The organism is Salarchaeum japonicum, assembly GCF_020614395.1.
GTDB lineage: Archaea > Halobacteriota > Halobacteria > Halobacteriales > Halobacteriaceae > Salarchaeum > Salarchaeum japonicum.
Map to the genome: position 1 here is coordinate 56,260 of NZ_CP085325.1, position 56,039 is coordinate 112,298.

The 56,039-nt window shown below is 58.3% G+C and carries 59 protein-coding genes, 1 tRNA gene and 1 pseudogene (2 of these 61 only partly in view); 32 read left to right on the forward strand and 29 right to left on the reverse strand.

All coding sequences use genetic code 11. From position 1 onward, the window contains the following. The 11 genes from LI334_RS12595 to LI334_RS12645 form a co-directional block, all read right to left on the reverse strand. Positions 1-1,306, reverse strand: the 5' portion of a protein-coding gene (locus LI334_RS12595; protein ID WP_227262451.1) for a VirB4 family type IV secretion system protein. The gene continues 902 nt to the left of window position 1, outside the view; 1,306 of the gene's 2,208 nt are visible here — the first part of the coding sequence; the start codon lies at positions 1,304-1,306; the stop codon falls past the left edge of the window. Continuing rightward, complete coding sequence (locus LI334_RS12600; RefSeq protein WP_227262452.1) at positions 1,299-2,420, reverse strand: hypothetical protein; 1,122 nt, start codon at positions 2,418-2,420, stop codon at positions 1,299-1,301. The genes LI334_RS12595 and LI334_RS12600 overlap by 8 nt, the downstream gene beginning before the upstream one ends. A 2-nt stretch (positions 2,421-2,422) precedes the next feature. After that, positions 2,423-3,538, reverse strand: coding sequence for a hypothetical protein (locus LI334_RS12605; RefSeq protein ID WP_227262453.1), 1,116 nt, complete (start codon positions 3,536-3,538; stop codon positions 2,423-2,425). A gap of 2 nt (positions 3,539-3,540) precedes the next feature. Continuing rightward, positions 3,541-4,377: a hypothetical protein gene (locus LI334_RS12610; RefSeq protein ID WP_227262454.1), complete on the reverse strand. Its 837-nt coding sequence runs from the start codon at positions 4,375-4,377 to the stop codon at positions 3,541-3,543. Between the two features lie 2 nt (positions 4,378-4,379). After that, a complete protein-coding gene (locus LI334_RS12615) occupies positions 4,380-6,116 on the reverse strand; it encodes a hypothetical protein (protein WP_227262455.1) in 1,737 nt (578 codons plus the stop codon). Positions 6,117-6,144: 28 nt separating this feature from the next. Next, positions 6,145-6,567: a hypothetical protein gene (locus LI334_RS12620; protein WP_049987854.1), complete on the reverse strand. Its 423-nt coding sequence runs from the start codon at positions 6,565-6,567 to the stop codon at positions 6,145-6,147. A gap of 6 nt (positions 6,568-6,573) precedes the next feature. Then, positions 6,574-6,822 (reverse strand): hypothetical protein, encoded by a 249-nt coding sequence (locus tag LI334_RS12625; protein ID WP_049987855.1) that lies wholly within the window; start codon positions 6,820-6,822, stop codon positions 6,574-6,576. Between the two features lie 202 nt (positions 6,823-7,024). Then, the gene (xseB, locus tag LI334_RS12630) at positions 7,025-7,207 is read right to left on the reverse strand and encodes an exodeoxyribonuclease VII small subunit (protein ID WP_049987856.1); all 183 of its coding nucleotides are present in this window, start codon (positions 7,205-7,207) and stop codon (positions 7,025-7,027) included. Between the two features lie 2 nt (positions 7,208-7,209). After that, positions 7,210-8,253 (reverse strand): exodeoxyribonuclease VII large subunit, encoded by a 1,044-nt coding sequence (gene xseA / locus LI334_RS12635; RefSeq protein WP_049987857.1) that lies wholly within the window; start codon positions 8,251-8,253, stop codon positions 7,210-7,212. An 85-nt stretch (positions 8,254-8,338) separates the two neighbouring features. Continuing rightward, on the reverse strand, positions 8,339-8,899 hold the full coding sequence (locus LI334_RS12640) for a TATA-box-binding protein (protein ID WP_049987858.1): 561 nt from the start codon (positions 8,897-8,899) through the stop codon (positions 8,339-8,341). A 71-nt stretch (positions 8,900-8,970) separates the two neighbouring features. After that, complete coding sequence (locus LI334_RS12645) at positions 8,971-9,138, reverse strand: DUF1931 domain-containing protein (RefSeq protein WP_227262456.1); 168 nt, start codon at positions 9,136-9,138, stop codon at positions 8,971-8,973. 136 nt (positions 9,139-9,274) lie between these two features. Between LI334_RS12645 and LI334_RS12650 the strand changes: the two genes are divergently transcribed. From LI334_RS12650 to LI334_RS12680, 7 genes are all read left to right on the forward strand, one after another. Continuing rightward, entirely contained in the window at positions 9,275-9,574 is a 300-nt protein-coding gene (locus LI334_RS12650; protein WP_227262464.1) for a PadR family transcriptional regulator, read from the forward strand. A 222-nt stretch (positions 9,575-9,796) separates the two neighbouring features. After that, positions 9,797-10,660 carry a hypothetical protein gene (locus LI334_RS12655; RefSeq protein ID WP_227262457.1) on the forward strand — a complete coding sequence of 288 codons (864 nt, stop codon included), beginning with the start codon at positions 9,797-9,799 and terminating at the stop codon, positions 10,658-10,660. Positions 10,661-10,728: 68 nt separating this feature from the next. After that, positions 10,729-11,952 carry a competence protein CoiA gene (locus LI334_RS12660; RefSeq protein WP_227262458.1) on the forward strand — a complete coding sequence of 408 codons (1,224 nt, stop codon included), beginning with the start codon at positions 10,729-10,731 and terminating at the stop codon, positions 11,950-11,952. A 244-nt stretch (positions 11,953-12,196) separates the two neighbouring features. After that, positions 12,197-12,874, forward strand: coding sequence for a metal-dependent transcriptional regulator (locus LI334_RS12665; RefSeq protein WP_227262367.1), 678 nt, complete (start codon positions 12,197-12,199; stop codon positions 12,872-12,874). A gap of 128 nt (positions 12,875-13,002) precedes the next feature. Continuing rightward, on the forward strand, positions 13,003-14,262 hold the full coding sequence (locus LI334_RS12670) for a multicopper oxidase domain-containing protein (protein WP_227262369.1): 1,260 nt from the start codon (positions 13,003-13,005) through the stop codon (positions 14,260-14,262). 1 nt (position 14,263) lies between these two features. Further along, positions 14,264-15,514, forward strand: a complete 1,251-nt coding sequence (locus tag LI334_RS12675) for a ZIP family metal transporter (protein WP_227262370.1) — start codon at positions 14,264-14,266, stop codon at positions 15,512-15,514. Between the two features lie 24 nt (positions 15,515-15,538). Then, the gene (locus LI334_RS12680) at positions 15,539-15,961 is read left to right on the forward strand and encodes a cupredoxin domain-containing protein (protein WP_227262371.1); all 423 of its coding nucleotides are present in this window, start codon (positions 15,539-15,541) and stop codon (positions 15,959-15,961) included. A 46-nt stretch (positions 15,962-16,007) separates the two neighbouring features. Here LI334_RS12680 and LI334_RS12685 read toward each other — a convergent pair whose 3' ends face one another. Together LI334_RS12685 and LI334_RS12690 are read right to left on the reverse strand one after the other, a co-directional pair. Beyond that, entirely contained in the window at positions 16,008-16,526 is a 519-nt protein-coding gene (locus LI334_RS12685; RefSeq protein WP_227262372.1) for a winged helix-turn-helix transcriptional regulator, read from the reverse strand. Further along, positions 16,523-16,861, reverse strand: coding sequence for a DUF7471 family protein (locus tag LI334_RS12690; RefSeq protein WP_227262374.1), 339 nt, complete (start codon positions 16,859-16,861; stop codon positions 16,523-16,525). The genes LI334_RS12685 and LI334_RS12690 overlap by 4 nt, the downstream gene beginning before the upstream one ends. Before the next feature lie 168 nt (positions 16,862-17,029). On the opposite strand from LI334_RS12690, the gene LI334_RS12695 reads away from it, so the two are divergent. The 4 genes from LI334_RS12695 to LI334_RS12710 all read left to right on the forward strand — a co-directional run bounded on the left by LI334_RS12695 (position 17,030) and on the right by LI334_RS12710 (position 21,349). Then, positions 17,030-17,617: a methyltransferase family protein gene (locus LI334_RS12695; RefSeq protein ID WP_227262375.1), complete on the forward strand. Its 588-nt coding sequence runs from the start codon at positions 17,030-17,032 to the stop codon at positions 17,615-17,617. Between the two features lie 76 nt (positions 17,618-17,693). Further along, entirely contained in the window at positions 17,694-19,001 is a 1,308-nt protein-coding gene (locus LI334_RS12700; protein WP_227262376.1) for a twin-arginine translocation signal domain-containing protein, read from the forward strand. Further along, complete coding sequence (locus tag LI334_RS12705; RefSeq protein WP_227262378.1) at positions 18,988-20,049, forward strand: iron transporter; 1,062 nt, start codon at positions 18,988-18,990, stop codon at positions 20,047-20,049. Before LI334_RS12700 ends, LI334_RS12705 begins: the two co-directional genes overlap by 14 nt. A gap of 229 nt (positions 20,050-20,278) precedes the next feature. Continuing rightward, positions 20,279-21,349, forward strand: a complete 1,071-nt coding sequence (locus LI334_RS12710; protein WP_227262379.1) for an iron transporter — start codon at positions 20,279-20,281, stop codon at positions 21,347-21,349. Between the two features lie 60 nt (positions 21,350-21,409). On the opposite strand, the gene LI334_RS12715 is transcribed toward LI334_RS12710, so the two are convergent. Continuing rightward, complete coding sequence (locus LI334_RS12715; RefSeq protein WP_227262380.1) at positions 21,410-22,921, reverse strand: hypothetical protein; 1,512 nt, start codon at positions 22,919-22,921, stop codon at positions 21,410-21,412. 702 nt (positions 22,922-23,623) lie between these two features. Here LI334_RS12715 and LI334_RS12720 point away from each other — a divergent pair. The 7 genes from LI334_RS12720 (at position 23,624) to LI334_RS12745 (ending at position 30,159) form a co-directional block, all read left to right on the forward strand. Then, entirely contained in the window at positions 23,624-24,847 is a 1,224-nt protein-coding gene (locus LI334_RS12720) for an IS701 family transposase (RefSeq protein ID WP_227262382.1), read from the forward strand. 88 nt (positions 24,848-24,935) lie between these two features. Then, positions 24,936-25,340 (forward strand): DUF7541 family protein, encoded by a 405-nt coding sequence (locus LI334_RS12725; protein WP_227262384.1) that lies wholly within the window; start codon positions 24,936-24,938, stop codon positions 25,338-25,340. 96 nt (positions 25,341-25,436) lie between these two features. Beyond that, a complete protein-coding gene (locus LI334_RS13145) occupies positions 25,437-25,541 on the forward strand; it encodes a hypothetical protein (protein ID WP_454824379.1) in 105 nt (34 codons plus the stop codon). 127 nt (positions 25,542-25,668) lie between these two features. Further along, positions 25,669-28,353 (forward strand): heavy metal translocating P-type ATPase, encoded by a 2,685-nt coding sequence (locus LI334_RS12730; RefSeq protein WP_227262385.1) that lies wholly within the window; start codon positions 25,669-25,671, stop codon positions 28,351-28,353. A 1-nt stretch (position 28,354) separates the two neighbouring features. Beyond that, entirely contained in the window at positions 28,355-28,792 is a 438-nt protein-coding gene (locus LI334_RS12735) for a hypothetical protein (protein WP_137685099.1), read from the forward strand. 21 nt (positions 28,793-28,813) lie between these two features. After that, positions 28,814-29,749, forward strand: a complete 936-nt coding sequence (locus LI334_RS12740) for a cation diffusion facilitator family transporter (protein WP_227262387.1) — start codon at positions 28,814-28,816, stop codon at positions 29,747-29,749. 26 nt (positions 29,750-29,775) lie between these two features. Continuing rightward, positions 29,776-30,159, forward strand: coding sequence for a SpoIIAA family protein (locus tag LI334_RS12745; RefSeq protein ID WP_227262388.1), 384 nt, complete (start codon positions 29,776-29,778; stop codon positions 30,157-30,159). Here LI334_RS12745 and LI334_RS12750 read toward each other — a convergent pair. The 5 genes from LI334_RS12750 to LI334_RS12770 all read right to left on the reverse strand — a co-directional run bounded on the left by LI334_RS12750 (position 30,156) and on the right by LI334_RS12770 (position 33,528). Beyond that, entirely contained in the window at positions 30,156-31,478 is a 1,323-nt protein-coding gene (locus LI334_RS12750) for an arylsulfotransferase family protein (RefSeq protein WP_227262389.1), read from the reverse strand. The genes LI334_RS12745 and LI334_RS12750 overlap by 4 nt on opposite strands. Continuing rightward, positions 31,475-31,753, reverse strand: a complete 279-nt coding sequence (locus LI334_RS12755; protein ID WP_004594563.1) for a DUF7521 family protein — start codon at positions 31,751-31,753, stop codon at positions 31,475-31,477. The genes LI334_RS12750 and LI334_RS12755 overlap by 4 nt, the downstream gene beginning before the upstream one ends. Then, a complete protein-coding gene (locus LI334_RS12760; RefSeq protein WP_227262390.1) occupies positions 31,750-32,127 on the reverse strand; it encodes a winged helix-turn-helix domain-containing protein in 378 nt (125 codons plus the stop codon). The genes LI334_RS12755 and LI334_RS12760 overlap by 4 nt, the downstream gene beginning before the upstream one ends. A 150-nt stretch (positions 32,128-32,277) precedes the next feature. Beyond that, entirely contained in the window at positions 32,278-32,505 is a 228-nt protein-coding gene (locus LI334_RS12765; RefSeq protein ID WP_227262391.1) for a transcriptional regulator, read from the reverse strand. A 60-nt stretch (positions 32,506-32,565) separates the two neighbouring features. Then, a complete protein-coding gene (locus tag LI334_RS12770; protein WP_142980623.1) occupies positions 32,566-33,528 on the reverse strand; it encodes a transcription initiation factor IIB in 963 nt (320 codons plus the stop codon). A gap of 172 nt (positions 33,529-33,700) precedes the next feature. Here LI334_RS12770 and LI334_RS12775 point away from each other — a divergent pair, with 172 nt between their 5' ends. The 3 genes from LI334_RS12775 (at position 33,701) to LI334_RS12785 (ending at position 36,858) form a co-directional block, all read left to right on the forward strand. Next, the gene (locus LI334_RS12775) at positions 33,701-34,216 is read left to right on the forward strand and encodes a COX15/CtaA family protein (protein WP_227262392.1); all 516 of its coding nucleotides are present in this window, start codon (positions 33,701-33,703) and stop codon (positions 34,214-34,216) included. A 593-nt stretch (positions 34,217-34,809) separates the two neighbouring features. Then, positions 34,810-35,535, forward strand: a complete 726-nt coding sequence (locus tag LI334_RS12780) for a CPBP family intramembrane glutamic endopeptidase (RefSeq protein ID WP_227262394.1) — start codon at positions 34,810-34,812, stop codon at positions 35,533-35,535. Between the two features lie 168 nt (positions 35,536-35,703). After that, positions 35,704-36,858 (forward strand): multicopper oxidase domain-containing protein, encoded by a 1,155-nt coding sequence (locus LI334_RS12785; protein WP_227262395.1) that lies wholly within the window; start codon positions 35,704-35,706, stop codon positions 36,856-36,858. A gap of 205 nt (positions 36,859-37,063) precedes the next feature. Here LI334_RS12785 and LI334_RS12790 read toward each other — a convergent pair whose 3' ends face one another. Next, positions 37,064-37,249 (reverse strand): DUF7333 family protein, encoded by a 186-nt coding sequence (locus LI334_RS12790; RefSeq protein ID WP_092635601.1) that lies wholly within the window; start codon positions 37,247-37,249, stop codon positions 37,064-37,066. A gap of 167 nt (positions 37,250-37,416) precedes the next feature. Continuing rightward, entirely contained in the window at positions 37,417-37,980 is a 564-nt protein-coding gene (locus tag LI334_RS12795) for a plastocyanin/azurin family copper-binding protein (RefSeq protein WP_227262397.1), read from the reverse strand. Positions 37,981-38,078: 98 nt separating this feature from the next. Between LI334_RS12795 and LI334_RS12800 the strand changes: the two genes are divergently transcribed. From LI334_RS12800 to LI334_RS12815, 4 genes are all read left to right on the forward strand, one after another. Beyond that, positions 38,079-38,153, forward strand: a tRNA-Glu gene (locus LI334_RS12800). 40 nt (positions 38,154-38,193) lie between these two features. Then, positions 38,194-38,613, forward strand: coding sequence for a hypothetical protein (locus LI334_RS12805; RefSeq protein ID WP_227262398.1), 420 nt, complete (start codon positions 38,194-38,196; stop codon positions 38,611-38,613). A gap of 536 nt (positions 38,614-39,149) precedes the next feature. Next, positions 39,150-39,953, forward strand: a complete 804-nt coding sequence (locus tag LI334_RS12810) for a hypothetical protein (protein ID WP_227262399.1) — start codon at positions 39,150-39,152, stop codon at positions 39,951-39,953. A gap of 55 nt (positions 39,954-40,008) precedes the next feature. Next, positions 40,009-40,191 carry a hypothetical protein gene (locus LI334_RS12815; protein WP_227262400.1) on the forward strand — a complete coding sequence of 61 codons (183 nt, stop codon included), beginning with the start codon at positions 40,009-40,011 and terminating at the stop codon, positions 40,189-40,191. 63 nt (positions 40,192-40,254) lie between these two features. On the opposite strand, the gene LI334_RS12820 is transcribed toward LI334_RS12815, so the two are convergent. Continuing rightward, complete coding sequence (locus LI334_RS12820; protein WP_227262401.1) at positions 40,255-42,630, reverse strand: heavy metal translocating P-type ATPase; 2,376 nt, start codon at positions 42,628-42,630, stop codon at positions 40,255-40,257. Between the two features lie 362 nt (positions 42,631-42,992). Here LI334_RS12820 and LI334_RS12825 point away from each other — a divergent pair, with 362 nt between their 5' ends. The 3 genes and pseudogenes from LI334_RS12825 (at position 42,993) to LI334_RS12835 (ending at position 45,551) form a co-directional block, all read left to right on the forward strand. Further along, positions 42,993-43,289: a PadR family transcriptional regulator gene (locus tag LI334_RS12825; protein ID WP_227262403.1), complete on the forward strand. Its 297-nt coding sequence runs from the start codon at positions 42,993-42,995 to the stop codon at positions 43,287-43,289. 53 nt (positions 43,290-43,342) lie between these two features. Then, the gene (locus tag LI334_RS12830) at positions 43,343-44,185 is read left to right on the forward strand and encodes a hypothetical protein (protein ID WP_227262404.1); all 843 of its coding nucleotides are present in this window, start codon (positions 43,343-43,345) and stop codon (positions 44,183-44,185) included. 120 nt (positions 44,186-44,305) lie between these two features. After that, positions 44,306-45,551 (forward strand): annotated as a pseudogene (locus tag LI334_RS12835) (RNA-guided endonuclease InsQ/TnpB family protein). 391 nt (positions 45,552-45,942) lie between these two features. Here LI334_RS12835 and LI334_RS12840 read toward each other — a convergent pair. The 5 genes from LI334_RS12840 to LI334_RS12860 all read right to left on the reverse strand — a co-directional run bounded on the left by LI334_RS12840 (position 45,943) and on the right by LI334_RS12860 (position 49,877). Then, a complete protein-coding gene (locus LI334_RS12840; RefSeq protein ID WP_227262406.1) occupies positions 45,943-48,225 on the reverse strand; it encodes a copper-translocating P-type ATPase in 2,283 nt (760 codons plus the stop codon). A 146-nt stretch (positions 48,226-48,371) separates the two neighbouring features. After that, positions 48,372-48,569 carry a heavy-metal-associated domain-containing protein gene (locus LI334_RS12845; RefSeq protein WP_006183483.1) on the reverse strand — a complete coding sequence of 66 codons (198 nt, stop codon included), beginning with the start codon at positions 48,567-48,569 and terminating at the stop codon, positions 48,372-48,374. A gap of 145 nt (positions 48,570-48,714) precedes the next feature. Then, the gene (locus tag LI334_RS12850) at positions 48,715-49,110 is read right to left on the reverse strand and encodes a hypothetical protein (RefSeq protein WP_059059115.1); all 396 of its coding nucleotides are present in this window, start codon (positions 49,108-49,110) and stop codon (positions 48,715-48,717) included. A gap of 137 nt (positions 49,111-49,247) precedes the next feature. Further along, entirely contained in the window at positions 49,248-49,523 is a 276-nt protein-coding gene (locus LI334_RS12855; RefSeq protein ID WP_227262408.1) for a DUF7521 family protein, read from the reverse strand. A gap of 3 nt (positions 49,524-49,526) precedes the next feature. After that, on the reverse strand, positions 49,527-49,877 hold the full coding sequence (locus LI334_RS12860; RefSeq protein WP_049938495.1) for an ArsR/SmtB family transcription factor: 351 nt from the start codon (positions 49,875-49,877) through the stop codon (positions 49,527-49,529). Positions 49,878-49,991: 114 nt separating this feature from the next. Here LI334_RS12860 and LI334_RS12865 point away from each other — a divergent pair, with 114 nt between their 5' ends. Beyond that, the gene (locus LI334_RS12865) at positions 49,992-50,552 is read left to right on the forward strand and encodes a DoxX family protein (protein WP_011222420.1); all 561 of its coding nucleotides are present in this window, start codon (positions 49,992-49,994) and stop codon (positions 50,550-50,552) included. 28 nt (positions 50,553-50,580) lie between these two features. Beyond that, the gene (locus tag LI334_RS12870) at positions 50,581-50,979 is read left to right on the forward strand and encodes an SHOCT domain-containing protein (protein WP_227262410.1); all 399 of its coding nucleotides are present in this window, start codon (positions 50,581-50,583) and stop codon (positions 50,977-50,979) included. An 11-nt stretch (positions 50,980-50,990) separates the two neighbouring features. On the opposite strand, the gene acnA is transcribed toward LI334_RS12870, so the two are convergent. Together acnA and LI334_RS12880 are read right to left on the reverse strand one after the other, a co-directional pair. Then, positions 50,991-53,774 carry an aconitate hydratase AcnA gene (gene acnA, locus LI334_RS12875; RefSeq protein ID WP_011222418.1) on the reverse strand — a complete coding sequence of 928 codons (2,784 nt, stop codon included), beginning with the start codon at positions 53,772-53,774 and terminating at the stop codon, positions 50,991-50,993. A gap of 71 nt (positions 53,775-53,845) precedes the next feature. After that, the gene (locus LI334_RS12880; protein WP_049938510.1) at positions 53,846-54,043 is read right to left on the reverse strand and encodes a heavy-metal-associated domain-containing protein; all 198 of its coding nucleotides are present in this window, start codon (positions 54,041-54,043) and stop codon (positions 53,846-53,848) included. Between the two features lie 134 nt (positions 54,044-54,177). Between LI334_RS12880 and LI334_RS12885 the strand changes: the two genes are divergently transcribed. Together LI334_RS12885 and LI334_RS12890 are read left to right on the forward strand one after the other, a co-directional pair. After that, positions 54,178-54,768 carry an AsnC family transcriptional regulator gene (locus LI334_RS12885; RefSeq protein ID WP_049938493.1) on the forward strand — a complete coding sequence of 197 codons (591 nt, stop codon included), beginning with the start codon at positions 54,178-54,180 and terminating at the stop codon, positions 54,766-54,768. A gap of 94 nt (positions 54,769-54,862) precedes the next feature. Then, positions 54,863-56,039, forward strand: the start of a protein-coding gene (locus tag LI334_RS12890; protein ID WP_227262412.1) for a heavy metal translocating P-type ATPase. It continues 1,430 nt past the right edge of the window; 1,177 of the gene's 2,607 nt are visible here — the first part of the coding sequence; it begins with the start codon at positions 54,863-54,865; its stop codon lies off the right edge, out of view.

Consider the following 56,039-nt stretch of genomic DNA (forward strand, 5'->3'; position numbering starts at 1 on the left):
CGGTGATCCCGTTGCGCTGGTAGGCACGTTTGAGGGCGAGTTCGAGCGTGGTGCGCCGATCTCCCAGTGAGATACCCCGGAGGGCGAAGAAGTTCGTGAGGAAGCTCATCGCGTCGTCGAGTTTCTCGTTGAACGGGCTCGCGTCCTCACCCATCGCCCGCTGGACGTGTTCGGGCGTCTCGCGGATTTCCAGCGGATTCAGACCGAGCGTCCCGCCAACCGTGATCCGCTTGGCGTCGAGCGCCTCTGAGACGCCGGCCCAGTTGTTCAATGGTTCGAGGATGATGCCGATGCGGTCCTTGCTCTGCTCAATCGACCGGATGAAGTTCTGCTTCGAACTGAACGACTTTCCCGACCCGGTGTCGCCGACGGTGAACATCGCGTACCCGTTATCTCGCGCAAACGGGTCGATGACCACGGGGCTCTGGTTGTCCTTGTGGATCCCGAACTCGACGCCGCCCTCCTCGAGAATCGTCGCGTTGTGCGGCGAGGACAGCAACGCGCCGACGGCGCCGCCGAGTGCGATCGACGTCCGGCCGAACTCGTTGTCGCCGATGGGCGCGGCGGACTGGAGGGCGAGATCCTGGCGACAGATGGCCGTCTTCGGCGTGAGGTTCGCCGGGTCGTCCCGGAGCGCACTCTTGACCGTCTGGACGGCGTCTCTGAGGTCGTCTTTCTCGTCGGCCCGCACGGTGATGAACATCCCTTGGTCGAAGACGTTCGCGCCGTTCTCGACGGCCTTGTACGTCGCTGCAGCCTCGTTGGCGCGTTCCTGTAGGTAGGCACTCCGGATACTCTGTTCGAGGTCAGCGTCCACCTGAAGGTCGTCAGCGATGTCCTGCAGTTCGTTCCGGGCCCGCTCCTGATTTTTCGGCGTGATATGGGCCGTCAGATCGAACTGGACGTCGGTCATCTCGAAGAGGTCGCTCAGATACCCGTCGTTGGGATAGTCGGCATAGTTAGCGATGTACAGCGTCGACGTCCACTGCTCACCGACCTGTGCGGCTCGCGTTTCCCACTCAATCGCCGCCGGCGCGGTCACCGTCTTGTGTGACTCGGAGATGTCGTCGAGGAGCTGGCGTTCGGCCTCGCCTTCTTCGAGTGTCTCCTCGTCGAGGACATCGGTAAAGTCCACGTCTGGTTCATCATCCGCAGTGAAGCGGTCCCAGAGGTACTTACTGCCGACGCCAAGGCCGAGACCCACTGCAAGGGCTAGTACTGCACTCTCTGCTGGTGTCAGATTCTGGAGCCACCCGGCGACGGAGCCAAGCGCGCCACCATCAGTCTGGAGGATCACGTTACGCATCGTGTGGGTCCTCCCGGCGCGAGTGGCCGATGATCGATTGGTCGCGAACGACACGTTCCGCCTCGTCGTAGTCATGTTCGCGGCCGTTCCAGAAGTCCATATTCAGGACGAACAGCTCGACCGTGCTGAGTCGACGTGCGGACCACCCCGACGCCTGCTGGATGAACTCGGAGCGAACATCATTCACGCGACTGTCGAGCTTCTCGAACATCTGCGCACGACGTTCGACGTCGGTGAGGTCCTCGCGGCGGGTGACGAACGGGTTGAACAGGAAGCCGATGACCGGGAACTGGGTCAGCTTCTCGGCGGGGGTGCCCTCGTCACGGAAGCGGTCGTACACTTCTATCGGGCTGACTTCAACGCCGATGTAGTACCGGACCTGCTGAATGCCCCGGTCACGCATCTCCTTCGGCCGTGTTTCCCGATATTCTTCGAGGAGTTCCCGGAAAATCGGGTTCTCCGTGACGTCTTCGTCAGTGAGTCGATCCTCGATGGTCTCAGTGATCTGCTCGACTGGGAAAGAGCGGGTTGTGGCGTGGAGTTTGAGCTTCGAGTCCAGCTCTTTGTTAGCGAACTCTTCGCCGGCGTCCTGCAGCTGCGCCCAGTCGTCGGACATCGCGAAGTCCATATTGGCCGGATCGATCTCGATGAACGCCTCCATCGCGCCGTCTTCACGCTGGATAGCACCAGCGCCCGGCCACGCTCGCTTGATGTTCGTGAGGTCCTGCGTTCGCTCGTCCGGCTTGAACGGCGTGTAGTTCGCGAGTCCGCCTTGGTTGCGCTCTGTCTCGTTGGTACTCGTGTCGGCGTCGGCGGGCGCACTGAACGTGACCTGAGGCCGTTTGAGGTATCGATAGACGTCTTTGGTCCACGTCCAGGCATTCAGGTGGGTTGGTGAGACGTAGATGACGGCGACGCCAAAGCCAAGCCCGCCAGCAACGAACGGGAGAGCCAGTGATTCGATCCCGGTGAGGCCCGCGATAAACAGCCCAATAATGGGGAAGGCGATGAGCATGCCGACGTCCCCTTCCTCGATATTGAGATACGGGATGCGGCTCTCCTCGCCGAACTGATCCATGATGCGCCGTGCGGCCGCGTCTTGATCTGCTGACATTGTTAGTGGATTCCTCGATCAAACTCCATCCCACGGTCGTCACTCGCCGATTCCGCTGTCGCTCCACCTGGGTCGTTCTCTGTTCGACGGTACGACGGCGTGCCGCCATCGTTTCCTCCATGCCCACCGCGGGCAGCCGCTTTTTGCGCGACGGCATGACCGGCAGCGGCTTTCGGCCCCCACCGAGCGGCGGTCGTCGCGACGCCGGCGCCACCGACGTAGGCTCCAGCGGCGACACCGCCAACGAGTGCTACGCCTTTCGTCGCACCGCCGACGACTTTGGCCGTCAACGGGGTCGCGTATTTGAACGTCTTCCACGTGATGTAGAGGGCGACCAGCGGAAGAGACGCAGCGACGAGATATTTGAGGAATGCTGTTCCTGGTGTGAGCGTTCCACCGCTGTAGATCAAGTCGTACCCCTTGAGGACCATCGCTGCCGGGAGCGGGAGGACAGCCAACGGGACAAACCGTTTGCAAAACCCCATCGCGATATCGGATACGACCGGAATATTTCCGTAGGCCAGTGCAAATGCAATCGGCATTCCGTACAGGTAGACATACAGCAGAATCATCCGGATGTAGAACAGCGCCTCCAACGCCCACATCGAGATTCCACCAATCACGGCAAACAATAATCCCAGCCCTGGGTTTGTGATAGATACTTCCAAGAATCCAATCATCGCCTCCGTAACCGAGGAAAGCTCCGGCATCAGGGCGATAGTGAATCCGTCAACGAGGTAGAGCGCGAGAGTCCCAATCCAGTACCACGTAATGATTAGAAAAGCACCGACCCAGGCCGTTTTCTTCGTTTTTCGGGCTTCGTAGGTACTTCCAATATTGAAGATCCGAACCGTGTGACGGCCCTGAACGCTCATCACAAGGAGCAAGAGGGCAACTAGCATGATTTCGCCGCCGATGAGAGCATCGTGAATCGCTGGCCAGGGTGCATTGGTCGGTTCACCGAAGACAAAAGCTCCGTTCGTCTCTGGAGTAGGTGTCCCGAACATTCCCTCAGTCAGAGTTTCATACCCTGATCTGAGACCGTCCATGAACAGCCCAATGAACCACTCAACGACGCCCTTGATACCCTCAAGGACGACATCAATGAGATCGACCATCGTTATACCTCAGTGATCGTGACCTCACAATCAGTCATATCGTCGGAACCAGTGTATTGAACGTTGTAGGTGCTTGAGACCTGATTTCCACCGACCCGTGTCTCAACGATAACAGTAAACTGGCCACTATTCCCGTCTGGGGAGCATCCCATCCCGTCCTCAGTTTCTGTACCGAACGGGAACGAATTACTGAACAGGTCGGCCGTCTCGCCGGGGGAAACTACTACCCGGTCGGTTTCGTGCATTCCACTGCCTCTGGGGTTCTCAATTGGATTGGGAACGTCCCCGGAGAAGATTAGTTCAGTTATCGCTTCCGGACCGCTTCCTGTGTTCTCTACCGTAACGAATGCCTCGCCATTCTTGATCCGGTCTGTCTCGCTCTCACCATAGACTTCGTCCCACGGCTTATCTGGGTTATTCCGATAGAGTCCGACATCCTGTATCTGGATCTCTGGACGCAGTTCAGTCGTGGTCTCAACTACTGTCTCCTCGCCTTTCAACGCGAGTACGCGGTACTCACCGGGCGCATACGCGGTGCCGATCTCGAACGAGACCTGCTGAGCACCCGCGGCTACGTCACGTTTCCCGAATAACTCGCCGTTCGGTTGGATGAGGTTGACCTGGTCGACGTCGGCCTCTTCGGAGAGTTCGACGACGAGTGCTGTTCCCTCAATAGTGATACGCGTGAGTGGACCTTTGCCATCTGGAGAGGTCGTTCCGTCACCAGGCGTCCCAGAACCGCCATTGTCGTTCAGACAGCCAGCGACGCTCATGAGGGCAGCACCTGCGACTGTTCGGAGGGCGGTTCGCCGACTGATGTGTGGGTGGTTTCTAGTCATGACTACGGGTTCCGTTGGAAGATGTCTTCTGGACCGAGCATTCGGAGAAGTCGCTTGCCAGCGTAGAACATCACAACAAACGGGATGAGCTGCCAGCCGACCTCGAAAATGAACGCGAACCAACCGTCGATGGTGCCAAGCGGGTGCCAGCGAGCAGTTGCCATCGCACTCACGTATGCGGGGTCGTGCCCGAGCCACGAACCCGGATGGTACCGAGCCGTGTAGATACCCGGCTTGTCGATCGTCACAATCGCTACCCCGGAGGCGTTGGTCTCAACACGTTGCTCCGCGATGGTGATGTACCCGTTGCGAGTGTTCCCGCCGATTGGATATCGTCGGTCGGGATCGCTGAGCACGATTGGTGCGCCGGTCTCGTTATCCCGGAGCTCGATGCGGAGTGTGGCCTGGCTTTCGTTCTGCTGGAGCACCTCAACAGTCAGATTACTGCGCCGGAGCTGCCGCTCTGAGCTAGCGTCAGGTGCCACAATCGAGGCGTTCACGCCCCGCACGATCCCCGCTACCTGGAGCGCGTCGCGGTCGACGTTCTCCGCGCGAACCGCAACACCGTACGTCGTCGTGTACGACTGGTTGACGATGTCGATGTTGATGTTCTCACCGAGCGTGCCGACCGGAGACGGTCGGTCAATGCCCCAGGTGTCGATGATCTCTGGGCCATCGCGAACTGGTTCAGCCCTCGGGCCGATCCGCGATGGATATGCATGGACGTACACGGGAATTGCGTCAGACTCGACGGTGGCGCTGTCGGTCCGGTTCGACCTGACGAGGGTATCCCAATTGGAGTTCCGAGCGGTGTAGAACCGCCAGACGCCACGCACTCGTGCGCTTCCATTCTCCGTCAGCGTGTACCCCTGCCACGGTCGAGACTGGAAAATGGCCACACCGGCGTCACCATTGGGATACTCGGCGTAGTAGGGGTACGCTGAGAGGTCGTAGATCTCGACGGCGATCGAATCCGAGACGTTGAGCGACTCGGTTCGGTACGTGACCTCGACATCGGTCTCGTCGCCTCGGTCGATTCGCGTGGTCTTCTTCAGCCGGACGCTGATCTCGGCTTCAAGCGTGAGGTTTGCACTCCAATCATCCTCGATCTGGTAGTCGAGGGCCGGCGTGTGCGAGCCGTCACGCTCGACGATGGTTTCGCCGTCCTTCTGCAATCGAACCTCCTCGACCTCGTTGCTCGCGAGCGACCACTCGATCGTCGTGTTCCCCGAAGAGCTGCCGTTCGGGACGCGAACGCGATAGTCGACGAGCCCCCGCATCGTGCCGTTCGGCGCGATATAGAGCGGCGTATCACCCGACTCCAAGTGACCTCGCGTCGACGGCTGCACTGCGAATACCGTGGCGTGGGCGTCCTCGATAAACACGCCATCTTCGAGCGACGCGTGGCGCGGATGCACGGACGTATCCGACCCACCGGCTTCGAGATCAGCGAAGTCGTTTCGCGTCCACGTTGCAGCTGTCGCCGGCGGGCGCGTGAACGTGATGTCCGTCCCGTTTGCGAGCTGGTGCATCGCGGTCCGGCTCTCGCCGTAGCGCTGCTGGTACTCCTCTTGGCTGATGTAGTTGTCCGCGTCGCGAGACCACAGCGTCGCTGATTCATTCTCAGTGAGCCCATTCCCCTCCGTGCCTGGCCGTGGCGGGCTTGCAGTAACGAGACCCGTGACTAGGCTCGTCACGAACAGGGCGGCCATTAGCACGGAGAGCTCTCGTTGTGTCATGGGGGCTCGCGACGGGGGTGGTAGTCGCCTACCAGGGGGCGAGGTCGACGCACTGCGCCAGCGGGAGGTTCATCATCGACCCAGCGACGGTGTAGAGTGGGCCGAGGGCGACGAGGACGACCGCGGACTTCATCGCCGACCGTTTGTGCCGCTTGAGGCCCTTCTTCTGCTCGGGCGTGATCGTGAACATCTCGATAAGGGAGTCAGCCTGCCACACGACTGCGAGGCCGACAATGCCTAGCGCCGTGGTAAGCTGGAAGAAACCCTCGATCATGCCGGGAAGGTTGTCCGCACTACAGACGGCATTCGTCTGTGCGGCGGCGGGTCCCACAGCGAACAGGCTCAGGGCGACGACGATGAACATAGCTTGCCTGGGAAGCCTACTCGATGCCGTGGACTGGCTGTCGGGGCGATTCGAAGCCGTCTCGGAGGGCGTATTGTCCTGTGACATAGCGGGTTACTCCTCTGCGTCGTCGACGAGTGCTTTCAGATCAGCGTAGCGGTTGGTCTCGTCGACGATCTCGTCTTTCGTGTAGCCCTGTTCGCGAGCCCGTTCGAAGAGATCTCGAAGCTCGTCAGGGTCAACGTCGCGAAGCTCCATCTCATCTCGGAGGGCGCGGCGGTAGAGGGCGGACCCGTTGATATGGCTGTTCCACGTCAGGTACAGGTCATCGATGTCTTCGATGGTGACTGCCCGTGTGATCATATGTGCGGGGTGGGTATGCACCGGTTGAGCCCCGGTCCATGGTGGTGCGATAGCTAGAAGATCGGTATATGCTTTCTGGCCACCAACTGGCGCAAAAATCTAAAGTAAATTATAACCGGATAGCTCGTTCACCTCGCAAGGGGACGGTTAACCAACAATGGGGCTAGATTCCGTTGTCTGTTGGTTAAGGTTAGGATGGCCTCTACTCGAGTTCCACGACCTCTCCACGCCCGTTGTCAAGGATTTCTCGCACCTCGGCCAAGCGTTCTTGACCCTCCTCGTGGAGCCTTGTCCCTTCATCGAGATCACACTCATCCGCATCGAGCTGCTCAATGATTTCTTCGACACGGGTCAGCCGGTCGTGAATCTCTTGGTCGTTTGCCACGCTCAGATCACCCCCAACCAAAGCCCAGTGATAGCCAACAACAGCAACAACAGCACAGCGATTGCGGCCTTGTAATAGACCGGCGGGAGGCCCTCGGGTACGGCCGCCTCGTCGACTGCTTCGGCAAGCTCCCGTTCATGTTCGTGCTCTTGCTGGAAGGTCTCGTACGCGGCGTCGAGTTGCTGTGCCAGCGGCTTGACTTCGCCCGCCAAGAACTCCTCGCGGGAATTCACGATATACTCACCGGCGGCCGTCGGCGTGATCGTTGCCACATCCGCGACCTGATCGGCGATTAACCGGTCGTCAGTATGCCCGATCGCCGTGACGATCGGGGTGTTTGCGGTGAAGATAGCTTCCGAGACCCGCTCGGTGTTGAACGCCTGGAGGTTCGAATCGCTCCCGCCACCGCGACCGACGATAATCGCGTCGACGTCCTCGGAGCGGTCCAGATGGTGGATGCCGTTCGCGATGGATGTGGGCGACTCCGACCCTTGGACGGTGGCGTCCTTCACCAGGATGTCGACGGTAGGGTCCTGTTCGTGGATCGCGTTCTGGATGTCATAACGGGCATCGCCACGGAGGGAGGTTACGACCCCAACCCGCTCTGGGAACGCCGGCGGGCGCTGTTTCTGCTCGTCGTCGAACCAGCCACGCTCTTCGAGTTCGCTTCGTAGTCGCTCGACGGCAGCTGCTTGATCGCCGTCGCCGACGACGATCACCTCCCACGGCTTGAGGTCGATTTTCCCGCCCTCTGTCCAGTAGTCGATATCGCCTTCGAGGATGACCTCGGTCCCGTCCTCGAGGTCAGCGTCCATCTTCTGATAGCGGTTCGCCCAGAGCATACAGGGAAGCTCGGCGTCGCCGTCAGTCAGGGTGAAATAGAGGGCGGTACTGTTCTGATGGAGATCCGTGACCTCGCCAATACAGCGGACGCCGTTGAGGGCAGGCGTGTCCTGGACGACCGATGCAATTCGGTCGTTCAGCTCTTGGACTGAAAGAACATTCCCGGACAGGACATCATCTACCTCCCGTTCGGCATCAGCCATCGCACTAACTTAACACGGGGAGAGCAGATTCAAAAATGTACTCACCAGTGCCAGTGTACCCTGCCAACTGTTCTGTGTCGTTGAATTACTCCAGTAACCCGAGGTCAGTGAGCCGGTTTTCGATCACTGTAAGCGCTTGTTCAGCATCGTCAAGCTGTTTTCCGCCCGTGATGACGAGCTTTCCACTCCCGAAGAGGAGTGCGACGACGTCCGGGTCGTCAAGCCGGTAGACGAGCCCCGGGAACTGCTCTGGTTCGTATTCGATGTGTTCGAGACCGAGGCCGATCGCAATCGCATTCAAATTGAGTGTGTGGTCGAGGTCCCCACTTGAGACAATATTCTGGATTTCGATATCTGGAGAGGTAGCGACATCGACACCCAATTCACGGAGCTCGTCGAAGACGTATTCCAACGCAGTCGTCACATCGTCGACGCTTTTTGCACCCGTACAGACGACTTTCCCCGAGCGGAAAATGAGCGCTGCGGCTTTAGGATCGTGCATCCGATATACGAGTCCAGGGAAGTTATCGGGATCGTAGTCGGTGGCTCCTAAATCCTCAGAAAGCGTTTCCAGATCGAGTTCTTGACCGATATCGGACGACGCGACCACATTCTCGACTTGAATTGATTCGGCTGTGACACTCATAGGAGTACCTTCCAGTCACAACCCCCTTAAAACGGGGAGTGACTTCGAGCGTCGGTGTGGTACCTTCCGAATTAGAGGTCGCGGGGCTGGACCGTCTTCCGGTCGTTGGCCTCGGCACGCTCTGCGGCGTCGTCGAGCAGTTCGGCGACCTCTTCGTTGAGGGCGTCGTAGAAATTTGCCGAGACGTTGTGGTCCGAGAGTGCGTCCTTCACGGCTGCTTTGACGATTAGGTCAGACATTCCATCGCGGATTTCTCTTGTCCACCATATAAAGGTTCGAAGTTCTCACGCAAGGTTCTCGCCTCGTCGTATCGAATATTGGCCTTTGAGCACCAGAGAGAACATATGCCACCCCTCAAAAATAGTGAACGGACGGATGCACGATCTAACTGGGTTCCAGCGGGACATCTTGTACGTGATCGCCGGGCTCGAGGAACCACACGGGCTCGCAGTAAAGGCCGAACTCGACGACTACTACGAACAGGAGATCAACCACGGCCGGCTCTATCCGAATCTCGACGACCTCGTCGAGAGAGGGCTCCTCAAGAAAGGCGAACTCGACAAGCGAACCAATCTGTACTCGCTAACGCAACGAGGCTCCCGCGAAATTGAGGCACGTCGAGAGTGGGAAGACGAATATATCGAGTCTGCAGAAGAAGTCGCTCCGTCGACCTAGATGCCATTTATCGCACAGTCTTCTACAGACGAGGAGGGAGGGACAGTTCTTCCTGAAGAGGTAGAGGATGGTACTGACGTCGTGTGTCCAGCCTGTGGCGGAACGATGCGACCACGGGGCCCATTTGATGATGGCCGCGCCCGCCATTTCTATCACGTTACTGCGGGCTCAGGGGATTCGACGGCCAATTGCTCCGGAGGAGAGTCGGATCCGCATCGAAAGATGAAATCCCTCGCAGTTTCGGCGTTGCGGCAGCGGTTTGACCAATATACCCGTTGCGGACCCGAGCTCACCGTCGACGTCCCCAATACGCCGACGCTTACTGATTCTCGCCGGGCAGATGCCCTCGTCGAATTTCCCGCTGATGACACAAACGACTACCTTGGGCGTGGATTGATCGTTGAGGTACAATACGCGAACGAAGACAAAGACCTCGACGCGGTCACGCACGACTATCTCTCGGCCGGATATAGCGTCTACTGGGCCAGCCCTGACGATTTTACGAACGACCGATTCCGTATTGAGGAGATGGTCGTCGCATTCGACAAACGGGCTGACACCGCCTTCGCAGCTTCGTGGGCAGACCCTCCAGAGGTAGATCCGCCTGAGAAGTATCTAGAGCGGTTTGTGAACGGTGACTCCCTAACTTTCTCCGACCCGAATCCGGACTGTGATCACACCTGGAAATACGGAGGGAGTGACCTCCATGACCGGGATTTCTGTAAACACTGTCGGCTTGAGCGCTGGAAAGAGAGAGCTGTTGATGCCTATATCTACGATGAGTCGACCATCAAGACGAGTTCCGATCTTGCTGACAGAGCTGCTCAAGCAGCGTTTGAACAGCGAGAAAAGGAGGAGAAGAAAGAAGACCATCAACACGTCTGGGAGCCGCGAGGAGAGAACCGCTATCGGTGCCGGTGTGGGGCCCGTCTCAAAGAGCACAACGGAGAGGAGGTCATCTCAAATGATCCGTTCGAGGACTTCTCTGAGATGACGACCACGGACCCCCAGTACTGCGATCACATTTGGGAACGTGAGGACGGCTGCATGAAGTGTATCTCTTGCGGACTTGAGGACCCGATCTAACCTGTTCCGTCTTGTACTGGCCTACAGCTGGGAGAGATTATTTGCTTACCGAGATGTTCTTTGCCGGTATGCCCTTCCGCGGTCGTCGTGACGGTCGCCCGGTCGTCCCCGCCATAGTTGACGATGGAGAAGAAGTCACCTGTCCGGTATGCGGCGGGACGATGTACCCGCGATCGGCGCCGGGCAAGTCTCGACACTTCTACCACGTATTAGACGACGCCGGCCAGCGCTGCTCGAATGGCGGCGAGTCAGAGACCCACGAACGCGCAGTCGCCCGTGTTGAGGTCGCTCTGCACCAGCAATTTGGAGAAAACGCCCGCATCGAGACGGAGGTGGACGTCGACGTGGCCGAGGTGCCAACACCTGTGACCGAACGCCGGGCCGACGCACTCGCGACCTTTGACGATTGGAACCCTTATTTCGGGGAAGGCCTCGCCGTTGAGGTACAGCACAGTCACAAGGACAAGGACGTCCATCAGGTGACGCATGACTACTTGGCCGCTGGGTACTCGGTCGTCTGGATACGCGCGGCAACAGTCCTTCTCGATGCGTTCAACTACGATACGATCGGTGCCGAATTTGAGCAAGACAATGGTTCTGGATACGCCCAACGAACGAGCAAAGCTAGCCGATTTACGAACTGCCAAGCGCTCCTCTACGACGGCGAACATGCGTGGGAGCGCGTGCCGCCCTATGCCCATCCCCGCGGACAAGATGACCTGATTACGTACGATATCTGTACTGCCCAGGGTTGCGAGCTACGCCGGCTTCACGAGCGCGACGGCAGTTACACCTACACCGCGAGCGACGAGTACGGCCCCGACTTTCCTCTGAAAGCACTCAAGAACGCGATTGTCCGGGAGTACGACCGAGACCCGTTCTGGAAGTGGGCCGGAAGCCAGTACCATTCCGCACAGGTGGAGAAACTGCTTGCGACACGACCTGAGATAGAGCGCTGTCGGGGGCCGAAGGGGTTTCACGAATGGGGGCGGCGGGAAACGCTCTGGACGAACCATTCCAACCAGCCATTAATCGAACTCCGCGAGTGTATGTACTGCCCCGTTCGGTTAGTGACGAACCACCGAGGGCGGTCAGGACACAGTACATTCTGTCTCTACGGTCGAGAGCCTGATCTCGACTGGGACGACGTGTATTTCCAGGCCAGCCCTCCCGAGTGCGATCACTATCTCTACGACGAGGACGCGATCGAAGATTACTGCCCAAAGTGCGGCGCGACGATGGAGACTCCCGATACAATGCTCCGCGACCACACGAGCTGGATTCCGCCGTAAACGGAGAGCAGATCACTCACGCCTGATTGCTGATCTCGTTGTAAGATTATGGCGGACGCTTGACTTGTCTGGCACCACAGTCCAGACTTTCAGACGGCAGGTCAACGATCCAACGGTCGTCTTATCGCATCTGCGTATCACTTCCAAAGCAAAGAGTACGAACAGCGAAAGACGCCCTTAAACGAGATTCTTAGGTAAATGGTGTAGGCAAATTATAAACTTAGCCGCGTCTAATCACTTTCCAATGCTGAGTGCGATCATGGAGGATTATCTCAAAGCGATCTATTACCTTCAGGAAGAGACGGACGACCGAGTGCGAACCTCGGCTCTCGCGGAGTATATGGACGTCGAACAACCCTCCGTCACCAGTATGGTGAAAAAATTGGCCGAGCATGATTTGGTACATCATGAACCCTACAAGGGGGTTGAACTCACAGACACCGGCATTCCTATCGCTCTCGAAATCATTCGCCACCACCGGCTTTTAGAACGATACCTGACGGAACACCTCGAGTACGATTGGGCTGAGGTGCACGACGAAGCAGATCGCCTCGAACACCACATCAGCAATCAATTCGCCGACCGGATAGCAGAGCAGCTAGGGGATCCCGCAGTTGACCCACATGGCGATCCGATTCCTACCGCGGAGCTGGATATTTCAGCACCGAAATGCGGTGAAACACTCGCCGACCATCACGTGGGCGACAGCGTTCGAATCGAACGGGTGCCAGACGAAGACGCTGATCTACTCCGATATCTGTCCGACCACGGGATTCACCCGGGAACTGAAGTGGAAATTGTTGAGGTCACCTCATTTGGCATGGTGACACTCGATCCTGACGGTGCCGACGAACCAGTTGCACTTCCCAAGAAAGTTGCCCGCTCTATCTCCGCTCAATCTCTATCCGAGGATACAAGCTAACTTGATCGGAACCTCACCCCCCAGGTATTAGTTTAGACTAAATCAAAGTTTAGATGGGGCAAATTTATACGTTAGGTCGGTCAAGGGGCTCCTATGCACACCCAGAGGCTTGACCAGCGGAGGAGATCATGCCATCGCTAGATTACAGTAGCGCAGCAGACGTCACGAAACGACTCGAAGAGCGACTGGTCGAATCACTCACCGGTGAGACGAGCGTCAGTCGCCGCACGGTGCTCGGCGGTCTCGGTGTTGCCGGGAGTGCAGCCGTCGGACTCGGGAGTTCCCGAGCAGCTGCTTCCTCCGATCACGACGATGAGGATGACCACGGTAACTTCGGTGCGGTGGGCGAATACCGGGATTTAGATTTCGACCCTCATGAGTTCCTCACCGCATTCAATACCGGAGGCAGCGGGCAGGATAACGTTCCCCAGCAGGTTTACGAAGAGGATGGCCGAACCGTGCGGGAGTTCGAGTTCACCGCCGTCGACACCACGATAGCAATCGCGCCGGGCGTTGAGTTCCAGGCGTGGGCGTACAACGGCCAAGTGCCCGGACCGACGATCCGCGCCGTCGAGGGCGATCTGATCCGCGTGAAGTTCACGAATCTGGGACGACACGCACACACGATCCATCCACACCTGAAGAATCTCAACCCGCGAATGGATGGGATTCCTCAGAACGGGCCTGGCGTCCTCGATACGGGCGAGTCATTCACCTACGAGTGGATCGCCCAACCCGCTGGCACGCACTTCTATCACTGCCACTCACTCCCGTTGAAAGAGCACATCCACCGCGGACTCTACGGCACGATCATCGTCGATCCGGACCCCGAGCGCGTCAGGGAGAATCCACGCGAGTACGTCAACTACCCGGGCCCGATTACCGACGATTTCCGAGAGCAACTCGTCGAAGAGGCGAAGAGCCGAAATCACGAGTACGCCGAAAACGACGCCGTCAACGAGATGGTGATGGTGATGAACTCATTCGATACCAACTTCGACGGCGGCAATGAGGTCTACGCGGCAAACACACGGGCGTTCGGATACGGAGTCGGTGACACCGACGGCGAGGGCAACTGGACGGCAGGCGAGACGAAACGCCCCATCCAGATCAACAAGAACGAACGCCAGCGCGTGTACCTCTCTAATGCGACGGAGTTCGACCTCATCAATTCGTTCCATACTCACTCACAGTTCTTCGACTACTACGACCACGGAACGACGCTGACGCCGACGCTCAAAAATGTGGACACGATCATGCAGTGCCAGGCGCAGCGCGGTATCATCGAGATCGACTACTCCGATCATCAACCGGGCCTGTACATGTTCCACGCCCATCAGTCGGAGTTCGCCGAACTGGGCTGGATGAGCTTCTTCGAGGTGGTCTAACATGGCGGATAAGACACGAGACACGACGACGGACGGTGGTGTAACGGCTGACGAAGAGATCACACAACCGCTCGGGCTTCCGCGATGGGTCAGCGCGTTACTCCCGATCGTGTTGCTCGTACTCGTCCTGGGTGTGTTCGCATTCACGTCACCGCTCGCCGGTGTTCAGAGCGGCGAACCACTTCCCGACGTCACGGTCACACATACGACACTTCCGAGCGACGAAACGGTCGTCCTTCACGTGACGAACAACGGGCCCGAATCCGTGACGATATCACAGGTTCTCGTCGACGAAGCCTACTGGGATTTCCGGGTCGAAGGAGCCGGTGGTGACCAAACGCTCGCCCCGATGGAGAGCGCACAGATCGTGATTCCGTATCACTGGAATCCGGGGTGGGACCTCGAAGTCGCGCTCGTGCTCTCTGACGGAGCGACGTTCCATAACACGATCGTCGCTCCGAGTCAGTCGCCCGGCTTTAGCCTCGGTCTGCTCGGAACGCTTGCAGTAATCGGGCTGTTCGTCGGCGTGATCCCGGTCGCACTAGGGATGCTCTGGTTCCCCTACATCAAGACGATGAGCGATCGCTGGCTGCATGCTGTTCTCTTGTTTGCGGCCGGCGTACTGGGCTTCTTGGCGTTCGACGCCGGGTTCGAAGCGTTCGAACTCGCCGAGCGCGTCCCAGGCGCCTACGAGGGCAATCTCCTGGTCGTCTTTGGGATCTTCGGTGCACTCCTGCTCGTCCAGGCGATCAGTGCGTGGCGTGAGGGCCGTGTCGCCGCTGGCGATAGTCGGGCGAGTAGCGGTCTCTGGATCGCGTATCTGGTCGCGGTCGGGATCGGCCTGCACAACCTCGCGGAGGGACTTGCTATCGGGAGTTCGTTCGCACTCGGGCGTGTGTCGCTCGGCGCATTCCTGGTGATTGGGTTCATGCTCCACAACGTGACGGAGGGTCCGGCTGTCGTCGCGCCAGTTGCCCGCGGAAAGCGGCCGTCGCTCGGACACTTCGCCGCACTCGGCGTCATCGCCGGCGCACCGGTCATCCTCGGTGGCTGGATCGGTAGTCTTGCATACTCGCCGACGATCGGTGCCTTTTTCCTCGCGATCGGGGTCGGCGCAATCCTGCAGGTCGATTGGGAGATCGCCCGAATGGTTCGTGATGCCGGAGGTCGCGTGGCGAGTGCGACGAACCTACTCGCATTCCTGCTCGGCCTCGCCATCATGTACGTGACTGACCTCTTCGTGGCGCTCTAATAGGTACCACTCGTTGCTGTTATAATGTCACGCAAATCCCACGATCGGCGAACAGTGTTGCGGCTCACCACTGCGATCTTCGCGACTCTCAGCACTGCCGGGTGTCTAAACGGGCAGTCATCGTCGATCCAAACCGTCACGATGCCCGGCGACCTCACGTTCGAGCCGAAGACTGCGACGATCGAAACGGGGGAGACGGTAAGGTGGACGAACGAGAGCGACATCGAACACACGGTCACAGCGTATGAAGACGAGATTCCAGACGAGGCCACGTACTTCGCAAGCGGTGGGTTCGAGTCAGAACGCGCAGCGAGGAACCGTGTCACCGAGGGGCTCATCGCTCCGGGTGAGAACTACGAGCACACGTTCGAGGAACCAGGCACGTACGGGTACTTTTGTATCCCACACGAGGGATCCGGAATGGTCGGGACAGTTCGAGTAAAGTAATCGAACACTCAAGTTCTCGTTCCGCCGAAATACATCCGCAAACTCGTTATGATTCCTCAGCCAGTAGGTTATCGACGAGGCGAGTGAACCGGTCAATCATCCGATCGGACAGCGAGGGTGTAATCTCTTCGAGGAGATGAGCGGTCTCAGTCGGCTCGGCTGCGACCAGTGTCACGTGATTATTGGTATCTCGATGTTTCTCGATTAGATTCTGCTCTGCCAAATGATTCAAGTGCCACTCGAGGGTTCCCCGTGCAATCCCGAGGGACTCTGTGACAGCGTTCGGTCTGGATGGCCCCTGTTCGAGAACATAGAATAAAATGTCGCGTGCTGTTTCCCGGCGAAGGACAGCGATTGCTCCCCGTTCCCACGCATCATATTCCGGTGTGTAATAGTGGGTCCGGCCATAGAGAGACAGTTCGACTATTCTTCCCTGCGTCTGGAGTTCTTTGAGATGGTACTGTACCTGTCCTGGTGCGAGGCCGAGTCTCCGCGTGAGTCCGTTGAAGTGTTCTCCAGGGTGGGTGGCAATATACTCGTGAATCCGGTCACGTTGGTGTGTCATGTATCGAATTCGGTTTTGTTCGAAATGGTCCGGGAGTGATAGACTGCAGCAATGACGAGCGCGACAAGAATGACATCAAGTCCGTGTTCGAGAAGGTGATGCTCGGCTTGTGAAAACAGGCCTACGATGGTGATCCCCGCAACTGTAGAGCGTCCAAAAAGGGCAGCTAGCGCAGCGACGACTAACAGATATGGACGGGATTGGCGCTGAACGAACGCGCCGATCGCAAGTCCCAGAAGTACCGCTGTACCCGCAGCCGCGATGGTGATCACCGCGAGCAACGGAAGGGACCACGGATCGATGAACCCACTATGAAGTGGGACAAATCCTGCCATGTAGGCTGAATTTGAAACGCAGTTACCTGAGAACGTCGATTCGAATTACCCCCGATGTTAGAATTGTAGAGAGTGGTTGGTAGTTCCAAAACTCTTCAGAGGGAGTGTCTCTAGGCACGAACCACGATTGACTCACTTTTTTGTCTTTCACAATCACGATGTACACACATGTCATCGTTGTCAGATCGCGCGCTGCTGACGGCAGTTGTCGCGGATGTCACGCTGATTCTCGGGTACACCATCAGTGCGGTTCTTCCTGACCGTCGAGTATGGCCCATCGGCGACAGCTCGTGGCGGTGGTGGTTCAACTGGTCCGCGCTCTCCGTGGTGTTCGCTGGATTTCCCATGCTGGCCGCGCTTGATCGGAACTCATTCATTTCCACCGAACGCAGGAACAAACTCGCAGGTAGCGGTATCGCCGCACTCGGGATGGGATTTGCCCTCTCCGCCCTCTTCGAACTCGGGTGGATGGAAAGCAGTGGAAGAGAAGGGGAACTTCGGACGGACGGTATCTACCAGTATACGCGTAACCCACAGAGCGTGGGATTCATTACGTTCATCGTCGGCGCGATCATCGCAGTGAACTCCCGGAAACTGGCTGTACACGGCATCTTGACCATCCTCGTGTACGCACTATTCCCGTTTGCCGAGGAACCGTGGCTGCAAGAGCAGTATGGCCAGGAATACAATGAATACCGCAAGCGGACTCCCCGATTTATCGGGCGGGACTTGGTGAAGAAACTCATCACCAGATAGTCTGCTACCGACCTTGAGCGGGGATTCAAGAACTCTACCAGAACCGATTTTCCGTTGACTTCCTAACTGCCGGGCAATGACTGATGAGAGAGGTATCCCTCGCCGAGAATTCCTCAAGTCGGCTGTCGCTATCGGAGGCGCAGCGGCATTTAGTGCCTGTCTAGGCCGTGAAGAGGTCGCTGTCCCGACGGGTCCAGACGATCTCTCGTCGTATCCACAACGTCAGCACGCCTGGAACGAGGTCCTGCCTCGGGACGACCACGGGAACGTCATTGCTCCGCACCATCGCGTACTTCTCTATCTGAATTACCGACGAGACGGGCAGCCCAATGAAGACGACCGTGACCAAGTTGAAACAGCTCTTCGTGGCATCGAACACGCCTACGAGCGAAGCGGGGACGGGTTACTGCTCACGGTGAGTTATTCTCCGGCATACTTCAACCGATTCTACGAGTCGCTCCCCGAAGACGTTGACCTCCCCAATCCGGAAGCACTCGCGCCGTTCGAGAACCCTGAGTTCGATACGCCCGATGCAGTCGTCCATCTGGCGAGTAACACGGCACAGGTGGTGCTCGGCGCCGAGGAAGCCCTCAAAGGGAACAAATTGACCCTCAACGGTGTCGATCAGCCTGACGCTGCACTGACCGATGTCTTCTCACTCGCCGACCGGCGAACGGGATTTATCGGGGATGGACTCCCGGCGGAGAATGCAGACGATGCGGGGGGTGTTCCGGCCGATAAGGTCCTGGAGGACGCCCCCCTCTTCATGGGGTTCAAATCGGGCTTCAAAAAGAACCAGGCCAGCGAAGATCGTGTGACGATCCAGTCGGGGCCGTTCGCCGGTGGCACGACTCAGCACATCTCCAAGCTCCAACTCAACCTCAACCAGTGGTACAATCAGGACGATCGCTGGCAGCGTGAGGCGAAGATGTTCTGTCCGTACCACGCCGAGAACGACGTAATCGAAGGTACTGGGGACAATCTCGGCGACAGCAGCAAAATCGACGACTGTAAGCCCACGGATGAGACGGCCCGCGAGATGGGCGTCGTCGGCCACTCTCAGAAATCTGCCCGTGCTCGTGATGACGATGACTCGCCGCTCATTCTTCGACGTGACTTCGATTCTACCGACGATGGAGCCGCCAGCCTCCACTTCCTTGCGCTCCAGCGACGGATCACCGATTTCGTCGACACGAGAGAAGCGATGAATGGCACTGACGTCACCGAGCAGTCGGCCGTCGGTCAGCGGAATAACAACGGCATCCTACAGTACATTCGTACGGAGCGTCGCGGTAATTTCCTCGTCCCGCCGCGGTCGTTGCGCGCGCTGCCACCTGCCCAGCCGACTGGGGACGCACAGGAGGTGACGCATGAATCGTCGTGACGTGCTCCGAGTGGCCGGGAGCGGTTCACTCGTAGGGCTCGCGGGGTGTGCCGGCCTGTTCGAGACGCAATCGGCACAAGCACCACCGCTTCCCGAGAACCGGCCGGACGCAGTCTACTATCCGAGTCACTGGGAGGGGATGGATATGCCTGGAATGAAGGAACAGGACGGGTACAGGTGTGCGCTCACGTACTCGTATGCACACCGGTTCTGGCTATTGAAGCCGAATGGAATCACGAAGGTCGAGATTCAACCTGAAGATTCGATCCATCTCATGCCGGTCGTTTGGGATACACAGACGGGGATCATCCCGCCCGATATCAATCCGCAGCTCACGATTACACAGAGCGAGGAGTCGATTGATCAGTTCGCGCCGTGGCCGATGCTCTCCCAGCCGATGGGGTTTCACTTCGGCGATAACGCACAGCTTCAGGGCGACGGCACATACACTGTCGAGATCAGCATCGGCGGGCCGTCGACGCGACGGACGGGGTCGCTGGCCGAGAATCAGGGGAACGCCTCGTTCACCTTCGAGTTCGAATTCAGCGAATCGACGCTCAACGAGATCTCGTATACGGACATCCCCGACGACAGGGAAGGCACGAAGGGTGCTGTCGACCTGATGGACATGGAGATGTTACCGAACTCGCAAGTGCCGACACCGGACGCGCTCCCTGGGGACGTTCGTGGCTCGGGGACGAGTGGGGACGCGAAGTTCGTGGTTACGATCCTTGAAGACGCGTCACGTTTCGGTGGGGACGAGGAGCAGAGGTATCTCGCTGTTTCTCCACGCACACCCTACAATCGAACGATGCTGCCGATGATGTCGCTTTCGGGGACACTGAACCGCGACGGTAAGTCGGTATTCGACGGAATTCTGCAAGCAACCATCGATCCAGATCTCCGCTATCACTATGGGACGACGGTTGCGGACGTACAGACGGGTGATGACCTGACGATCACGGTCGATTCGCCCCCACAAACAGCTCGCCATGAAGGGTACGAGACAGCCTTTGTTGATATGCCAGATGTGCAGGTGACCTTGTAGTTCCAAAGGTGTCTTTAGAATCCCAACCGAAGCCAAACCTATGGAAGAGAAGCACCTCCTACTGGCGACGTTACTTGGCGTTGTCTCACTCCTGGTACTCACCGGATTCGTCGTTCGCCTGGCGTAGACAGTCAAAGAATGGCCGAGGCTGGCAGTTACAGAAACTCCCGGTTGACGACAGCGGGGTTGACTCAATGAATCTACCAAACATAGTATCTCAGAGGAGAATATGAATCGGAGAACGTTTCTCAAACAGGGGACTGCTCTCTCGGGTGGCCTGGTACTGTCTGGTTGCCTGGGGCGGCTCGGATTCGAGACGCAGTCTGCATGGCGTGATCCACCACTCGTGGAGGATCGACCTGACGCGGTCTACTATCCGGCAATCATCGAAGGGATGGGAATGTACGGAACGACGACGGCAGGCAGTCTCGGATTTGCACTGATGCACTCCTTCCCGCACCGTTTCTGGAACCTCACTGGCTCACGAAAGACGAAAGTCGTCGTTCAGTCGGATGATTCGGTGCATCTGATGGCGAGTGTCTGGGACACCGAGACGGAGACGATCCTCCCGGTCGACGTCTCTGTCGAAATCAGTAACAGCGACGGTCGAGTGTCCTCGACCAACCTCTGGCCGATGATCTCGCCGAATATGGGGTTCCACTACGGCGACAATATCGCTCTCCCGGGGGAAGGACAGTACGATGTGACGCTCCAGGTTGGCCCGTTGCAGACAGCTCGTACGAGTCCATTCAACGGGCGATTTACAGAGGGACAGTCTGCCACGATGCAGTTCACGTTCGATACGGATGAGACGTACAATTTGGAGATTCGCCGGTTAGGGGACAAAGCAGGCACCCGTGGGACAGTCGATCTAATGGATATGGAAATGATTCCTGAACCGGTCGTGCCGACAAAATCCGAGCTTCCCGGTCGACTACTCCACGAAGGGCAATCCGGTGACGCAACGATGCTGGTTGCTCTCGTTGACGGTGACCATCGGTTTAGTGATACTGAAGGACCCTTCCTAATCGTTTCTCCACGCACACCCTACAATCGCGTGATGCTCCCGAGGATGGCTCTTTCAGCAACACTCGACCGTGGAGGGGATACAATCACACAAGGGACACTCCAAGCGTCCCTTGATACTGACCTCGGGAGTTTCTATGGGATGGGTATTGATGAACTCAAGACTGGCGATACGGTCAGAATCACTGTAGAGACACCACCCCAACTGGCGCGCCACGACGGCTACGAAACCGCGTTTCTCGACATGGACCCGATTGAGTTCACTGCCGAGTGATCTTTCTGGTTGAGTTCTGACCTTAGTGTGCGATCCGTTGTTCTCTCGAAACCACCAGAATCAGGGTAGATATGGGGGCGTCGCTCCTGGAAGTGAGAGAATCCAGAGGCTAATAACGGTGTACCCGATCATCACAACGATGAACGGGTACTGGCTCCGGATTGCGACGAGACGACTCGAGAAGAGTTCGTAGGCGGTCGCGTGCGCTGCCCAGATAGCGAGGAGATGCCCGATGAGCACGTAGGCGATACTCAAACCCTCGAACCACCCAGGTGGAGACAATGTCAGGGGATTCGCTGGGGGCGACAGTGGAGAGAGAATTGCCATGCCTAGAGCCGGACTGAGGGATACAGCCAGTCCGGTGTAGTGGGCGAGGTGATATCCCGCTGCGATGGCCAATAGCGAGGGTGCAAACCGAAAGGCGATACGTTTCGCTGTGATGTATGTCCCGGTCCGTCGCCGAGAGAGTACGCCCGCATACCAATACGCGGCGAAGAAAACGACGTAGCCACTGACGAAAAGGAGTGTGTAGATGAGGATCGCACGAATCTGTACGGCTCCCACTCCAATATTGGAGAGGCTGACGAGTGCCTCGGTAGTTGCTGCGCCCGTCTGCGTCGTGATGAAGCCGCTGTACGTGAGCTCCCAAATCAGCGCAATGACGAACGCAACATCGGAGGTGTCCGTGATTAAGTCTGAGTCAGTCAGGTCGCTACCGGGCAGTTTTACAGTGAGCTTCCCGTCCCGCCGTTTTACAGGGGCGACAGCCCCGAAAAATCGGAACAGGACGGATAACGGATCTGCGTTCTCGAACCACGCGTCAGGACCGAAGAGTACTGCGCCTGCGATTGTGACGGCACTGTAGCCGAGGATCGCAAGCGAAAGAATTGACGGAATCGTGCTGACAGGGAAAATCACCTCAATCCACACGAGTAGTAATAGGCCACCGACAGCTGGCCACCGGGCTAATTCTTTAGGATACGTTCGGTGTCCAGCTGGGAGAAGCGAGACGATCCCTCGCCAGGGGTTCAGTGCTGGCCAAACGTTCCCTCCGAGATACGTAAGCATCGGCAAGCCCGCTCGAACGACGACAAATGTGACGAGGATGGTGAAGCTGGCCGTTGGGAGCTGCGGTCCGGTCAGTCCGAGATACACTGCCAGTCCAAGGACGACAATCCCAAGACTATGTCCGATCCATCGAATCGGTGTCCACCAGTCGTCGACCGTCGGGCCGGGGAGTGACCAGTTGTGGAGATAGCGGATAAAGGCTCGATCAGTGACGAAGCTCGCAAGTAGGGCAGAGGCGCCGATCGTGGCGCCGCCAGTGGCAAGATACAGCCATCGGGGGACGGCAAGTGTATCTCGAGGCTGCTTCGAGAGCGTCATCCCGTTACCGGCAGCGACTGTTCCGGTAAACAGCGTCAATATCGAGACCCAGGTTACAAACTGAATCAGGAGTCTAAGCTTTGTGTTCGATACGACCCAATTATGAAGCCTCGACTCTGGCCCTGACTCTGTGTGTCCCTCTTCGCTTGCCTCGGTGTTCGTATCTGAGTCAGGCAACGATGGCATATAGCATTAAGAAACCGAAGTACAGGAGCACAAGGGCTCCAAGTGCTTTCAGACGCAGCGTGCGTAACTCGTCTTCTTCGTCCGCTCGAACAGAGAGGAATGCGTCTTCCTCGTCGTCATCCAACTCTTGAGGATGTTCTAAGCCTTTGTGGAGGACGAGGCGGTCGGTCGTAGGAAACGGATGCCCACAGTAATCACATTCCCCTGCAGGAGAGTCACGCCGTGGAACTGTAGTGCCTTCGTATGACATACTCTCGAAAGCTGTTAATCGGCCGTAGGCCAGTCAGCGTTGAAACCGTTCTGGTTCGACGTTCGAACTACTCCGCTCGTGTATCGACTTACGTGGCGATATCAATGGGCAGAATGGTCGGTTACAACAGATCTCCTAGCGAAGACCGAAGTTGTGCATACACTCCCTTTGACGGCGTGGAAGTAGCCTTTTGTTCAGAGTGGTTGTCCTCGACTGGGGACTGACCGTCCGCTTCTCGCTCTTCTTCGTAGGCGTCGCAGTAGATACACATAGAAAAGAGTAGGCAGAGCGCCTCTATAAAACCATTTGACCGTAAGATGGGATATCGCGGAGAATCGGGACTAAGGAGCATTACCGGGTTAAGAGTGTGACGTCATACCGCACGAATATTAACTAACGGCTCACCTTTGCACGTTGAAGTAGGAGCGTGACGTAGGGAGTGGCAAGGACGGATGATGCCGATTACCGACTTCTTGTCGTGCACGCGCGTCTTCGACGAGTTCGAGTCACTGTCACCGGCACAACGGCATCACGCCAAAACCTACGCCACCGGTCTTGTTGCGGCCAGCAACAAGACCGTGGCGGGCATCGCACGCGAAGTCCTTCCAGCCAACAGCAAACGCGCCCTCAACAAGTTCCTCACCGAGTACGACTGGGACGAACAGCAGTTCAACCACGAGCGCCTCGAAGAACTCCAGAAACACGGTGAGACGCGTTGGTCGAAGGACGGCTACATCATCCTCGACGACACGATCACCGAGAAAGCCGGGGACGAAGTCCCCGGTGTCGGCCACTTCTACGATCACGCCGAAGGTGACACTGTCTGGGGTCAAGACCTCATCTACGCCTTCTACGCCGACGACAAAACCGCCTATCCGCTCACCTTCCGCCTCTACGAACAGCACGACGACGAGGACGACGACCACGATACCAAGTACGATCTGGCCAGAGAAATCGTCACGGAACTCGAAGAAGAGGTAGGTGTGCCTGCGGACACCTACCTCTTCGACTCGTGGTTCGCCCACGATTCTGGCCTTCCTGACCACATCGAATCCTACGACAAGGACTGGATCGGTCCACTCCGAAGCAACCGACAAGTGACCTACGCCGCCGAGGAAATTCGCGTCGATGCGCTGGCAGAGCGCATCGACACGACTGAACGCGACATTGAGGACGACAGCTACCATATCTGGACGAAGAAGCTTCCCGTCTCCCAACTGGGAGACGTGAAGCTGGTCGTCGCTGAGAAGGAGACCGACGAAGACGAGGAAAACCCGGTCAAGTACCTCGCTACGAACAAGATCGACGCACCGACCGAGCACGTGATTCGCTCCTACGGAATGCGATGGCGCATCGAGACGTTCTTCGAGGACTCGAAGCAGGATCTCGGCCTGGGAGACTGCGAGATGCAGACCGACGAAGGTGCCAGTCGGCACTGGCACCTTCTCATGGCCGCCTACAGTCTCGTTCGTCTTGATCCCGAGTCGAGCGCCTTGGGGACGGTTCGCTCGAAAGCGTCATCGCTTCGAGCGAACCTCGAACACTCCCTGAAAGAAGCCGTGTACAACCTTCTCTCGTGGGTTCGGGACAACGATGACCGAGGCGTCGATGATCTCATGGAAGAGATCGACCACCTCTTCGTTCACTCAACAGCCGACGCTAACGTGCAAAGCTGAGTAACGGCTGAATCACAGCCATATTCTATTAACGAAGAGGGGATTAATAACAGCCGATTTATTATATCGTGAAGCTCAATTCGAGATAATGAGCGATCCATCTGACTCGGACGCAACCTTCACCGGATCGAGTCCATGGCCACTCTTCGTCGCGATTGGATTTGCTCTCTCGGAGGTCGGTGTCGTCCTCGGGCTTCGGCCTGTCTCTGTTGCGGGACTGTTGTTGTTCGTCGGATCTGTCGCTGGCATTCTCACAGAGGCGGAGTATATCGCTGAACCAGCGAAAGCAGCAGGTGTTCAAGGACTCATCCTTGTCGGTCTCGGTGTCTTGTTGATCACACAGAACCAGACCGGGACGACAATCCGCGGTCAATCGATTGCGATCGCTGGAATCCTGTGTCTCGTTGGTGCACTTGTCTGGGTAGGCTTCGTTCGGAGGGAAACCCGCGCCACGGTAACGACAGCGGAGACATCGGAAACAACATCTGATTGAGGGACCGTACTACAGTAGAATTCGCTACAACAAGAGAGAGATCACGTTCGTGGTTCTACTTGCCATCAGAATCGGTAGGGGGCGATAATGAGTCCGATGAGTACCAATGGTGATGTGGTCAGCGCCGGTCTCATCGTGTGTGGAGTCCGTACGCTTCTCCTCGAGATCAAACACGGCGAGTATCGAGCAATCCGGACTTAGGTCCGGGGAATGGGACGGATTATCGGCCGATTTAATAACTCGTCCCGAATACTTTATTAGAGACTACCATAATAAGGGGTTTTGGTAGCAGCCGATTTAATAAGTCTGTAGTAGCTAGCAGGACGTAATGACCTCACCTGACGAGGAATCCCACGACGGAAGTGGTGAACCACCGGATCACACCCACGACCACGAAGAGAATTCTCACGAGCAGGGTCATACACATGACCACGATCACGAGGATCACGAGCACGACAAGCACACTGGACAAGATGGTGATGACGTTGTCCCATCGATAGACCAGGGAGACGTTGCACAGTTCTCCGTCCCGGAGATGGACTGCCCATCCTGTGCAGGAAAGGTCGAAAACAGCGTCGGAAAGCTAAACGGAATCCGGAGCGTCGACCCGCAAGTGACGACAGGGACGTTGACCGTCTCGTACGACGGCGAGCAAACGAGTGCCACCGCGATTGCTAATCGGGTTGAAAAGGCCGGGTACACGGTGGAGGACACTGGCGAGGTCACCTCGAAATTCACGGTTCCGGAGATGGATTGTCCGTCGTGTGCGGGCAAAATCGAAAACGCCCTTGACCGGGTTGGTGGAGTGACAACATACGAGACGCAGCCGACGACCGGAACCGTCGTCGTCACGTACGATTCGTCGCGGGCTGGGGAAGCTGACGTCATCGACGCGATCGAAAGCGCTGGGTACGAGGTCACGGATACGACAGGCGACGAATCGGGGCGTCAGGAAGCGAGCGGAGAGCGCGAGAGCATCTGGACAAGTTCGCGCGCACTCAAAACGTGGGTGAGCGGTGGATTCGTCGTCCTCGGCTTACTCTTCGAGTTCTTCCTGACCGGCCAGAATATACAGATCGCAGGTCTTCTCGGGACGGATCTACTGGTCGCTGACGTCCTGTTTCTGATTGCAGTGGCCACCGGCGGCCAGGAGATCCTTCGCAACGGCTACTACTCGGCGCGGAATCTGAACCTCGATATCGACTTCCTGATGTCGGTGGCTATCCTCGGCGCACTCGTTGCGAGTCTTGTCTTCGGTGAGGCACTCTACTTCGAGGCCGCCACCCTTGCGTTCCTGTTCAGCATCGCGGAACTGCTGGAGCGCTACTCGATGGACCGTGCCCGAAACTCCCTCCGCGAACTAATGGATCTCTCACCGGATGAAGCAACCGTCAAGCGGAACGGGAGCATGGAGACGATTCCCGTCGACGAGGTCGCCGTGGGAGACATCGTCGTCGTCAAGCCAGGGGAGAAAATCCCGATGGACGGAAGCGTCGTCGACGGTGAGAGCGCCGTCAACCAGGCACCGATCACGGGTGAAAGCGTCCCTGTCGACAAGACGACGGGCGACGAGGTGTACGCCGGCACTATCAACGAGGAGGGGTATCTCGAGGTCGAGGTCACCTCCGAGGCCGGCGACAACACGCTCTCCCGCATCGTGGAGATGGTTGAGGACGCCCAGTCGAACAAGACCGAACGCGAACAGTTCGTTGAGCGCTTCTCGACGTACTACACGCCAGTCGTCGTCGGCTTCGCCATCCTGACGACGGTAGCAAGCCCGTACATCTTCGGCACGACCTGGTCCACGGCCGTCGTCTACGGACTGACGCTGTTGGTGTTGGCCTGTCCATGTGCGTTTGTCATCTCGACGCCTGTCTCGGTGGTGTCGGGAATTACGAGCGCCGCGAAGAACGGCGTCCTGATCAAGGGCGGGAATCACCTCGAAGCGATGGGTGCGGTCGATGTCGTCGCGTTCGACAAGACGGGAACACTGACGAAGGGTGAGCTCACCGTCACCGACGTCGTTCCCCTAAACGGGAACTCGGAGGAGGACGTGCTCCGGTGTGCACGGGGACTCGAACAACGGAGTGAACACCCCATCGGCGAGGCAATCGTCGCCGAAGCCGGCAGCGCAGGGGTCACCGAGCGCGAGGTCGATGACTTCGAGAGCATCACCGGAAAGGGTGTTCGTGCCGATCTCGACGGTACTCCGCACTTCGCAGGCAAACCGGGTCTGTTTGAGGAGTTAGATTTCGATCTTTCGCACGTTCACGCGACAACCGACGGTGGCGTCGTGACACAGACAGCCCGGCAGATGTGTGACCGGAACAACTGTCTCGATCTCCTCGAGGAGACCGTTCCCGAACTCCAGGCTGAAGGCAAGACCGTCGTCCTCGTTGGGACCGAAGACGAACTCGAGGGCGTCATCGCGGTCGCCGACGAGATTCGGCCGGAAGCGAAGCGAACGGTGACGCGACTGAAGCAACTCGGTGTCTCCCGAACGGTGATGCTGACGGGGGACAACGAACGGACTGCCCGCGCGATCGCCGACCAGGTCGGTGTCGACGAGTACCAGGCCGAACTACTCCCCGAGGACAAGGTGACGGCGATCGAGGAGCTCGTCGAGGAGTACGACGGCGTTGCGATGGTCGGAGACGGCATCAATGACGCACCGGCGCTCGCCACTGCCACGGTCGGCGTGGCGATGGGGGCTGCCGGGACTGATACCGCATTGGAGACCGCGGACATCGCCCTGATGGGTGATGACCTCGCGAAGCTTCCGTACCTCTACGAACTCGCAAACGATGCGAACGGTGTCATCCGGCAGAACATCTGGTCGAGTCTCGCTGTCAAAGCCGGGCTGGCGGTCGCAGTCCCGTTCGGATACGTCCCGATTTGGCTCGCTGTCCTCGCTGGGGATGCCGGGATGACGACGGCCGTTACCGGGAACGCGATGCGACTCTCTCGAATCACGCCAGACACAGACACCGAAACCAACGCTTCGGAGGGGTAAGATGGGTGCTGAGAACGAGGGAAATACAACGTCCCATACGGAGGCAGACCAGCAGCAATACCCGTTCGGACTCTCGTCTCCGCAGTTTGCCGTCCTCGTTGTGCTCGTTGGGCTCATCGGTCCCGGTTTACTGGTATACACCCTCGAACAGGCGAATCTCTCTGGCGTTGCTGATCTCGTGTGGATCGTCGGCTATGGTACAACCATATTCGTCGTTTGGTTCATCTGGCTTCGTCCGCTCGATTTCAGTGGCTCCTCTGCCCAGGATATATCGCTCACCGAGGAATCGGAAGAGTCCGACACAGCAGCTGAGGAACGCGATAGCGAGTCTGACTCCTCGGATCGTACTGAATCCTCGGCGGAGGATTCGACGTTGGTGACCGAAGATAGGTCGGAGGAGTCTACTCAGGAATCCCCAGAGTCCTCGGATTCGAAGTAGCTCTCCCTCCAAAGTGAATGTATGACGCTCCATGAACACACACAAGAGGATACGGCAGAACACGAACACCCGTCTGAAACAAGTGGTAGTACGCGTCGGCTTGCGCTCGTCGCGGTCGTCAACTTCCTCGGATTCGTCATCGAACTGGCTGGTGGACTCCTGTTCGGGTCGGTCGCTCTCATCAGCGACGCCCTTCATATGCTGTTCGATATGCTTGCGTACGCGATGGCGTTCGGCGCGAGCTACACCGCCGAACGGTTCGAGGGTGGCGAGGCGTGGTCGTACGGTCTCCACCGACTGGAGCCGGTTGCGGCCTTCCTGAACGGCGTCTTGCTCCTTCCAATGGTCGGATACATCGTCTGGGAGTCCTACCAGCGGTTCCTTGAGCCAGTGGCGATCAATCCAGAGTTAACGCTGATCATCGCGACGGGTGGCCTGCTGGTTAACGTCGGCTCCGTGTACGTGTTGCAGGGTGGTGAGATGAGTCTCAACGAGCGCGGGGCGTTCTACCACCTGCTCGGTGACGCCGGTGGCTCTGTTGCGGTGATCATCTCGACCGCCGCTGTCGCAGTGTTCGATCTCCCCATCGCAGACCCTGTGGCGGCCGTACTCATCGGGTTGTTGGTGCTCGCGTCGGCCGGGAACGTCCTCCGGGAAAGCACGTCGATCCTGCTGGAACGGAGTCCGGTATCGTCCGAAGAACTCCGGGATGAATTGACGACACTCGATGGCGTGGACCAGATTGAGGATCTCCACGTCTGGCAGGTGTGTAGTCAACTCACCGTCGCAACCGTCCGGCTGACAGATACGGCGACCACACTCGAGGAGCAACGGACAATCCAGTCACGGGTTCACGATCATCTCACGGGTCGAGGAATCGACCACGCAACCGTCGAGCTCGTCGGGCATACCGACCCCGATACTGACCCTGTCGGTACGACGAATCACTCCCACTAGCGATGTCCCACACAGCACCCAATCGAATGTTCGAAGTGTTGGACGAGACGAACGAGAACCTCATTGCGATTCGCGTCGGGAAGGGCACGCGAACAGGCTATCAAGAGCTGTACTCGCTCCTCGTCGAAAAGAGCGACCAGTACGGGCATATCCACGTGTGCGAGGAAGTTCTGAACTGGACGTTCGGGACGTTTCTCACACACCTCCACGGGGTGGTTCCCGATCTCCGGTACGGCCCCGACTTCGATATCGACCGGTACGCCGCAGTCGGCGATACACGATGGGCGAAACTCTTGTTTGACTGGTGGTATGCAATCCGGCTGATCTGGCCAGTCGCTCCCAACGAAATGCGATATTTTGACGGCAAGAAACGCGAGCAAGCTCTCGACTGGCTTCGAGAGGAAATTTAGTTACGAATTCGGTCAACTCCGCCGCCGACAATGAGGAGCGCAGAGACAAGCGTCAGGCCGAGTTGTTGTTCCCCGAACCAGAACGGCGTCGAGGGAACAACGGCCCGAAGCCCGACCAGGAGTAGTGAGAGGCCCGGCACGCCGGCGTCAGTGCTGTCGACGCCGCTTCCGTTAGTCGTATACTTCGGGGCTCCAACAGGCTCACCGTAGGGAAGTCGGTCGGCTTCGTATGGGATACGCTCTGTTCGAACGCTCCAGACGACAGTTCCGGATTCGTCGAGCTCTACGAGTCGCCGGTTGAGCGTGTCGGTGATGAGCGTGTTTCCGTTCGGGAGCCGATCTGCATCCCGAGGCCAATCGAATGCGACCCCCTCAACCTGATCTAAGGCCCACGCTGGCTCCCACTCACCGGCCTCCGTTCGATGGAGCTCGACAACCCGGTCGTTCTCGCTGTCAGCGACGAGGACGGCATCATCTCCGAGCCACTGTGGGTTGTGCTGGTGGTTGAGCACGTCGGGGTCACCACATCGAATATCGCCATCACCATCATAGTCGGCTAACTGGCCTGATTTACGACAGTTGGCATCGTTCGAATCGTTCGTGTCCTCGTTGATGACGTCGACGACGCCTTCTCCGGGCTCGATGACGAGAAGCTGGTTGGCATTGCGTACTGAGACGAGATAGCGTCCGGTGCTGATGACGTCCACGTCGTTGATGTGCAGCCAGTCGGTCGTCGTCGGATCTTGTGGAGCGTCGTAGAACGAACTCGCATTCCACTGCCACGTGACTTCGCCGTTCTTGACAGTAAAGATACGCTCGTACTCCATATCGGTGACCAAGTATTCTCCCGATTCGAGTCGTTCGACATCGTGGACTTCGCTGTTCTTGTTCGTTCGCACCGGGAAGCTGTACTCCGAAAGCACCCGAGTGTCTTGTCCGGGGTCAATGACTCGGAATCCCGTTCGGGTACAGGGAGACTCGTACGGTCCGCACGAAGCGTACCCGCTGTCCATGAACCCGGCTAACACTGTTCCGTTCTCCGTTTGTGTGACGTCGAAATAGCTATCAGCACTCGATTCGCGCCAGGTAGTGTTCGTACCGTTGAGGAGGTAGACGCTACCGTATTCGTGCCAGCCTGGGCCACCCCCCTGAGACCCGACCAAGGTCCGGGACGTCTGGTCTGTCTCCGAAGCCGTCCCAATCGCAGGGGCGAGCATTGCACTGCTAACAAGCGTGAGAACGAACAGAACCACGCCGAAAAGGATTAGGTAGCTACCCCGACGGAGATCAGGAACGGCACCATTCGGAATGGCGTTCATTTCTGGATATACAGCGAGTACATGATGACCGCGAGACCAAGGGCAACGAACAGGCTGTTGATGAGCACGCCAAGGGCCAATCCGACAGAAAAGAACTGGTTGGCCACGCCAGTCAGGATTGCCCCGAGTGTGATGATACCGAACCCGACACCAAGGACGCGTAGCGAGTCCGCACCCGTACGTCGATAGGCCTTAAATGCAATGTAGGTAATCCCGCCACCGAGAAGCAGGATTACAAACTTGACGACTGCAATCGCCGTGATGACGCCGTTCATACTTCGTCCCCCATCATCGACCAGATATCTGCAAGCCGTTCGTCGGTAGATTGCGGTGGCCGATCGACACTCACCGAAAACGCACCTGTGTCGTCCATAGAGATCGTGACGTCCTCGAACGACCGCTCGTAGTAGGTGACCCGTCCACCTCCGGGGTTGATCGTCTCCTGTTCTCGAACGAGGGAAGCGGAACTGAGGAGTTCTAATTTTCGATACAGCGTCGACTTGGGGATGTCACATGCGTCGAGGAGTTCGTTCGCAGTCATTGGTTCGATAGTTTCCCGGAGAATAGCCCGACACGCGGGATCATCCAGCGCATCGAGGACATCCTGTACCTCCGGAGGGTCCTCGGAAGACACTGAATTATCTCCCATTATTCGAGAATACGTGTTCGTCGGGAAATGGAGTCCGATTATGGACGAGAGGCTCCATCGGCACCCCGTATTCATTACGGATCCGGGCTGGGGAGTGATGATGGCTGATCCATCCAATGGGGGCAAACATAGTGACACAGTTATGAAACGTTATGATTCCTGCTGAGTTTCGAGTCGTTGTTCGCCGGCGTCGGTAATCTCGTAGAGACCCCTCCCGCGCGGAACAATACAGCCCTCACTGTGAAGATGAGCACACGCTTGGTCGATAGTGATCGGGTGTCCATCGACGGCGTTAGTGATATCCATCACATGGCACGGTGACTCGTCAACGAGCAGCTCCAATACTTCGACCTCGGTCTGTATTGAGAACTCGCTCATAGTAAATATCGTATCATGACCCAATCAGCAGCTGGATTTCGCCCGGCAGGGGCTATCCGGTCAGTCATGCTGCGCGTACACCTCGAGAAGCTCTTGGTATCGATTCCGGATCGTGACTCGACTCACGTGTGCGACCTCACTCACCGTCTCCTGTGTGAGCTGCTCGTTCGTGAGGTGGGTCGCAGCATACAGAGCGGCAGCCGCCAATCCGGCTGGACTCTTTCCACTGTGGACGGCATTATCTGTAGCTACCTCAAGCAGTTCTCGAGAGCGCCGTTCTGCTTCGTCGCTCACGTCAAGCGATGACGCGAATTGGGGAATATATTGCATGGGATCCTCCGGCTCGATCTCCAGCCCAAGTTCTCGGGATAGATATCGGTACGCTCGCTGGATTCGGATTTTCTCGACACGGCTGACGTCGGCGAACTCAGTCAGCGGCCGTGGCATTCCGTGCTGTCGAGCAGCCGCGTACAACGACGCCGTCGACATACCCTCGATCGAGCGACCGGGGAGCAGGTTCTGCTCTACAGCACGCCGGTACAGGACGCCTGCAGTTTCCCGAACCGATTCCGGAAGTCCCAGAGCGGAAGCCATCCGGCTGATCTCCCCGAGAGCTTGCTTGAGATTCCGCTCGTGGGCATCCTTCGTCCGGAACCGCTCGTCCCACGTCCGAAGGCGCTGTAATTGAGCACGTTTGCGACCGGAGACAGCCTGTCCGTAGGCATCTTTGTCCTGCCAGCCGATAGTCGTACTCAGGCCCTTATCGTGCATCAGCTGCGTCGTGGGAGCACCGACCCGACTTTTTTCATCGCGTTCGTCCGACGTGAACGCACGCCACTCCGGGCCGTGGTCGATTGGATCATCTTCAAAAACCAACCCACAGCTTTCGCAGGTCGCCTCACCGCTGTCGCTATTCAGGGTAATATGGCCCTGACACTCGGGACAGGTATTGTCGTTAGCAGACTTCACCTCGCGGTCGCGTTCATCTATTGATCGTTCCTGGGTATGTTCTTGAGCCATCATACTATCGGCGTATAGGGGTTTTCCCTACAAACCGTGGGTCTTCTTAACAGTACCGTGGGACGGCTCCTCAATGAATAGCAGGCGGTGTCCCACTCGCTGGGAATCCGGCCTAACACTTTGTCTCCAAGACATCAACTCGTCACACCGCCAGTCAGCGTCTCTACCCAATATTATGTCTCAAGGCCGACTCCGCGGGCACGACGTACGAACCACGATTTCAAGGATTCCGGTCGAGTACAGGCATATCGCCGGTTTCACGCTACTAGTGACGTATATCGTGATGCTTCTCGGAGCCTACACCAGTGCAATCGGTGCTGGACTTTCCTGTCCCGATTGGCCGACCTGCTACGGGACGTGGGTTCCCTTCCTTCAACCCGAGATCATTGCTAACTCGCCATACTCTGCACTCCAAATCTTCGCAGAGTGGGCTCACCGTGGACTGGCGATGATGGCCGGGGTTCTGATCGTCGGCACAACCCTTGGAGCGTGGGTGACACACCGGAATACCCCGATTGTCAAATGGTCGGCCACGGCCGCTCTCGCCCTTCTTCCGTTACAGGTTATCCTCGGAGGATTGACCGTCACGGAAGATCTCCAGCCGATCATCGTGACGACCCACCTCGGCGTGGCAATCCTCATTCTCCTCTGTCTCCTGACGACCTTCCTCGTCGCATATCTCCGCCGCTAATGACACCTTGCGTATAAACCAATGCCACAGATACCGACGATTCAGCTCACTACGAGAGAACAGCACGGAGCCTATGAAATCTGCCACCAAGAGTAGTGATCACGAATGACTGCCCATACCTTCCCGATCTGTACAGATCAATTCGAAACAGCGGGAGCAGCGCGTGACCACACATGGAACGCTCATAGCGCCTGCCATTATTGTGGCGAACAACTCGGTGACGAGACTGACGAGGAGCTCTACAGACACTGGCTCGCCGTGCATCCCGACGACCTCTCACGTGTGGACTACAAACGGGCGGATACAGCCGTTGATTCACTCACGTTCTCAGAGCGGCTCTCTGAGGACGGTGTCGGAGCTGCTGTCGGAGGACTGACCCGCCGACAACTTCTCCTCCCCGGTGGTAGTGCCGCCACTGCCGGTCTCGTGATCGGCGTCACCGCTCTCTCTAACAATACGAGTACTGAGCCGGATGACGGCGCGAATGCTGGAGGTGATGCGGGTGCCGTCACCACTGCCCCGATTCCCGAACCGCCAGCATCGACCTATCGAAGCCAGTTTGTAGGGTGGAACCCTACGCTCACATCTGATTAATGTCGTCGATATCTCGTTTCCGGTCTGTCGCCTCGGCGATTGGTCTCACGTATGGATCATACGTCGCGGGGGCTATCGTCATCCTTGCCGTCGCGACGGTCGTCGGGTTGTTCGGAGTCGACCTCGCGTCGCGCCCAGCCCTCAGACTGGTTGTGAGTACGTTCCTCCTCCAAGGAGTGACGTTTGGGGGCATCGCCATCCTCTATCTCAAAGGCCGTGATCTCGGATTTGGGTTCGTTCCAGTTCGTCTACCTGACAAGCGTGATGGGGCGGTGATTGTCGGGGGGAGTATAGCGATCCTGGGGTTGCTCTTTGTGGCGTCCTCAGTAATCACGGCCCTCGGTCTGAACTCGGCTCAGAATCAGATCGTCGAGGTCGGGCGACAAAATCCGAGTGTCTTCCTTCTTCTGATCCCCCTCCAATTCCTGTTGGTCGGCCCGGGAGAAGAGCTGTTGTTCCGGGGCCTCGTCCAGGGCACCCTCCGTGAAAGTCTCCATCCGGCCCGTGCAATCGTCCTCGCAAGCGCTCTGTTCGCATCGATCCATCTCTTCTCGTTGTCAGGGGAAGGCAAACTGGTGTACATCGGTATCGCATTCGTCCTAGCCTTAGTACTGGGAGCAGCGTACGAGTATACGGACAACCTCACAGTGCCGGCTGTGATTCACGGGACGTATAATGCGGTGCAGTTCGCAGGAGTCTATCTGTCGTCCACTGGCGGGCTCTAACAATCTGATCGCTTTCTAGGCCCAATTTCGGACTCCTGACAGCGAACAAGTCTAGGTGAAAAGCCCCCATCTCCATTCGCCTTGTGCCGAACATATCCACGCGCTGTCCCGTGAATTGGGACACCGCAGTCGCCCTATGTTTAGGCCAACCAAAATGCCGAGTGTATCATGACAACACGTTTCGGCGCACCCGGAACCGGACTGTCCCGGCGTGAGTTTCTCGCGGCAACTGGCGCGACCGGTATCGCTTCGTTAGCAGGCTGTTCTGCGGGCGGAGCCAACGAGCCAGCAGCAACGAGCGATACGCCCACGCAGGCACAAACTGACTCGCCTGATCTCCCCTACACCAGCCCTCCAACAGTCGTCAACGTCGACGAGCAGGGCGGCGAAGTGACGATGCGGACTCAGCAGGCCCGCCACGCCGTCCACCCGCTCGATACGATGGGTGGGTCCGTCGAATTCCCACGCGTCTGGGCGTTCCAGGCCGACGACAACGACCCTAGCGTCCCCGGCCCAATTCTCAGAACGACCGAGGGTAACGCGATGGAAGTGACACTCGACAACACCGATGGCCGACGTCCCCACACGATTCACTTCCACGGGGTTCGCAAGACGTGGGAGAACGATGGCGTCCCGACGACGACCGGCATTCAGGTCCCGCCAGGGGAGAGTCACACCTACGAGATTCCCGCGAACGTCCCTGGGACGCATTTCTACCATTGTCACTTCCAGACCCACCGGCATATCGACATGGGCATGTACGGGATCTACCGAGTCGATCCCGAAGGCTACGAACCGGCGGACCGCGAATACTTCATGACGATCAAGGACTGGGATTCGCGGGTTCCACGGAAGTGGGCCGGAGAGGCGGACTTCACCTACAATTCGGCCAGTCGCAATCCAGACGTGTTTACCGTCAACGGGAAGAGCGCACCCCGAACGCTGCACCCCGAAGAAGGGTCACCGATCATCGTCGACGAGGGCGACTCAGTTCGTATCCACCTCGTCAACGGTGGGTACATGTCGCACCCGATGCATATCCATAACCACCGCTTCCAGCGTGTTGAAAAGGATGGCGGGACGATTCCGGAGGCTGCCCGCCACGACATGGACGTCACGAACGTTGCCCCTGCTGAACGACACACGATCGAATTTACTGCCGATGCAGACCCCGGCATCTACCTGATGCACTGCCATAAGGTCAATCACGTGATGAACGGCACGTTCTATCCCGGCGGGATGCTCACCGGCGTGGTCTATCGGTCCGTCATGGATACGGAAATCTTCAACCAGCTCATGGAGTACGCCGGCTACTCCACGTAGAGGCGCTCTACATGACGACCAGAACTGGATCTAACTGAAACATAGTGGTTGACCGGCTCTGGTAGACTCCTGGTGGTTCGACATCGTCCCGCTGAAACAGCCGTCGCTCGGACTCCGAATCGGTCATCGAAACGAATCGGAATCGACACCGCTAGGAGCTTGCGTGGACCGCAACCCGGCGGATTCCGGCTACCGGATCGGGCTGTTACGGACTGGCACGGAACTCGCCGTGTTTCATCCCGAAGAAGAACGCGATGACCGAGAAGACAATCATCGAGGGCAGAACCATCATGAAGACTGTCGAGGAGGTCATCACGGTCGTGAGCGCAATCGCTGCGACGGCGACAATTACGACGAGAGGAGCCACCGAGCGCACGAAGTCGAATTCCATATGTACTGTTGTGACCGGATAGACAAAACCGTTAACAAAGTAGATTTACTGGAAACCGGCAGTAATCGGGTGCCACATAGATTCCTGTAGGTCCGAAGCAGAGTCAATGTCGGCCATATGGTGTACAAGCGATTCCAGAGCGCACAGCTCGCAGTATACGCGGCCGCCTACCCGGAGAACGAGCTGTACGAGACGCTGCCTTGATCGACGATGGTCTGGCTTTCGGGAACGTCTCCGTCCGGCGGCATACTCCCCTCCGCGGGACCGCCGGGTTCGCCGACGACGATCCGGCCGACCATCCCCAGGGTCTTGTGCGGGATACAGAAGTAATCATACGTCCCTGTGGTCTCGAACGTGTGCTCGTACGTTGCGCCCTGTTCACTCAGCGTTTCGCTATTGAACGTTTCTGCGCTTTCGGGAATCCGATTTACCGAGGCTGAACTCGTTCCTTCTTTGTAGGCGGTTGCCGAGTGGCTCCCACTCTGGATTTCGAATGTCACAGTTTCCCCAGATTCGATGAACAGACCGATGGGATCGAAATAATACTCGCTCCCTTCGGTGACCATCATAACAGTATTCGAGCCTCCAGACCCACCAGCGGTCTCCTGCGGTTCAGTCGTGGTCGGCTCACCGCCACCATCTCCATTCCCCGAACTACTGCAGCCGGCAAGACCAGTTACGCCACCTGTCGCGAGAAGTCCAGTCGTCTTGAGAATCTGTCGACGCTCCATACCACAGTATCAAAGACCCCAGCATAAGGGAAAAGGGCGGATTCCCAGTAAGTAGGACACCGGTCGTATTTCAAGTACTGAGGCCCCAAGTTAGAAATGCTCCGTTGGTGTAGCTCGGCCAATCATCTCGGTATCTCACGCCGAGGACTGAGGTTCAAATCCTCGACGGAGCATCCCTGATCCGTTTCAATGCTCTACTCATAATCCTCACAGATGACTACCGCACAACAAGGGTTCGAGAAGTATATTTTGAGCCGATATACTTCCGTAGAGATCAGTACACTCACTAGCCCGTGTCTATTTGTTCTTGCCGCCGCCACGGTCGTATATAGCTGGCCACCGGCTGTACTCGGATGGTTTGTATCCGGCTTACTCGGACTTCTTGTCGCAGTAGCTTCCGGCCGGACATCAGCGGTCAAGCTCAGTCTCATCAAGTGGCCCCAGCCTGAGTCGAAAAGCGATTTAGCGGTGAATGCGATTGCATACAACGGCGTCTTGATTATTGGAACCGTACTTGGACAGATCGTGTGGACGGCATCGAATAGTCTCCTACTCGCTGCAGGAGTTGGGGCCGTTCTTCCGGTCTGGTTCCTCAAGCACATACAGTTCCTCGTGTTTCTGGACGTCGAGTGAATTCACCGTGCCGGTCATACTTTCGGAGGAGGATATTTCCACACACAGCATGAGCCAACGACAGTCAAATCCAGGCTATCAGGGGTGAATCAGTCAGGTAGAAGTGGCTCCCTGTCCAAGACAGAATAATGTCACCAGAAGAGCGTCAACCACGTGGGGACCCCTCCCGTGGACAGACCTCTCGAATCGGATCTATTCGGCCTCTCTCTGTACTTCTCGCCGCGATTGGTACGCTCACTCAGGTTCCCGTCGCGTCTGCCCACGGTACAACCGGAAGCGGTGGACTCTCGCAAGGACACGGTGTAATTATTGCTTTCGTTGGTGCCGTTATTCTCGGTGGATTCATCCTTCTCAAACGGACAGATCGGATCACGGCGACAACCGCTCTGTACGGCGTGTTCGCCGGTATCGCTATCACTGCACTCGGAGCCGTACTCTTCGAAGGGCTCTCCCCAGATCCGACATATACTGCGAGTTCGATGCCGTTCCCCCGAGCGTGGTATCAGCCACTGGCCCTGCTGAGTGGTTTGGGCATCATGGTCGCGAGCTTCGTCGTCGGGTGGCTCCGCTGGCCATCCCGACCACGGTACACGTTCCTCGGCATCCTCATGGGATTGTGGATCTCGTACCCCTACCTCCTTCCAGAACTGGCAAGCGATACGCATCCACTCGGGTACGCAATCGTCCTCGGCACGCCAATCCTGGTCGGTTATGTCGTCTGGAAGGACGCAGGGAGTGTCATTCGCGCAGTCATGCGTGATCCGGTTGCGCGTCGCTTCGGCATCGGCGTCGGTGTCGTATTAGCCCTCTTTTTCGTCTCGATAACGGGGTACCTCTCGTTGTTCCCCGAGGAAGGCTTCCCTGAGGAAGTGACGGTCGTCGTTCTGCCCGCAATCTATCAGCTGGTATCGTGGCCGACGCTCGAAATCGCGATTCCGCATCTTCCGTTCATACATATCCCGTTCTTCCTGGCCGTGTCGCCCGGTCAGGTCATCGTCGTCGGGATGCTGAGCGCACTCATCGGGTTAAACGCCGCTCTCATCGCCCGTCACTGGCGCGTCGAGGAACGAGCCGGCATGACCGAAGGGACCGCCGGAAGTGCTGCAATCGTCGGGACGTGTACCTGTGGGTGCTGCGGGCCACTCGTCGCGAAGATCGCGGTACTTGCTGCCGGGCCATCGATTGCCGCCCCCCTCTACTGGGTGTTCGTCGATTCGGCCTCGCCGCTCAGTGCAGTATTCATCGTAGGAAGCTTCGTCCTCTTCACTGGGAGCCTGATCTACTCGGTCCAAGCAGCCCGACAGCCCGATCAATCGGCCGCCATCATCCCCGCCGACTGAGATGACGGATCTGCCGTGAGAACACGGTCCTTAGGGTGGACGAATATCTCAAGATATGAAGAGGAAACGTCGACAGTACGTGTTTTTGGGACTGGCAGCAGTATTAATCGTTGTCGGCACCCTCGCGACCGGCTTCCTCCCGTCGACGCCGTTCTACCAAGTCCTCTCCGGAGGCATCATCGTTGCGGGCTTTGCGGTCGGGTACGCGGGCCTCAGTGCCTTCGAATTGCTCGACTGAAGCGATAGGACCCGTCTTCACCCGGTTACAGCAGGTATCTGCCGATTCGCGGAGTGGGAGCCGCTACTCGTGAAGTAGGTCTCGAAACGAATTCGCTGCGAGGAGACCGCCGGTCGCCACGACCGCACCCATCGCGAACACCGGATTCAGCAACCCCGTCGCTGCGAGTGGCATCGTGACCCCATTGTAGAGCAGCGCTAGCCCGTTGTTCTGTTTGACACGCCGACGAGCTGCATCTGCGAGATCGAACGTCGTCTCCACCGCCGCGAGGTCATCATCGACGATAGAAATATCCGCGGCATCGGACGCGAGTGCCGTCCCACCACCGAGGGAGATTCCCAAGTCTGCTGTCGCTAGGGCCGGGGCATCGTTCGTCCCATCACCGACCATCGTAACCTGCCCACGGGACTGTAACCGCCGGATCGTCGTGGTCTTGCCTGCCGGCGGGACCCCCGCAAACACGTGATCGACGGCAGGATGACTGTCGAGAAAATCAGTGGCAGCCTCGTCATCACCGGTCAGAACGACGATCTCGAGATCACGGTCACTCAGTTGCGTGAGTGTGTCATCCCAGCCCGCCCGTGGTTCGTCGCCCACGACGATGATGCCCTCTGCACGACCGTCTCGACCGACGACGACCGGAAGGTGACCGGCCGTTCGTGCCTCTGCGGCACGCGTCTCGATCCGCTCGCTCACCGACCACCCCAGTTCCGCGAAGAGATCGAGATTCCCGACGAGAACGCGCGTGTCCTCGACGACTCCTTCGACGCCGGTCGCGTGGCTCGTGAATTCAGTGATGTCCGCTGCGTGCTCGTGGTCACTGCCATCGGCAACCCCCCCATCGGCTCTCGAGCGATCGCCCTCCTGATTCCTTTGTGCAAACGTATTCACGATTGCGTCGGCCGCTGGGTGGGATGCTCGCTGTTCGAGGGCCGCGACGATTGCAAGCAGATCCGACGGTGCATCCGCCTCGAGGACATCCATCTGGCCGGTCGTGAGAGTCCCCGTTTTGTCGAAGACGACGACGTCGACGTCCCGAAGGCGCTCGAAGACGGTCTCGTCGAAGATGACGATGCCCCGCTCTACCGCTTGTTCGATACTGGTTGCCACCGAGAGCGGGGTTGCCAGGCCAAGTGCCCACGGGCATCCAACCAAGAGAACCACCAGCGCCGTCAGGACGGCGACGGGAATGCCAGTCCCAACAAGAAGCGATCCCAATCCAGCGAGTACCGCCCCACCGACGACGACCGGAATGATGGCTGACGCGAGCCTATCGGCCTGCCGCTGGACGCCGTGATCCCCACTCTGGAGATTCCAGACAGAGGTGATGAGGCGATCGATACTACTGGTTGTCTCATCGCTCACCGTGAGGACAGCAGCCCCATTTGTGACGACCGCCCCGCCGACGACCTCGTCCCCAGCTTGTTTCGATACCGGGAGCGACTCGCCCGTCACGATCGCTTCATCGACCGTGCACTCACCCTCAGCGAGAACACCATCGACTGGGATGCGTTCGCCCTCACGGACGAGAACCCGTTCCCCGGGTTCCAGACCGTGTACGTCGACCATCGTCGTCGTCCCATCGGCGCCATACCGCCTGGCTTCGGTGACGTGGGAGATAGTGAGATTAGTCAGGCGATCCATCGCTCGCTGCTTGCTCAGTGATTCGTAGAAGATGGCAGCCACCACACTCGCGGCAACCACAATCGTGAGGTCGTAGAACACATCGATCCGACCGAGGAGAAAGGCGATCGTACTGTACACGTAGGCACTCACGATGGTAAGTGCGACGAGCAGGTCCGTGTTCGGCTGTCGCATCTTCAGACTGACATATGCACCCTGTAACAGCGGCAGGCCGGTAAACACGAGGACGACACCCGTCAGAACGAGAAAGAGCGGCAGGATCAACAGGCCATCTCCACCGCCGATCCCGGACGCACTCGCGAACATATCGAGCGTCCCGTCACCAAAGAACGACGAGAGCTGCGCCGGATAGAGGAGGACCGCATACGGGAGGAGCATGAACGTCCCGAAAATGACGCCAACAGCGTAACGGAATCCCAGCACCTCGTCAATCCCTCGTTCATTCGGCTCGTCCGACCGGCGCGACTGCCCGATTATAGTCGGTGCGTCATCGCTCCCTCCAGCACGGAGGGTTGCCGAATAGCCGAGTGTACTCAGGGTATCACAGAGAGTGCCCTTCGAGACGCGGTCAGGGTCGTATGTGATTCGGATCGTCTCGGTGACGTAACTCGCCGCGGCGTCAGTGACGCCCTCGCAGCCTTCAGCAATCGATTCCAGAAACGCTTCACACGTCGCACAGTGCATTCCGTCGATCTGGAAGAAGGCTCGTTCCTCAGTCCCCGTTGGACGCGGATCTGCCTCGCGTTCGCCCGCTTTAGTTCCGGATTCATGTATAGTGCCATCTGTCGAGGCCATCTGACTGTGAACCCCATCACCACCGAGCACTCGATGGACGTTTCGGCATCCAACACAGCAAAAGTCGATGTCATCCTCACCCACGACTTGATCGTCAGTGACAGCCCTACCACAAAGCGCGCACGGGGGAGATAGTGATTGAGATGAAGACACAATTGATTACCACCTGCTGACAGCGCGCCGAGTACAGCCACGGAACCTCAAGGGCGACCTCGTCCGAAGGGCCATTACCGGTGATACAGATGCCTCGATATTAAACGCTGTTCGGTGACGAGCATACCAGTAGATACCCTTGGTCCGAATCTCCGCCTTTGAGTACCAGAGAGAACATATGCTACCCCTCAAAAATAAGCAACAGACGGATGCACGATCTAACTGGGTTCCAGCGGGACATCTTGTACGTGATCGCCGGGCTCGAGGAACCACACGGGCTCGCAGTAAAGGCCGAACTCGACGACTACTACGAACAAGAGATCAATCATGGACGGCTCTATCCAAACCTCGACGACCTCGTCGGCAAAGGCCTCCTGGAGAAAGGTGAACTCGACAAACGGACGAACGTGTACACGGTCACGCAACGCGGAGTGCGGGAGATCGAGGCGCGACGTGAGTGGGAAAGCCAGTATTTAGAAGACGTGAACGTCTCCACCCAGTCGTAGAATCAACATACAGGCGGGACTGCTTTACCTACTTCCGACGAATACACAGTGAGATGACTCGGCTCGTCTTCTATCACCACCCCCAGGCCGAGAATTTCTCACTCAAATATAGCTCGGCATCGGTAGCAGAAATCCGGTCTCAGCGAGAGCAATCCGATGAGTCGACAAAACTCATCGGATACCCCTTCGAAACACCGGTCTATGTGCTCTACGAAGGCGATTCAGAGATCGAATCAGCCCAAGATATTGACTTCGATCAGGAATGGCTGAGCGACCGTATTCGTGACCTCCCCCGTCCTGGGCAAGTTGTCGCTTTCCGGTTAGTAGAGTTGCTCGAAGCCGCGGTCGATGTTCGCGATGAGGATGAGTTCCGGCTCTACAAGGAGTTCGAACCACAAAAGATCCAGCAGGCACTCGATCACGTCTCCTGGGGAGCACCACTTCCGACCGTCGCTGGAGAGGTGATGTCGAATTTGATCCTCCGACATTCCCTCCCGAATGCGAATCATCGAACTGGCATCGCGATGCTGCAGTTCTGTATTGAGAGTGTGGAGCCGGATTTTGAGATGCCACGAACGCACGTCGACGACGATACCTGGCGAGAGTGGGTTGATCCTTATATTGTTGATTCTAAGCGGCTCATCACGGTCCGCCGGAACAACCTCCGTTTCAAGCAACTCGAAGAGCTGAACGTCGACCTCGTCGAACGGAAAGACGGAATCCAAATCCGATTAGCCGAGTTCGAGCTGGATATGCACTGGCGAGAAGCCCTCTCAGAGTACGCTGAGCAGCACGAATCCCACTGTACGGACTTTGCACAGTCAGTTCTCGAACGAGCAGAGCGGGACGATCTGCTCGACCGTCAAGGACCAACGAAACAAGAGTTCATAGCGTAACAGCGGGGAAACCCACCCCTTCAGGGGTGGGACGAAGCGCGTACACTCCGTGCGACAACCCACCGACGACGACGGGGTCGACCCCCAATACTTTTGAACCACCAAAACTACATATGATGTATGGAGAAGCGGCGTACTGTCCCGGTCAAGCTTGACGTGGACAGTGACGACGCCGCACTCCTCGAAGACACCGTCGACGAGTTTCTCTGGGCCGCCAACTACGTCACACGCCACGCGTTCGAGGGCGAATACGTCACGACGAGCAAAACCACGCTCCACGACGACACCTACGAAGACGTGCGCGACGAAACGGCGTTGCACAGCAATCACGTCCAAGCCGCCCGAAACAAGGCTGCTGACGCCTGCAAGAGCGTGGTCGAGAAGTGGAAAAACGGCAAGAAAGCGTCGAGGCCGTATTTCACCAGCCCCCATCTCGTCTACGACCATCGCACCGCCACCTTCCACGACGAGTCCGTGTCGCTGGCGACTGTTGACGGTCGCATCGAAGCCGACTACGTGCTCCCCGACAACGAGCGAGAGACGCCCCACGCGGAATACATCTTCTCGGACGAGTACGAAACCACGGGAGCCGAACTGCACTACTCGAACGGCAGCTGGATGCTTCACATCCACTGCAAAATGGAGGTGGAGTCCGACACGCCGGAACAGGATGCCACCGAGAACAGAACGGTTCTCGGGGTAGACCTCGGCGTGAACAATCTGGCCGTCGCCTCGACGGGCACGTTCTGGACTGGTGATGAGTTCGACCACTGGCGGCGCGAATACGAGAACCGCCGTGGCGATCTCCAGCAGTGCGGGACGCGATGGGCGCATGAGAACATCCAATCCGTTGGACGGAAAGAGAAAGGCCGATTCAAGATCACGCTCCACCGTATATCGAACGAGTTGGTAGCTGAAGCCCGCGAGTACGAGTGTTCGGTGATAGCGTTCGAAGACCTGACGGACATCCGTGACCGCACTGGGGCGTCGTGGGGACACAAGTGGGCGTTCAACCGCCTCTACGAATACGTCCAGTACAAGGCCGCCGAGTACGGCATCGACGTAGAGCAGGTTGACCCGGAGAATACCTCTCGGCGGTGTTCGACGTGTGGGTTTACGCACCCGGATAATCGTGAGAGTGAGTTGTTCGAGTGTCTGAAGTGTGGCTACGAGAACCACGCTGACTACAACGCCGCGAAGAATATTGGACTGCGGTATCTCCGTCGGACCCAAACTGGCTCCGGTGGAGGCGCACCCGTAGGCGTGCGCTTGAACAGCGGGACGCTGAACGCGAACGGGGCGTATGATTCTCCTGCCGACAGTGTCGGCCAGAGCGGGAGTCCACGCTGAACGCCCACGGCTTTAGCCGTGGGCTAGCTTACCACGTATCTGGAGAACGGACTGGTCGAACGGGACTTCAGAGAAATGTTCTGATCAGTCGCGAAGTTCGGCGACTGACTGACCAACCTCACGGACGTGTTCACTTCGCTCGAGGTCGAGTTCCTCGGCGAGGTAGTCAACCGTCTCTTCGAGGCTCATACTAGAAAGAAACCCGTCTAACGGTATAAACCTAGTGCTGGCGCAGCAATGTAGCCCATCAGAGGAAGCGTCTGTGTATACCGAACTATGCACCCTTCGGGAAAACTGTGGAATCGGTGACTGCATAGCGATACCCACCGAAATTACGCAGTGTCGCCATTTGCTGTCCACCAACCGGACTCAATTGAATGAAACCCTCCGAAGCGATCGGGAGCGTTTCAGTCAGCAGGCTGTGCCTCCGTGGATGGTGTGCTGCCTGGCAGTTCGGGGATGGACAGGTCCACGCGGCGGAGGAGCTGGGCGTTGATCGCGACGATTACTGTACTCAACGACATCAGAAGCGCACCCACAGCGGGAGACAGCAGAATCCCGATCGGTGCCAACACGCCTGCTGCGAGCGGAATCGCGAACACGTTGTAGCCGGCGGCCCAGACGATGTTCTCCTGCATCTTCCGGTAGCTCGCCTTACTGAGTTTCACGAGTCGCACTACATCCATCGGGTTGTTCTGCACGAGGATGACATCTGCCGACTGGACGGCGACGTCGGTGCCGCTCCCGATGGCGATCCCGACGTCGGCTCGCGTCAGCGCCGGCGCATCGTTCACACCGTCGCCGACCATCCCCACCAGCTTCCCCTGGTCCTGGAGTTCCTGCACTTTCTCATCCTTGTCCTCGGGGAGGACCTCAGCGAACACCGTGTCGATACCCAGTTCGTCAGCGACAGCGTTGGCGACGTCCTGGGAGTCCCCCGTCAGCATCGCCACCTCGATGCCCAAGTCGTGGAGGGCATCGACGACGCGGAAACTCTCCTCACGAATCACGTCGGCCATCGCGAAGGCGGCGATCAGCTCTCCGTCACGAACGAGATACACCACAGTCTGGGCGTTCTGACCGGCCTCGTCAGCGAAGTGCTGGAGATGGTCGGGAATTTCGCTATCGAGTTGGGCCAACAGGTTCGGGCCACCGACGTACACCTCGTTTCCGTCGACATTCGCCCGGACCCCTCGTCCTTTGATCGCCTCGAAGGCTGTCGCGTCAGGAGTAGTTACATCTCGCTCGTCGGCGGCCTCACGGATCGCTCGGGCGATCATGTGTTCGGAGTCACTCTCGACGGCTGCCGCCAGCCCGAGCGCGTCGTCCTCGTCAACGCCGTCGACGGTCGCCATATCCACGACGCCGTGTTCACCCTCAGTAAGCGTCCCTGTCTTGTCGAAGATGATGGCATCCAAGTTCCGCGCGTCCTCCATCGCAATTCGGTCGCGGACGAGCATCCCGTTGCGCGCTGCAAGTGAGGTGTTGATCGCGACGACCAGCGGGATGGCGAGCCCGAGGGCGTGTGGGCAGGCGATGACGAGCACCGTCACGACTCGCTCGATGACCGTCGCGTCGAACGAGACTGCGACCGTCCACGCAATCGCGGTCACGACTGCCGCCCCGAGCGCGACGTAGAACAGCCAGCCGGCCGCCCGGTCGGCCAACACTTGCGTCTTGGACTTGCTCTGTTGAGCTTCCTCGACGAGGCGCATGATGCCCGCGAGTGTTGTCTCCTCGCCCGTCGCACCGACGCGAACACGGAGACTCCCGTCGCCGTTGATGGTGCCGCCGATGACCTCGTCGCCAGGCTCTTTCGAGACGGGCTTGGACTCGCCGGTGATCATCGACTCGTTGACGTCGGAGTCACCCTCCTCGACGGTGCCGTCAGCAGGGACACTCGCGCCCGGCCGGACGAGCACGAGATCGCCTTCCGAGAGCTCACTGACGGGAACTTCTTCGGTCTCCCCGTCGTCGGTGATACGCTCGGCGGTGTCTGGCATCAGTTTCGCCAGTTCGTCGAGCGCGCTGGAGGCCCGCCGGACCGACCGCATCTCGATCCAGTGGCCCAGCAGCATGATGTCGATCAGCGTGACGAGCTCCCAGAAGAACGCCGACTGTGTGGGGAAAATCACGCTCGCGAGGCTGTAGACAAACGCGACGGTGATCGCCATCGAGATCAACGTCATCATCCCCGGCGACCGGTCTTTCAGCTCCGGGAGTGCCATCTGGAGGAATGGAACGCCACCGTACGCGAAGACGATGACCGCGAAGACGGGGTTGATCCACTCGCTGCCCGGGAATACAGGGACGGAGAAGCCGAGCCACTCCTGTAGCATTTCGCTGTACAGGAGAACGGGAATCGACAGGAGCGTCGAAACGAAGAAACGGCGCCGGAACATCTGCTCGTGGCCCTCGTGCATCCCGCCATGCCCCTCACCGTGGCCCTCATGGGAACCGTGGCCGTGCCCGTCGCCCTCGTGTCCGGCGTGTTCGTGCTGCTCGTGGGACGCCATCTCACCTGCCGCAGCAGGGTGAGCTTCCTCCTCTAGTAGCTCCTGTTCTACCCCTTCCTCGTCAGATTCCGCGACCGCTTCATCGTGCTCACCGTGTTCGTGCTGGTGACTGGTGGTGTCCGGCTGGTCCTCTCCTCCCGGGGAATTCTCAGTTGTATCTTTGTGGTCGTCCATGAGTCATGTTCTCTATTGAGGTGGTTCCGCCGGCTTCTTGAATCTTCGGCCCTGAGACCGTACAGCAGGACCAGCGTAGACGAGCTCCGAAGACAACAGTTAGTCGTCGTCTCGAAGCGACTTGTGCTATCCGCAGCGCACGATACTCAGGCGTGAGCGGTGTATCCCGCGTCTTCGACGGCCGCCACGAGGGCCGTGACCTCTGCCTCACCGTCGACACTTGCCTGTTCACTCTCCCTGTCGACGGTCACGGAAGTCACGCCAGTGACCTCTTCAAGGGCCTCTTCAACCGTCTGCTCGCAGTGACCGCACGACATTCCTTCCACGGTGATGGTCGTCGTCATACAGAGGTACATACGGCTCCCTCCCTTTAGCGGATTTCCCCTTCGATTATGCTGGTCTCTTGGGGGTCAAACTTTAGATTCCAAGTGATACGTGCAGCCGAAACGAACCAAATTTCAGATTCAGCAACTGACGATGCGGGAAGACTCAGGTACCGTTGTGGCGCTCCAGATACGTCTTCGCCGCTAAAAAGACGTATAGTGCGCCGATAGCCCGAATACCCGAGCGGAATCGCTCGTTCCATTCGACCGACTCCGGACGCTCGTACAGGAACGCGGTGGCAAATCTTCGATACAGATCGGGAAACAGGAAGACGATAGCGCCGAACACACCGGTAAGATTCATCAGCCACGCGTATGCTCGCCCATTGAGGAGGGAAATCGCAGCTATCAGAACGCCCTCAGACCGGATAGCTGGGCGGACCCACCCTCTCACTGTTCCCCCGCTTCGATTCGCAATCGCAAGTTTCTCGAAGAGACTGACGATTTTGTCCGGGAACAGCGCTGAGAGAGCGCCAAGGACACCCACGAGTGTTCGAATCATACGATACTGTACGACCGGTACGGACATAATTCCCGCTGCGACCCTACACTGGTGAGAATAAGGGGAATCCGAACAATAGCGACTTCGAATGAGGAACAACGCCCAGAGGCCGCTTCTCGAATGAACGTCCCGAATCCTCAGGGGTTCGGGGCATACAGGGCGTAGAGAATCGATAGCATCCCGGCGGCGGTGATGAGTGCTGCGACGAATCCTGCTTCGAAAATCGACACTTGGAGGAGTTCGAAGAGCACGCCCTCGAGGAGGCCGCCGAGCCCGACCAGCGCGAAGCCAGCCGCGACGTACAGGAGTAACTGCGTGTGATGCCGTTGGTATCCGCGATAGGCCTGGTAGGCGATCACCAGCGCCAGGGCGGTCGTGAACAGCTTGCCGATGACGAATAACGTGTGTTCCATGAGTCAGTCTCCCCGCATTTCCTCGAAGATGGACGTAATCCGGTCGGCGGGGTCCGGCCGAACATCGATCTGCACGTCGAAGCCCTCTGCTTGGAGGAGTACTTCGACACGCTCGAGTCGCGCCTCGTACTCGCTGTAGTGCCGTCCGCCGGGGTCGACGTGCGTGTACTCCTCGAGGAGGCCCTGCTCGACGAGGCGGGTGACACGCCGCGAGACGGTCGGGCGTGACATATCGCATTCCTCGCTGAGCTCCTTCGCGGAGAGTCGGTCGGTCTTCGTCGCCACGAGGATGTTGCGGGCGTACTCGTCGTCGAGTGTGGCGAAGATGTCCGACGGGTCGGCCTCCTCAGTCACACGTCCGTACTCGCTACAGGAGGGTAATATAGCCCGCCGGTTTTCTGACTCAGAACGCCGGCTCGCTATTATATCGTCTCTACCCGCCTACTGATAGTTGAAGGTGCAATAATTATGTCCACACTCGACTCCGGCATGAACCAGCTTGAGAGCAGAGTCGGCGGCCTGACCGTCGGCGGGAAAGTCCACAGCCTCAGCGCGTGGTTCGTGCTGGCGCTCCGTCTCATGATGGGCTACGCGTTCGCGTACTCCGGCTTCACGAAGATCACCGGCGAGTTCGCGGCCGGCGGCTACCTCTCGAACGTTGCGGCGACGAACGGCAACCCGCTGGCGGGCCTGTTCGCGTGGATGGGTTCGACGCCGTGGTTTGTCGAGTTCGCGAACGTCGCCGTGCCGTACGGCGAGCTGTTCATCGGCCTCGGCCTCCTCGTCGGCGCGTTCGTCCGCCTCGCGGCGTTCTTCGGCGCGCTGATGATGCTCATGTTCTACTTCGGCAACTGGGACATGGGTCACGGGTTCATCAACGGGGACTTCGCGTACATGCTCGTGTTCCTCGCGGTCGCCGCGTTCGCCGCGGGCCGCATCCTGGGCCTCGACCAGTACATCGAGAACTACGACGTCGGCGGCGAGACGCTCGTCGAGCGCTACCCCGCCCTCGAATACATCCTCGGCTAACCACGCCGAGACCTTTGGGAGTACAACAATGCAAAATCCAATTCAAGCACGCGGGATTCGTTCTCTGGGACTCATCGTCGTTGGGGCACTGACTCTGGCCGTCGTCGCCGGAATGGCGCTAACACACGCGACCGTCCCAGAATCAATGATGTGGAGCTGGCACGACGGCATGTGGAACAGCGGCCACATGGCCGGCTGGGGTGGCTGGGGCTGGGGGATGATACTGTTCGGGCTCCTGTGGATGGCACTTCTGATCGCCCTCCCAGTCTACGCCGTTTACTGGCTGACAACGCGGTCCCCTACGGACGGCCATACTGATGACAGCGCACTCGCTGTTCTCCAAGAACGGTACGCTCGTGGCGAAATCGACGACGAGGAGTTTGATCACCGTCGCGCCCGCCTGGTGTCCGACGACGATCGTTTCTGACCGCGTTGGTGTTACTGTCTGAGGAGGCGTCTGAGGACGTAGTGGAGGATTCCGCCGTGTTCGATATAGGTTACGGCGGCCGGCGTGCCGACCTGTGCTGTGACCGGGAACTCGACAGTCGACCCGTCCGCACGCTCGGCGATAACGGTCAGTTCGTCCATCACGTCGAGCCCGTCATCGAGGCCGTGGATCGTGAAGACCTCCGACCCATCCAGACCGAGAGATTCCCACGAGTCGCCATCATCGAACTGCAGGGGAAGCACACCCATGCCGACGAGGTTGTCGCGGTAGATGCGCTCGTAACTCTCGGCGATGGTTGCGCGGACACCGAGCAGGTCCGTTCCTTTCGCCGCCCAGTCCCGGCTAGACCCAGTTCCGAACTCCTCGCCAGCCATCACGACGAGCGGTATCCCCTCGTCCCGATAGCGGCGACTGGCTTCGAACACCGTGGTTTGTTCGTCGGTCGGGTGGTGGATCGTGTAGCCACCCTCGACGTCGTCGAGCATCTCGTTCTCGATTCGGACGTTGGCGAACGTCCCCCGCATCATCACCTCGTGATTGCCCCGACGTGCGCCGTAGGTGTTGAACTCGTGTGGCTCGACACCGTGATCGAGCAGCCACTGACCTGCGGGGAGGTCGGGACCGAACGGGCCGGCTGGACTGATGTGGTCGGTCGTAACGGTATCGCCGAGCGTCAGTAGACAGCGTGCGTCCTCGATATCGGCGACGCCGGGTTTCTCTACCGGGAAGTCCTTGAAGAACGGCGGTTCACGGATGTATGTCGAGTCCTCATCCCACTCGTAGACGTCACCCGTGGGCGCGTCGAGAGCAGCCCATCGCTCATCGCCCTCGAACACGGAGGCGTACTTCTCCTCGAACATCTCCGGAGAGACGTTCTCGTGGATTGCGGCCTGCACGTCCGCTGCGTCCGGCCAGATGTCCGCCAGATAGACTGGGTTACCCTCATCGTCAGTGCCCAGCGGCTCGTGTTCGAGATCGATGTCCATCCGCCCTGCGAGCCCGTAGGCGACGACGAGCGGCGGGCTCGCGAGGTAGTTCGCGCGGATCTTCGGGTGGATACGCGCCTCGAAGTTCCGGTTCCCGGAGAGAACGCTCGTCGTCCAGAGGTCGTGGTCGTCGATTGCCTGCTCGATGGGATCGGGAAGCGGCCCAGCGTTACCGATACAGGTGGTACAGCCGTAGCCGACGACGGCGTACCCGAGCTCTTCGAGATACGGAAGCAGCCCCGATTCTTCGAGATACTGCGTGACGACACGGCTACCCGGTGCGAGACTCGTCTTGACGTACGGCGGGACGTCTAGGCCTTTCTCGACGGCGTTCTGGGCGAGCAGTCCAGCAGCGATCATCACCGACGGGTTCGACGTGTTCGTACAGCTCGTGATGGCGCTGACGAGGACGTCTCCGTGTCCGATTTCGACCGTCTCACCGTCGAGGTCGACCTCGACACGTTTGGTTAACGGGTGCAGTTCCGATTCGGGTTCGACCTGAACGCCACCGTCGGTCTCCGCATCAGCTGCACCACCCTCACCGAGCCACCGCTGCAAGGCGTCCTCGTCGACATCATCGAGGTCGTCCTCGAACTCCCCGTGGAGAAGTCCCCGGAAGCTCTGTTTCACGTCCCCCATCGGAATCCGGTCCTGTGGCCGCTTGTGTCCGGCCAGACTCGGTTCGACTGTCGAGAGGTCGAACTCGACGACCTCAGTATATTCTGGTTCCTGTTCCCCGAACAGCCCTTGGGCTTCGAGGTACTCGCGAACGAGGTCGACGTGGTCGGGATCACGCCCGGTGAGTTCGAGATACTCGAGCGTCTGCTCGTCGACCGGGAACATACTGATCGTCGAGCCCTGTTCGGGCGCCATATTGGCGATCGTGGCCCGGTCGGGGACTGTGAGATTCTCCACACCGGGACCGAAGAACTCCACGAACCGGTCGACGACGCCGACCTCGCGGAGTCGTTCGGTGATGTGGAGCACGAGATCCGTAGCCGTCGCGCCCTCGGGTAATTCGCCTTCGAGACGGACGCCGACGACCTCGGGGAGTTTCATCGTGACCGGTTGACCGAGCATCGCCGCTTCCGCTTCGATGCCGCCGACGCCCCAACCGACCACACCGATGCCACCGATCATCGGGGTGTGGCTGTCCGTGCCGACGAGCGTGTCCGGCAGGAGCCAGTTCTCGCCGTCTTGCTCGCGGGCGTGGACGACCCGACCCAGATGTTCGAGATTCACCTGGTGGACGATACCGGTCCCCGGCGGGACGACGTTGAAGTTCTCGAAGGCGTTCTGCGCCCACTTGATCGCGCGATACCGTTCGGCGTTTCGCTCGTACTCCAGTTCGACGTTCTTCTCGTAGGCGTCCTCGGAGTCGAAGTAGTCGACCTGGACGCTGTGGTCGATCACGAGATCAATAGGAATCTCCGGTTCGACCAGGGTGGGATCTCGGTCTTTGCGGTCGACCTCGGATCGAAGGGCCGCCAGGTCGACGACTGCGGGTACACCGGTGAGATCTTGCAGGACGACTCGTGATGGAGAGAACGGAACCTCTGCGTCCGGTACGTCTGGCTTCCAGCCAGCAGCATTCTTGACATCCGCTGCAGTAACAGTTTCGCCGTCGGCGTTCCGGAGCACCGACTCAAGCAGAATACGGATGCTCACAGGGAGCGTGTCGAGGTCACAGAGCCCCTGCTCTTCGAGTGCTCGAAGATCGGCCATCTTGTACGTCGTCCCGTCGACGTCGAGCTCGCGGACGGCATCGAACGGAAGTGTATCAGTCATAGTATCTACACCTGGGATTGGCAGTCGTATCAATCCCTCTCCGAATCCGATTCGACGAGAATCGGGATTTGTTACGCAGAGGCATCGTATCCAGCGTCTTCGACCACAGTCACAAGCTCATCCCGTTCAGCGGACCCCTCGACCGTCGCGGATTCTGAGTCACGATCCGCAGTAGCGGACGTAACCCCCTCAACTTCTTCGAGTGCCTCTTCGACGGTCTGCTCGCAATGTTCACAGGTCATTCCTTCGACGGTGATTGTCTGAGTCATATCCATTCGTAGATAGGGGCGAGTATTCTATGTGGTTTTCTGCTTAGAATCCAATGTTGTCGCAGCCCTAGATCACCGATTTCGAAGGTGTGTTGTGGGCAACAATAATGTATCCTGCGAGACGAAGCGGTCGTATGCGCGATTTGGATGAAACCGACTTAGAAATCCTCTCGTTACTCGCTGATGACGCCCGCCGCCCGTTCAGCGATATTGGCGAGGAGGTCGACTTGTCGGGGCCAGCCGTTTCTGACCGGGTAAAGCGATTACAGGAAGCTGGCATCATTAACAACTTCACGATTGACGTCAACCGGGCTCATCTCCGAGCTGGTGTACCGGTATTTATTCAGGCCGAAATCGGCTCAGCGTCGTTGGAGGCCGCCCGCGAGCGGGCTCGAGAGTCAGATGGCGTTGAACACGTCTTCACGACCTCCGAAGGAGATCTTTGGTTCTATGCCCGTGTTGAAGCCCAGAACGTACGTCAGTGGGTAGATGGACTCTTTAACGAGATCGATGTAGCAGATTACACCGTCACACTAATTGACGAGCTTGAATGGACGCCGTCCGTTGATGGCGTCGAATTTGCACTCACCTGTGCTGAATGTAACAATACCGTTGATAATCAAGGTGAAACGACGAGAATCGACGGAGAGATCTATCACTTCTGTTGTCCGTCCTGTCTCACACGGTTCGACGATCGGTATCAGCGACTCGAAGAGGGAGCGTAACGCTGTCTTTGGAATCCAAATTTTCCTGCAGTCGAAACCCCGCCTCTCGAAGCAGTAAATCGCCTAAACCTAGACCCCGTATAGTAGAACAAGCATGACAAGCCAAACAATCCATCTTGATATCACGGGAATGTCCTGCGCCAGCTGTTCGGCGACGATCCAGGACACTCTCGAATCGCTCGACGGGGTATCGGAGGCGGATGCGAACTTCGCCACCGACGAGGGTTCCGTCACCTACGACCCTGAAGAGGTATCGCTCAAAGAAATCTACGACGCGATCGACGAGGCCGGGTACGGCGCAGTCTCTGAGACGGTAACGATTGCCATCTCCGATATGACCTGTGCCAACTGCGCCGAGACCAACCAAACCGCTCTTGAAAATATTCCGGGCGTCGTTAATGCGGAGGTCAATTACGCAACCGACGAAGCACAGGTCACCTACAATCCTGCGGAAGTATCTATTGGTGCGCTGTACGATGCTATCGAGGAGGCTGGCTACTCGCCCGTCCGCGAAGATGGTGCCGACGAAGAGTCGGGCCAGGACGCACGAGATGCCGCCCGTCAAGCCGAAACTCGGAAACAACTCAGGTTGACCCTCTTTGGGGCAGTGTTATCGGCACCGTTGCTCTTCTTCCTCATCGACAATTATCTGCTCGGTGGCGCGATCGTCCCTGAAGCCGTCTTCGGTGTGGAACTTGGCTGGGTTGAGTTCCTCCTCGCCACGCCGGTACAGGCGATCCTCGGCTGGCCGTTCTATAAGAACTCGTACAAGGCGATCGTGAAGAACGGCCGCGCCAATATGGACGTGCTGATTGCGATCGGTTCAACAACGGCCTATCTATACTCTGTGGCAGTCCTTGCTGAACTCATTGCAGGTGGACTTTATTTCGACACGGCAGCCCTCATCCTCGTGTTCATCACGTTGGGTAACTATCTCGAAGCTCGGTCGAAGGGCCAAGCGGGTGAGGCCCTCCGAAAGCTCCTCGAAATGGAAGCCGAAACGGCGACCATTGTCCGCGAGGACGGCAGTGAAGAAGAAGTTCCGCTTGAAGAGGTCACAACTGGTGACCGGATGAAAATCCGTCCAGGTGAGAAGATTCCCACAGACGGTGTCGTTGTCGACGGTCAGTCTGCCGTCGACGAGTCAATGGTCACTGGCGAATCTGTGCCTGTCGAGAAAGAGGAGGGCGATGAGGTCGTCGGCTCGACGATTAACGAGAACGGCGTCCTTGTCGTGGAGGCGACGAAGGTTGGAGAAGACACGGCCCTCC

Excerpts from the sequence above, each read along its gene's own strand:
- LI334_RS12600 (WP_227262452.1), bottom strand. The coding sequence starts at position 2,420 with ATGTCAGCAGATCAAGACGCGGCCGCACGGCGCATCATGGATCAGTTC.
- LI334_RS12605 (WP_227262453.1), bottom strand. The coding sequence starts at position 3,538 with ATGGTCGATCTCATTGATGTCGTCCTTGAGGGTATCAAGGGCGTCGTT.
- LI334_RS12610 (WP_227262454.1), bottom strand. The coding sequence starts at position 4,377 with ATGACTAGAAACCACCCACACATCAGTCGGCGAACCGCCCTCCGAACA.
- LI334_RS12615 (WP_227262455.1), bottom strand. The coding sequence starts at position 6,116 with ATGACACAACGAGAGCTCTCCGTGCTAATGGCCGCCCTGTTCGTGACG.
- LI334_RS12620 (WP_049987854.1), bottom strand. The coding sequence starts at position 6,567 with ATGTCACAGGACAATACGCCCTCCGAGACGGCTTCGAATCGCCCCGAC.
- LI334_RS12625 (WP_049987855.1), bottom strand. The coding sequence starts at position 6,822 with ATGATCACACGGGCAGTCACCATCGAAGACATCGATGACCTGTACCTG.
- xseA (WP_049987857.1), bottom strand. The coding sequence starts at position 8,253 with ATGGCTGATGCCGAACGGGAGGTAGATGATGTCCTGTCCGGGAATGTT.
- LI334_RS12640 (WP_049987858.1), bottom strand. The coding sequence starts at position 8,899 with ATGAGTGTCACAGCCGAATCAATTCAAGTCGAGAATGTGGTCGCGTCG.
- LI334_RS12645 (WP_227262456.1), bottom strand. The coding sequence starts at position 9,138 with ATGTCTGACCTAATCGTCAAAGCAGCCGTGAAGGACGCACTCTCGGAC.
- LI334_RS12650 (WP_227262464.1), top strand. The coding sequence starts at position 9,275 with ATGCACGATCTAACTGGGTTCCAGCGGGACATCTTGTACGTGATCGCC.
- LI334_RS12655 (WP_227262457.1), top strand. The coding sequence starts at position 9,797 with ATGAAATCCCTCGCAGTTTCGGCGTTGCGGCAGCGGTTTGACCAATAT.
- LI334_RS12660 (WP_227262458.1), top strand. The coding sequence starts at position 10,729 with ATGCCCTTCCGCGGTCGTCGTGACGGTCGCCCGGTCGTCCCCGCCATA.
- LI334_RS12665 (WP_227262367.1), top strand. The coding sequence starts at position 12,197 with ATGCTGAGTGCGATCATGGAGGATTATCTCAAAGCGATCTATTACCTT.
- LI334_RS12670 (WP_227262369.1), top strand. The coding sequence starts at position 13,003 with ATGCCATCGCTAGATTACAGTAGCGCAGCAGACGTCACGAAACGACTC.
- LI334_RS12675 (WP_227262370.1), top strand. The coding sequence starts at position 14,264 with ATGGCGGATAAGACACGAGACACGACGACGGACGGTGGTGTAACGGCT.
- LI334_RS12680 (WP_227262371.1), top strand. The coding sequence starts at position 15,539 with ATGTCACGCAAATCCCACGATCGGCGAACAGTGTTGCGGCTCACCACT.
- LI334_RS12685 (WP_227262372.1), bottom strand. The coding sequence starts at position 16,526 with ATGACACACCAACGTGACCGGATTCACGAGTATATTGCCACCCACCCT.
- LI334_RS12690 (WP_227262374.1), bottom strand. The coding sequence starts at position 16,861 with ATGGCAGGATTTGTCCCACTTCATAGTGGGTTCATCGATCCGTGGTCC.
- LI334_RS12695 (WP_227262375.1), top strand. The coding sequence starts at position 17,030 with ATGTCATCGTTGTCAGATCGCGCGCTGCTGACGGCAGTTGTCGCGGAT.
- LI334_RS12700 (WP_227262376.1), top strand. The coding sequence starts at position 17,694 with ATGACTGATGAGAGAGGTATCCCTCGCCGAGAATTCCTCAAGTCGGCT.
- LI334_RS12705 (WP_227262378.1), top strand. The coding sequence starts at position 18,988 with ATGAATCGTCGTGACGTGCTCCGAGTGGCCGGGAGCGGTTCACTCGTA.
- LI334_RS12710 (WP_227262379.1), top strand. The coding sequence starts at position 20,279 with ATGAATCGGAGAACGTTTCTCAAACAGGGGACTGCTCTCTCGGGTGGC.
- LI334_RS12715 (WP_227262380.1), bottom strand. The coding sequence starts at position 22,921 with ATGCCATCGTTGCCTGACTCAGATACGAACACCGAGGCAAGCGAAGAG.
- LI334_RS12720 (WP_227262382.1), top strand. The coding sequence starts at position 23,624 with ATGATGCCGATTACCGACTTCTTGTCGTGCACGCGCGTCTTCGACGAG.
- LI334_RS12725 (WP_227262384.1), top strand. The coding sequence starts at position 24,936 with ATGAGCGATCCATCTGACTCGGACGCAACCTTCACCGGATCGAGTCCA.
- LI334_RS13145 (WP_454824379.1), top strand. The coding sequence starts at position 25,437 with ATGAGTACCAATGGTGATGTGGTCAGCGCCGGTCTCATCGTGTGTGGA.
- LI334_RS12730 (WP_227262385.1), top strand. The coding sequence starts at position 25,669 with ATGACCTCACCTGACGAGGAATCCCACGACGGAAGTGGTGAACCACCG.
- LI334_RS12735 (WP_137685099.1), top strand. The coding sequence starts at position 28,355 with ATGGGTGCTGAGAACGAGGGAAATACAACGTCCCATACGGAGGCAGAC.
- LI334_RS12740 (WP_227262387.1), top strand. The coding sequence starts at position 28,814 with ATGACGCTCCATGAACACACACAAGAGGATACGGCAGAACACGAACAC.
- LI334_RS12745 (WP_227262388.1), top strand. The coding sequence starts at position 29,776 with ATGTTCGAAGTGTTGGACGAGACGAACGAGAACCTCATTGCGATTCGC.
- LI334_RS12750 (WP_227262389.1), bottom strand. The coding sequence starts at position 31,478 with ATGAACGCCATTCCGAATGGTGCCGTTCCTGATCTCCGTCGGGGTAGC.
- LI334_RS12755 (WP_004594563.1), bottom strand. The coding sequence starts at position 31,753 with ATGAACGGCGTCATCACGGCGATTGCAGTCGTCAAGTTTGTAATCCTG.
- LI334_RS12760 (WP_227262390.1), bottom strand. The coding sequence starts at position 32,127 with ATGGGAGATAATTCAGTGTCTTCCGAGGACCCTCCGGAGGTACAGGAT.
- LI334_RS12765 (WP_227262391.1), bottom strand. The coding sequence starts at position 32,505 with ATGAGCGAGTTCTCAATACAGACCGAGGTCGAAGTATTGGAGCTGCTC.
- LI334_RS12770 (WP_142980623.1), bottom strand. The coding sequence starts at position 33,528 with ATGATGGCTCAAGAACATACCCAGGAACGATCAATAGATGAACGCGAC.
- LI334_RS12775 (WP_227262392.1), top strand. The coding sequence starts at position 33,701 with ATGTCTCAAGGCCGACTCCGCGGGCACGACGTACGAACCACGATTTCA.
- LI334_RS12780 (WP_227262394.1), top strand. The coding sequence starts at position 34,810 with ATGTCGTCGATATCTCGTTTCCGGTCTGTCGCCTCGGCGATTGGTCTC.
- LI334_RS12785 (WP_227262395.1), top strand. The coding sequence starts at position 35,704 with ATGACAACACGTTTCGGCGCACCCGGAACCGGACTGTCCCGGCGTGAG.
- LI334_RS12790 (WP_092635601.1), bottom strand. The coding sequence starts at position 37,249 with ATGGAATTCGACTTCGTGCGCTCGGTGGCTCCTCTCGTCGTAATTGTC.
- LI334_RS12795 (WP_227262397.1), bottom strand. The coding sequence starts at position 37,980 with ATGGAGCGTCGACAGATTCTCAAGACGACTGGACTTCTCGCGACAGGT.
- LI334_RS12805 (WP_227262398.1), top strand. The coding sequence starts at position 38,194 with ATGACTACCGCACAACAAGGGTTCGAGAAGTATATTTTGAGCCGATAT.
- LI334_RS12810 (WP_227262399.1), top strand. The coding sequence starts at position 39,150 with ATGGTCGCGAGCTTCGTCGTCGGGTGGCTCCGCTGGCCATCCCGACCA.
- LI334_RS12815 (WP_227262400.1), top strand. The coding sequence starts at position 40,009 with ATGAAGAGGAAACGTCGACAGTACGTGTTTTTGGGACTGGCAGCAGTA.
- LI334_RS12820 (WP_227262401.1), bottom strand. The coding sequence starts at position 42,630 with ATGGCCTCGACAGATGGCACTATACATGAATCCGGAACTAAAGCGGGC.
- LI334_RS12825 (WP_227262403.1), top strand. The coding sequence starts at position 42,993 with ATGCACGATCTAACTGGGTTCCAGCGGGACATCTTGTACGTGATCGCC.
- LI334_RS12830 (WP_227262404.1), top strand. The coding sequence starts at position 43,343 with ATGACTCGGCTCGTCTTCTATCACCACCCCCAGGCCGAGAATTTCTCA.
- LI334_RS12840 (WP_227262406.1), bottom strand. The coding sequence starts at position 48,225 with ATGGACGACCACAAAGATACAACTGAGAATTCCCCGGGAGGAGAGGAC.
- LI334_RS12845 (WP_006183483.1), bottom strand. The coding sequence starts at position 48,569 with ATGACGACGACCATCACCGTGGAAGGAATGTCGTGCGGTCACTGCGAG.
- LI334_RS12850 (WP_059059115.1), bottom strand. The coding sequence starts at position 49,110 with ATGATTCGAACACTCGTGGGTGTCCTTGGCGCTCTCTCAGCGCTGTTC.
- LI334_RS12855 (WP_227262408.1), bottom strand. The coding sequence starts at position 49,523 with ATGGAACACACGTTATTCGTCATCGGCAAGCTGTTCACGACCGCCCTG.
- LI334_RS12865 (WP_011222420.1), top strand. The coding sequence starts at position 49,992 with ATGTCCACACTCGACTCCGGCATGAACCAGCTTGAGAGCAGAGTCGGC.
- LI334_RS12870 (WP_227262410.1), top strand. The coding sequence starts at position 50,581 with ATGCAAAATCCAATTCAAGCACGCGGGATTCGTTCTCTGGGACTCATC.
- acnA (WP_011222418.1), bottom strand. The coding sequence starts at position 53,774 with ATGACTGATACACTTCCGTTCGATGCCGTCCGCGAGCTCGACGTCGAC.
- LI334_RS12880 (WP_049938510.1), bottom strand. The coding sequence starts at position 54,043 with ATGACTCAGACAATCACCGTCGAAGGAATGACCTGTGAACATTGCGAG.
- LI334_RS12885 (WP_049938493.1), top strand. The coding sequence starts at position 54,178 with ATGCGCGATTTGGATGAAACCGACTTAGAAATCCTCTCGTTACTCGCT.